Below are 57276 nucleotides of genomic sequence, written 5' to 3'. Positions count from 1 at the left end.
CGGCCAGCGCATCGGGCGGGTGATTGCGAGCATAGCGATTTACGGGATGCTGACCTTGTTTTTTTGCAGGTCTTTCGGAATGCGTTCATAAACAACGTAATCGTAGTTCATGCCGTTTTCCTGAGGCTGGGCATCGCGAGACACTTCGCGCCACAGCTTTTCATCCAGGTCAGGGAAAAAGGCATCACCATCGACAAACTGATGTATTTCAGTTGCCATAACCTGCTGGGATTTTTCAATGGCCTGGGCGTAAATTTGCTCGCCGCCAATCACAAACGCCGTTTCGCTGTGCTCCAGGGCCAGCCCGATGGCCGCGTCCAGCGAATTGACGACATCGGCGCCCTCGGCACTGAAGTCACGATTGCGTGTAATCACGATATTGCGCCTGCCGGGCAGGGGGCGTCCGATAGACTCCCAGGTTTTGCGACCCATGATGATAGGTTTTCCCATGGTCAGGGTTTTGAAGCGTTTCAGATCGCCAGGCAGATGCCAGGGCAGGGTGTTGTTTACACCGATGGCACGGTTTTCGATGGCGTAGGCAACAAGAATAATCAGTGATGGCATGTCGGTTCCTGTATGAAATGCTGTAATGCGCGCGGCGCTCAAGCGAGTAGTTCGCTCTGCGCTAGCGGGCTCAGACCGCTACCGGTGCCTTGATATGCGGGTGGAACTGGTAATCGGCAATTTCAAAGTCTTCATATTCATAATCGAAAATAGAATCGGGTTTACGACGAATAACCAGACGAGGAAACGGATATGGCGTGCGTGATAATTGCAATTGTGCCTGTTCCAGGTGATTGCTGTACAGATGGCAGTCGCCGCCTGTCCAGATAAAGTCACCCGGTTCCAGGTTGCATTGCTGTGCCACCATATGGGTAAGCAGGGCATAGCTGGCGATATTGAACGGCACGCCCAGGAAGATGTCGGCGCTGCGCTGATACAGCTGGCACGACAGTTTGCCGTCGGCCACGTAGAACTGAAAGAAGGCATGACACGGAGGCAGTTTCATTTGCCCGATATCGGCAACGTTCCAGGCCGATACGATCAGCCGGCGCGAGTCTGGGTTGGTCTTAATCTGTTCAAGCACTTGTGTGACCTGGTCGATATGACCGCCATCGGGTTTGGGCCAGGAGCGCCACTGGACCCCATAGACCGGCCCCAAATTACCGTCGGCATCAGCCCATTCATCCCAGATGGTCACGCCGCGTTCCTGCAGCCAGCGCACGTTCGAGTCGCCGCGCAGGAACCAGAGCAGCTCAATGAAAATGCTTTTGGTATGCAGTTTTTTGGTGGTGATCAGAGGAAAGCCCTCGGCCAGGTTAAACCGCATCTGATGGCCGAATACCGAACGGGTGCCGGTTCCGGTGCGGTCTGTCTTGGCCACGCCATGTTCCAACACATGGCGCATGAAGTCTTCATACTGCTGGTTCATCTTTATGCCTCGGCGATCACGTAGGAGTGGGTAATGGTTGCCGCTTTTTCCAGCATGGCAACGGCTGAGCAATATTTGTCGTGAGACAGGCTGACTGCGCGTTCCACTGCTTTTTCCGGCAGATTCTTGCCGGTCACGGTAAAAACGAAGTGAATGTTGGTGAAAATTTTGGGCTCGGTCTCGGCGCGCTCGCCTTGTACCGTTACCTGGCAGCGCGTGACCTGATGCCGGCCGCGTTTCAGGATCAGGACCACGTCGTAGGCCGAGCAGCCGCCTGCGCTGACCAGCATCATTTCCATGGGACGCGGCGCCAGGTTATTGCCGCCGCCCTCGGGCGCACCGTCCATGGCAACAGTGTGTCCGCTGCCGGTTGTGGCAACGAACAGCATACCGTCGGGCCCATTCCACTCGATATTGCATTCCATGATTGTTTCCTGCATTAAATCAAAATCAAATCATAACCCATTGCTACAATAGACTCTTGGGCAGACTCGACCGGAGTAACAAATGCACCCCGGCAGATATCAGCCACCTTTTTCCTGTCCTTTCCAACGCAGGCAGACTTATGACTGAAAAAGCTATTGTTGTACGTGAATTTGACCGTCGTTATTCGCTGGCCGACCGCATGTTTGCCGAGCTCGGCACCGCGCTAGAAGTGCTGTCGGGCACCTCGCGTGCCTCGCGCCCCAATCCGGCCGGATCGCAAATGGTTAGCGGGGCGCCGCAGTTGAGCCAGGCCGAAGCCAGGCATGCTGCCGGCCTGATGCGCGTCAATCACGTCGGAGAGGTGTGCGCCCAGGCGCTCTACCGTGGACAGGCGCTGATGTGTCGCGAAGAAGGGGTGCGCAAGGTGTTCGAGACGGCAGCGCAGGAAGAAGTGGACCATCTTTCCTGGTGCCGAGACCGGATTCTGGAACTTAATAGCCGCACCAGTTTGCTCAATCCGCTTTGGTATGCCGGTTCCTTCGGGCTGGGCGTGCTGGCCAGCGCTGCCGGGCGTGAACGCAATCTGGGCTTCATGGCCGAGACCGAACGCCAGGTGGAAGCGCACCTTGAGCGTCACCTGACAGATCTGCCAGCACAGGATAGTCGTTCGCGCATCATTGTGCAGCAAATGAAAACAGACGAAATCCATCATCGGGAAACCGCCGAGCATCATGGTGGCACGCCGCTGCCCCTGCCGGTGCGTGGCATTATGAAGGCCATGTCCAAAGTCATGACAACGCTGGCCTATCGCGTCTAGTCGTCATGTCCAATACGCCCAACGCGGCCAACGCGCTCTGAAACCCGGTCCGGCATTGCACTGCAACGCAGGGCAGCATGGGGGTCAGAGCGTGGCAAATGCGGCTCGTCGGTGCTGCTGGGGTCTTCGCGTCCCCCTTTTGTGCGGCTCCCCGACACTGATGTAGCCGGGCTCTCTTACCGGATTGTGCACCGGTCATTTTAATAAATGTGGCTCCCAGACAACAATATTTGAGCTAACCCCGTTTTTCAGGGCTGAAAGGCTCGTCAAATCTAGAGACATACCCGGACACCAGAGTAAATACCTATGGACATTAGGGGCTAGTGTGTCGTTTTTGAAACAGATTGAAGTAAATAAGGCCTCATTTCAAACAGATGATTGAATATTTTCTTGCGTTGCACAAAAAAAAGCAGTACTATCTGTCTAACGGATGACGAAATGGTCTTTCGGAAATTCGCAGTAAGCAGTCATAGCGGTTCTGCCGCTCGCCACGAGCAAGAATAAATGGCGTAGCAGATACCACCTTGCACTGTCAGCAGCAGGTGTTTTTCTACACACTAGCCGCAAACTGCTTGAGTTTCTTTCCATTTGTCTTGCCAAGGTTGTCTCCTCCACCCTCCTCCTTTGGTGGATTTAGCCCAAGATCGCAAGGTCTTGGGCTTTTTTTTATCCGCTCGCCAGGTAATTGCTGTTCGAGTCGCCATTCGATGTTCAAGCCGCCATTCCGCTTAACGCTCAAGTCGCCGTCTGGCCGAGGGCCAAGAACATGGGGCGCAAGGGCGATATTGCCGGCCAGGGCAGCCCTAAATTTGTCATAATGTGAGGTGCAACGGTTTTAATGCAGATTAATTATTAAAATTGCAGAACATGAAATTGTTATGCTGTTTGTTTCAAACCGGATAGCGCCCGGTCGCTCCGCGTTACTATAGTCGCTTGTTAAGTAATTTTGTATTCTGGACCGACTTTGACATTTCCTTGGCAATATCTCTATATCAGCATTGTCGCCTTTATGGTCGGCGGGCTTATTGTTTTTTCCGAAAGATGGCACGGCCGCTATACCGGCGACTATGATCTGAACAAACCGCAGGCATCCCATAAAAAATCCACGCCACGCATTGGCGGACTGGCGGTGTTTGCCGGCACGCTGGCCGGGCTGCTGGTATTGGGCCGGCCCGACAACATGACACTGAACTGGCTCTGGCCTGCCTTATTCGTGGCCTCCATGCCGGTGTTCGTGGCCGGTATACTGGAAGATATTACCAAGGATATTGGCGCGGGCAAACGCCTGCTGGCCGCCTTCCTGTCCGCGGCCATCGCCTGGTGGTTTTTTGGCGGGGTCAGTCGCGTCAGTATTGACGTATTCAATTATATCCTGGGCTTTTGGCCGATTTCCCTGATCTTTACCGTCGTTGCCGTGGGCGGCTGCACCCATGCGCTCAATATTGTTGACGGCATGAACGGGCTGGCCGGCATGGTGGCCATGCTGATGGCAACCTCGATTGCCCTGGTGGCCTATCAGGTGGATGATCTGGCCATTTTTGCGATCGCACTGGCCATGGCGTCATCCATCATCGGCTTTTTTGTGTGGAATTTCCCTTACGGACGGGTGTTCCTGGGCGATGGCGGCGCCTATTTTATCGGCTTTATGCTGGCCGAACTGGCGGTGCTGCTGGTGGTGCGCAATCCGTCAGTATCGCCATTCTATGCGCTGGCGGTCCTGTTCTATCCCGTATTCGAGACGCTGTTTTCGATCTGGCGCCGCCGATTCAAGCGCGGCGTGCCGGTGGATCAGCCAGATGCGCTGCACCTGCACCAGCTCATTTTTCGCCGTCTGGTGCGCGTCACCTTCAACCGCAAGGGCCGGGGCATGGTGCCGGTCATGTGCAATGCCCTGACGTCGCCCTATTTATGGGTCCTGACGCTGATCGGGCTGATTCCCGCGACCTATTACTGGAATAATCCGATAGCCTTGTGTATCAGTATGCTGGTATTTGCATCTGTATATATCTGGCTCTATTCCCGGCTGGTGGCCTGGCGCTGCCCGCGCTGGCTACTGCTGCCGTCGGTATCGCGCCGTCGCTGAACGCGCAAAGCCATCTGCTTTGTTTCATTCCGGTAATACCTGCTCGTGGCATCTTTGTCCGTGGTTATCCGGAAGTTGTTAAAATCGACGCTTGAAATACGTTCCATCACATCTATTTGATTAGTCTTCTGGAGAACTACGTGCAACTTGGCGATATAAAATTAGCGATTGTCGGACTTGGATATGTCGGGCTGCCTTTGGCCGTGGAATTTGGCAAAAAGCGCAACGTGCTGGGTTTCGATATCAATCAGAAGCGGATCGAGCAATTGCAAGGCGGTGTAGATCATACTCTGGAAGTGTCTTCCGAAGAGCTGGCCGAAGCAGGCAAACTCAGTTATAGCGCCGATCCGGCCGAACTGGCCAAATGCAACGTGTACATCGTGACGGTGCCAACACCCATTGACGATTACAAGCAGCCAGACCTGACGCCGCTGATCAAGGCATCCGAGACCATTGGCAAGGTGCTGAAAAAAGGCGATATTGTTGTTTATGAATCCACAGTCTATCCGGGCGCAACAGAAGAAGATTGCGTGCCCGTGCTGGAAAAATGTTCCGGACTGAAATTTAACGAAGACTTTTTTGCCGGCTACAGTCCCGAGCGCATCAATCCGGGCGACAAGAACCATCGCGTCTCCACCATCATGAAGGTCACTTCCGGATCGACCCCGGAAATTGCCGATCTGGTCAACGACCTGTACAGCGAAATCATCACGGCCGGCACGCATAAGGCATCCAGCATCCGCGTGGCCGAGGCTGCCAAGGTGATCGAAAACACCCAGCGCGACGTGAATATTGCGCTGATCAATGAACTTGCCCTGATTTTCAACAAAATGGGGATCGACACCGAGGCCGTACTTGAAGCGGCGGGCACCAAATGGAATTTCCTGCCGTTTCGTCCCGGACTGGTGGGCGGGCACTGCATCGGCGTAGACCCTTACTATCTGACGCACAAGGCACAGGCCATCGGCTACCATCCGGAGATTATCCTGGCCGGCCGTCGCCTGAACGATTCCATGGGATCGTATGTGGTATCGCAACTGGTCAAAGCCATGACCAAGCGACAGATCCAGGTACAGGGCGCCAAGGTGCTCGTCATGGGCCTGGCTTTCAAGGAAAATTGTCCCGACTTGCGCAATACCCGTATCGTGGATATTCTCAAGGAGCTGGGCGAATATAGTATGGATGTCGATGTTTATGACCCATGGGTTGACTCTGCAGAAGCCGAACACGAATATGGTATTACGCCAGTGAAAATGCCGGAAAAGGGCGCCTACGACGCCATAATCCTGGCCGTGTCGCATCACCAGTTTGTCAGCATGGGAGCCGACGGCATCCGGGCGCTGGGCAAGGCTCAGCATGTACTTTATGATCTCAAATACGTACTGAACGCCGACCAGGTCGATATTCGCCTGTAATCACGCAGGCAAGCAAGTACGAACAGGCGCTGGCTATCGGTATTGGCTGGCGGCTGCAATTTGGTAGGATCAACCAATAGCAGGTGAACATTATGACTCAGGCATTCGACAATCTTAAAAACGCCATTCAGGCCGAACCACGCACCTGGCTGGTGACCGGCTGCGCCGGTTTTATCGGCTCCAATCTGCTGGAGACGCTGCTTCTGCTGAATCAGAAAGTAGTGGGCCTGGATAATTTTTCCACGGGTTTCCAGCATAATCTGGATGAGGTGCAAAAAGCCGTCAGCGAGCAGCAGTGGGCCAACTTTAACTTCATCGAAGGCGATATCCGCGATCTGGAAACCTGCAAAAAAGCCGTCGCCGGTGCCGATTACGTGTTACACCAGGCGGCACTGGGTTCGGTGCCTCGCAGTCTGGATGACCCGATTACAACAAACGCGGTCAATATCAGCGGCTTTCTGAATATGTTGGTTGCTGCGCGTGAGGCAGGCATCAAATCGTTTGTTTACGCCGCCTCCAGCTCCACTTACGGAGACCATCCGGATCTGCCTAAGGTTGAAGACAAGATCGGTAATCCATTGTCACCCTATGCCGTGACCAAATACGTCAACGAGCTGTACGCCAACGTGTTTGCCCGTGCCTATGGCTTCAGTTCGGTAGGCCTGCGTTATTTCAATGTGTTTGGCAAACGCCAGAATCCCGATGGCGCCTACGCGGCCGTGATCCCCAAATGGACGGCGTCCATGATCAAGGGGGAAGATGTGTTTATCAATGGCGATGGCGAAACCAGCCGCGATTTCTGCTTCGTTGAAAACGCGGTGCAGGCCAATCTGCTGGCCGCGGCCAATATGCCGCAAGAGGGCAGTCAGGTGTTCAACGTTGCGGTCAACGCCCGCACCAGCCTGAATGAACTATTCTCCCATCTGGCCAGCACGCTGGACAAAAATGGTGTGAAATACGATAAAAAACCGGTATATCGCGATTTTCGTAGCGGCGATGTTCGCCATTCGCAGGCCGATATTACCAAGGCGCATGAGCAATTGGGGTACAAGCCTACGCACGATATCCTGGAAGGGATAGAAGTGGCGATGCCATGGTATACCCAGTTCTTGCGTTAATCCTTGAAGCGGGTAATCGGGCGGTTTAAAGGACTGCATCCTGATCATATGCGTATCGCGCGGGGCGCGATGCGCGTCGCGTTTTTTCTGCTGATCGGCAAGATGGCCGGTGCGCTCAAGGAAATGGCGGTCGCGCATCGCTACGGCGTGAGCGAAGTGGTGGACGCTTATCAGTTCACCATGACCATGGCAAACTGGCTCCCGGTAACGATCGTCGGGGCCTTCTCCATCGTACTCATACCGGTGCTGGTCAAGACGCGGTATGCGCCGGGCAGTGAACGGGTTCAGTTTATTCGTGAATTGCAGGGCTGGGTGCTGGCCATCGGGATCGTGACCGGCGTGCTCACCTGGCTGCTATGGCCTTATATACTTCAGTATGCGGGCGGTAACCTGAGCGAGGCGACCCGCCAGCACAGCACCGAGTTGATCTGGGCTTTTGCGCCGGCGGTTGTGCTGACACTGCTGATCGGTGTGGGCACCTCGCGGCTGCGCGCGCACGAACGACATGTCAACACCTTGCTCGAGAGCATACCGGCGCTGATGATTTTGGCGTGGGTTCTGCTTACGCCGGGCGATGTCAGTGTGATGCCTTTGCTGCTGGGGACGCTGGTCGGATATCTGATCCAGGCTGTTTGGCTGACGGTACTGGCGCGCAAGGCCGATGATGGTATCTGGGGTGTGCCCAGTTTTACGTTCAGGTCCCATCAGTGGCCGTTGCTGCTCAATGCGGCCGGCGTGATGCTGATCGGCCAGATTGCCATGAGTTTTGTGGGGCCGCTGGACCAGATCGCTGCCGCCAAGCTTGGCGATAACGCCAATGCCACGCTGGGTTATGCGGCTCGTCTGCTGTCATTGATTATCGGGCTGGGCGCCGCTTCCGTCGGGCGCGCCGCGTTGCCGGTGCTGGCTGATGTGCAAAGCCAGGGCGATGTGGTGCGAGCTCGCGCCATGGCGCTTAAATGGTCTGTGCTGATGCTGGTCGGCGGAATTGTTGCGGTCGCCGTGTGCTGGGCGCTGGCGCCCTGGATTGTAAAAATCCTGTTCGAAAAAGGCGCGTTTACGGCCGACGATACTGTTGCCGTGGCCAGTGTGCTGCGCTGGGGAATATTGCAACTGCCATTCTACTTCGGCGTGCTGATCCTGGTGCAACTGATGGCCAGCCAGAACCGCTACAAGTTGATGGCTGCAATTGCAGTGGCGAACTTTGCGCTCAAGGCGGTGCTCAACCAGATCCTGGCGCCGCTGATGGGCGCCGAAGGGATTATGCTGGCGACCAGTTGCATGTACGTTCTGTCTTATATATGTTATGTCTATGTGACGCTGACGCATGATGTGTCCAAACAAACTTCTTCTCGAAAAACCGATTAATTGATGATATGTCTTTGACTTCCACGACCGCAGCGCCTGCCCCCCTGCGAATCATGATTTTTATCCATTCGCTGCACGCCGGTGGCGCCGAACGGGTAGCGGTCGATCTGGCCAATCAGTGGCATATTCACGGGCATGATGTGATGGTGGTTACCCAGACCGATGCCCGTGGCGATGTTTATGAGCTGAATCGGCATATTGAGCGGGTGGCGCTCAATACTGCGGGCCTGCGCGGCGTGATGGCCAATCTGCGGCGGTTGTATGTGCTGCGAAAAACGATGCAGCGCTATCGTCCGGACATTGTGCTGGGCATGATGACCACCGCGTCGATTCTGTCGATCCTGGCGTCGGCAGGTTTGCGTTGCCGGGTGATTGCGACCGAGCATACCCATCCACCTTCCCAAAATCTGTCGTCATTCTGGCTGAAATTGCGTCGGCGCGCCTATCCGCATGCCGCAAAGGTAGTGGCGCTGACGCGCGATACCGCCAGCTGGATTGTCAATCATGTGCCCGGTTCGGATCTGGCGGTGATTCCCAACGCGGTTCACTGGCCCCTGTCCAATGGACAGCCGCAAGTGACGCCGCCTGCGCGCAGCGGGCGGTCCCGCCTGCTGGCGGTCGGGCGCCTGCATACTGACAAGGGGTTCGATATACTGATCGAATCATTCCGTGATCTGGCGGATGTTTTCCCCGATTGGGACCTGATTATTCTGGGCGAAGGGCCTGAACGCGAGCGGCTGCAGGGGCAGATCAATGTCGCTGGCCTGGCCGGGCGCATCAGTATGCCGGGTCGGGTTGGCAATATGCAACAGTGGTATCAGGCCTGCGATATCTATGTGCTAAGTTCGCGCGTGGAGGGACTGTCCAATAGTCTGCTGGAGGCGATGGCCTGTGGCATGCCCAGCGTGGCCTTCGATTGCGAAACTGGTCCGCGCGAAATTATCCGGCCGGATATCGACGGGCTGCTGGTTACGCCGGTAGAAGATCCGCAGGCGCTGGCCGCGGCCCTGTCCGGCCTGATGCAGGACAAGCAGGCCCGAAAAACGCTGGCCAGCCGGGCGGTAGATGTGCGCGACCGTTTTTCCATGCGGCGCGTGCTGTCTTTGTGGCTAGCGGTTTTCAACGACATACAGCATCGGGATAAAAAGGAATAGGCAACGCTTATGTGCGGGATTGTGGGGCTTGCAGGCCGCTTCGAACACAAGGAAACACAGCTTGCGCAAAGCTGCAGCCGGATCGCTCATCGCGGGCCGGACAGCCATGGTTTCTGGGAAGATGCCGGTAACGGGGTCGCGTTCGGTCACGTGCGGCTAGCCATCCAGGATCTGTCCGAACAGGGTCACCAGCCCATGGCCAGCGCCGACCAGCGCTTCATGCTGGTGTTCAATGGTGAAATCTATAACCACCCGCAATTGCGCGTGGCCCTGGAGCAGGATGGCTATGCTCACGCCTGGCGCGGCCACTCCGACACCGAGACCATGCTGGCCGGACTGATGGTCTGGGGCATAAAGGAAACGCTCAGGCGAATGGTCGGCATGTTCGCGATTGCGGTGTGGGACAGGCAAACGCGCCAATTGATTCTGGCGCGTGATCGCTTCGGTGAAAAACCGCTGTATTATGGCTACGCGCCGGATGGCCTGATGTTTGCTTCGGAACTGAAGGCGCTGATGGCTTTACCGGGGTTTGATGCGCAATTGAACCGCGATGCGATCGCGCTATTGCTGCGCCATAACTATATTCCTGCTCCGTACACGATATTTACCCAAATGCGCAAGTTGCTGCCTGGCTCCTGGATCAGTCTGTCGCCGGAGCAGATTGAGGCGGCCAGCTGGCCCGAGCCGCAGCCGTACTGGTCGGCGCTGGAGGTGGCGCGTACGCAACCACGCCGGCAATTTACGCGCGATGGCGATGCGGTCGATGAGCTGGACCGGGTGCTGCGCGAGGCGATTCGCGGACAGTTGCTTTCGGACGTGCCGCTGGGGGCGTTTTTGTCCGGCGGCGTTGACTCGTCGCTGATCGCCAGCCTGGCCCGCGAGGAAGCAGCAGGCAAGCTCAAGACCTTTTCCATTGGCTTTACCGAACCCGAATACAACGAAGCCGAATATGCGGCTGAAGTGGCGCGTCATTTGGACACCGACCACACCGAACTGTATGTCAGCGCACAAGACAGCCTGGATCTGATCCCGTCACTGCCGCAAATGTATGACGAGCCCTTTGCCGACTCTTCGCAAATTCCGACAGCGCTGGTCATGCGCATGGCCAGGCAGCAGGTGACGGTGGCGCTCTCGGGCGATGCCGGCGATGAACTCTTTGGCGGATATTCGCGTTATAGCCGGGTGCAGCAATGGTGGGCCAAGCGCGAACGTGTGCCTGCGGCCCTGAAAGCGCCGTTGCGCGCCGGCGCCGGCCTGGCTGCGGGCGTACTGTCGGGGCCGCGTGCAGAAAAATTCGCCAAACTGCAGCAGGTGCTGGGCACCGACAATATGGTCGCGTTCTATCGTCAGTTCGTTTCTTACTGGCAGGACCCGGCAAGCGTGGTCACAGGCGCCAGCGAGCCGGCAACGGCGTTTGCGCAGGCGCCGCTGGACAGTATGCTGGACACCATGATGGCCATTGATACCGTTTCGTATTTGCCCGATGATATTCTGGTCAAGGTCGATCGCGCGGCCATGGCGGTTTCTCTGGAAACCCGTGTGCCGCTGCTGGATCACCGGGTGTACGAGTTTGCCTGGAGCCTGCAGGAAAAATACAAGCTGCGGGAGGGCCAAAGCAAATGGATTTTAAGGCAATTGCTGTACCGCCACGTTCCACCAGCCATGCTGGATCGGCCCAAGAAAGGATTTTCGGTGCCCATGGGGCAGTGGCTCAGAGGACCGTTGCGCGAGTGGGCAGAGCAATTGCTGGCCTTGCCACGATTGCAGGCGCAAGGTCTGCTGGATGCGCAGCGGGTGCGTGACATATGGACGCAGCATCAAAGCGGGCAGGCCGACAATAGCGCACGCCTGTGGGGGATCCTGATGCTGCAGGCCTGGCTGGACGAATACGGAATCAAACCATGAACATCATTAACTACTGCGGCAAGGAGTAGCCCATGCGAATCCTGTTACTTGTCAGTTCCATGAATGCCGGGGGCGCCGAGCGCGTAGCCGCCTCACTGGTCAACGCCTGGGTCGCCGACGGGCATGATGTCTGCCTGATGCCAACATATTCGCGCGGCACCGGCCAGTCCTTCTATCCGCTGGATCCGGGGGTTCGCCAGATATGGGTGTCGCGGCATTTAAGTGGGCCGGGCATGTTCCGCACGCTGGCCAAGCCTTTGATCCTTCGGCGTCTGATCCAGGAGGAAGCGCCCGATGTCATCGTCTCGTTCCTGACCAATGTGAATGTGATGGTGCTGGCCGCCACCAAGGGGCTTGAGATTCCCGTTATTGTTTGCGAAAGAACCAATCCGGCGGCAAGCAAGAATATCAGTAATGTGCTGGCGCGCGCACGTCGCCTGCTGTATCCGCAGGCCAATGCCGTCATGTTGCAGACGCAGCAGGCTGCCGAGGTCTTTGCCCGGGTTGTGCCCGGCTTGCAGCATGTGGCGGTGATTCCCAATCCGTTGCCGCCCGCACTGGAGTCGGCCGCCAGGGCAGTGGATGATACCGGCAGGGTTTCGTATGTATCCGAAGCCAACCGCACGACGACAGATACAAAAGCGAACGTGGACGTAGCAACGCAATCTGTTGCGGCAACGGAATCAGGGGCGGTACCGCAGCGCGGCGCGACAACTGAGGGCGCCTCGCAGCCCGCGGTGGCACCTGACGGCACACCGCAAGTCGGGGCTACCCCCGCGCGAACACCGCAGTCGGGCACGACACCGGCCGCTGGTGCGCAGGCACAGACCGAGGCTCGCAAGCAGTTATGTGCCATGGGCAGATTCGTGGCCACCAAGCGTTTTGAAATGCTGATTGATGTGTTCGGCCGGCTGGCGCCGGACGTGCCCGACTGGGATCTGACGATCTGGGGCGAAGGCCCGCTGCACAGCCTGCTACAGGACAAAGTGCGCAAGCTCGGATTGCAGGAGCGCATCCATCTGCCGGGAAAAACCGATCAGCCCTGGGAGGCGATCAGCCGCGCCGATGCGTTTGTGATGACCTCTGAAGTGGAAGGGTTTCCCAATGTGCTGCTTGAGTCGATGGCGCTGGGCCTGCCTTGCGTGACCATGGATTGCCCCAGCGGCCCTGCTGAACTGTCCAGAGACGGGCGTGACGCCATTTTGGTTGGGTTGTCCGATGTTGAGGGCCTGCAGGAAGCGCTGTATCAGATTATGACAGATGAAATATTACGCCGCGAGCTTGGTCACCGCGCGACGATCTCGGTACGTGACCGCTACAGTCTGGCAGCCGTGCTGGAGCAGTGGCAGTTCCTGTTTGATGCCGTTTTGGGCAGATCGCGTATCAAGCCCGAAGCACCAACGAGGCAGCCATGATGTCAGCGGCCAATGCGGGAGCCAGTGCAACGCTTGATGCGCATCCGCGCCAGCTGCATGTGGTGCATGTGATCAGCGGGCTGGGCCAGGGGGGCGCCGAGGCGGTACTCAATCGCTTGCTGATGGCCCCTGCGCATGGCATCCGCCATACCTTGATCAGTTTCACCGATGAGGGGCTGTACGGTGCCAGTCTGCGAGACGCCGGCATTAACGTAATTACACTTGGCATGAAACCCGGCAGAATCACGCCGAGCGATTTTCTGGCGCTGCGTCGTCAATTGATCCAGCTTAAGCCGGACGTCGTGCAAACCTGGATGTATCACGCCGATGCCATTGGCGGGCTGGCGGCAAGAATGGCCGGCATCCGGCATATTGCCTGGGGCATACGCAACTCGGGCGAAAGCCTCAAAAGCAGCAGCAAGACGGCGTGGCTGCTGGCGCGCATCTGCGGCTTGGTATCGGGCTGGCTGCCTCAAACCATCGTGTGCTGCGCCCAAGGCGCGCGGGCGCGTCATGAGCAATGGGGTTACGATGCCAACAAAATGGTTGTGATCCAGAATGGCTATGACCTGACACGCTGGCAACCGGATCCGCAGGCTCGCGAGCGCCTGCGTCGGCAATGGAAACTGGATGCCGATGCGCGTGTGATCGGTTTTGTGGCGCGCTTCAATCCGCTCAAGGACCATCGCAGCCTGATCCAGGCATTGGCCCGGAGCAAGCAGGCCGGGCTTGCGCTGCACTGCGTGCTGGTCGGCAAAGGGCTGGATATCGACAACGCGCAACTGATGCAATGGCTGAGCGAGGCAGGCGTGACGGATCAGGTTATTCTGCTGGGCATGCGCGATGATGTGCCCGATATCATGAACGCCCTGGATGTACACGTCTTGTCCAGCCTTGCAGAAGGCTTTCCGAATGTGGTGGCAGAGGCCATGGCTTGCGGCGTGCCCGGTGTGGTAACCGACGTGGGCGATGCTGCCGTGATCGTTGGCGATACAGGCTGGGTTGCCCCACCGCAGGATGCGGCAGCGCTGGCCGGCGCCATCGGCCACGCATTTGCGGCCATTGAAACGCAGGGCCGCGAGGCGATCTCTACGCAGGTGCGCGAACGGGTGCTGCAGGAGTTCAGCCTGCCCAAAATGGTTGAACGATATGAACAGACCTGGCGGGCGATGCTTGCCGACGCGCACTGATCATCCATAGTGAACGCATTGCTGATTGATGAATGCAATGCGCATTGAACAATAGGGACCCCAGGATCATGACACAACAGAACACTTCCCGTTCTCTGATGTTTGTGGTGAATAATCCGGCTTTTTTTCTGTCGCATCGCCTGCCGATTGCGCTGGCTGCAAAAGAACAGGGCTACGCGGTCAGCGTCGCGACCATGGACGGGCCGGCCGTGCAGGCCATCAAGGCTCATGGACTTGCGCATCATGTCCTGCCGATGTCCCGCAGTGGCATGAATCCGCTGGCCGAACTCAAAACGCTGTACGCGATCTATCGCTTGTTCCGCAAGCTGCGGCCCGATATTGTGCATCTGGTAACCATCAAGCCGGTACTCTACGGCGGCATTGCCGCCAGGCTGGCCCGCGTCAAGGGTGTGGTGTCCGCGATCTCGGGACTGGGCTTTATCTTTACGCGCGAGCACAAGGGCATTGACTGGGTCCGGCTGATTACCCAGCAGCTGTACCGATTTGCCCTGGGCCATCGCAACAGCCGCGTCATTTTTCAGAACCGCAATGATCGCGATATTCTGACTCGCATTGGCGCAGTCAGGGACGAGCAGGTGGTGATGATTCGGGGGTCCGGGGTGGATCTGGATCAGTACGCAGCCGTGCCCGAGCCGCCGTTGCCGATCACAATTATTTTCGTGGCCCGCCTGTTGCGCGACAAGGGTGTGCTGGAATATGTGGAAGCAGCCGGCATGTCGCGGCGCGATGGCAAGCCGTATCGCTGGCTGGTTGTTGGCAATCCTGATCCAGGCAATCCGGCGTCGGTCACGCAGGAAGATGCCCAATCCTGGGGTGATCGCGTGCAATGGCTGGGTGAGCGCAGCGATATTGCGGCGCTGTATGCTGACTCGCATATCGTGGTGCTGCCATCGTACCGCGAAGGGCTTCCCAAGTCCCTGGTCGAAGCGGCCGCTTGCGCTCGTGCTGTGATCACGACCGACGTGCCGGGCTGCCGGGATGCGATTGAAGCGGATCAGACCGGCGTGCTGGTGCCGGTCCGCGATGCGCGCGCGATTTATGAGGCCGTCTGCGAACTGGCCGAGAATACGGAAAAGCGGCATGCAATGGGTCAGGCCGGACGGGCACTGGCGCAGGAAGCCTTCGATATTCGCAAGGTCGTGCAGGCGCACCTGGATATTTACCAGGTGCTAGAGCGCTAGGATAGTCGGGGCAGCCAGGACGGCATCGTCGTCATAAAACGATCAGAATGGCAGTGCCGCGCCAGGCGCAAATTGTTCAAACACTGCCTTGAATTGAGTGCGGATGCGATCAATCGCCTGCTGCGAGTCTCCTTCAAAACGCAACACAATCACAGGTGTGGTATTGGAAGCGCGCGCCAGGCCAAAGCCGTCTTCATATTCGGCGCGCACCCCGTCAATAGTGTTGACGCTGGTGGCCCCCGGAAAATGGGCTTTTTCCTGCAGGGTCTTGATCAGTGAATACTGCTGGCCTTCTTCCATTTCCAGCTTGAGCTCAGGCGTGGAGATGCCTTCGGGCAGGGCGTCAAGCACGGCGGTGGGATTGGCGTCGCGCGAGAGAATTTCCAGCAGGCGGGCGCCGGTGTACAGGCCGTCGTCAAAGCCGAACCAGCGTTCCTTGAAAAAGACATGGCCGCTCATTTCGCCCGCAATAGGCGCGCCGGTTTCGGCGAGCTTTGCCTTGATCAGCGAATGACCGGTGCGCCACATCAACGGCACGCCGCCAGCTGCCTTTACGGACGCCGTCACATGGCGACTGCATTTGACGTCAAAAATAATGGTGGCGCCGGGCTGGCGCGCCAGAATATCGCGGGCGAACAGAATCAGCTGGCGATCAGGCCAAATGATGCTGCCGCTGCGTGTGACAACGCCCAGGCGGTCGCCGTCGCCGTCGAAGGCCAGACCGATTTCGCAATCAGTGTCCCTGAGTGTGCGCTGCAGGTCTTGCAGGTTGTGCGGATCAGCCGGATCGGGATGGTGATTGGGAAAGGTGCCGTCGACATCGCAAAACAGCTCGGTTACATCGCATCCGAGAGCGCGAAACAATTTGGCGGCGACAACGCCGCCTACGCCGTTGCCGCAATCGATGGCAATTTTCATGGGGCGCGATAGTTTGACGTCGGACACGATACGTTCGATATAAGTCTGGACAATATCCTTGCGATGCGCAACGCCTTTTTCGGCGGCTACCGGTTCCGATTGCAGTGCCTGCATCTGCTCGCGCAGGGCCAGTACATCATCGCCATAAAGCGCCTTGCCGCCGATCATCATTTTGAAGCCATTGTATTTGGGCGGGTTATGGCTGCCGGTAATAGCCACGGCGGCGCCGACATTTTCCGAATAGGATTCGAAGTACACCAGCGGTGTGGGTACCATGCCGATATCGACAGTGTCGACCCCTTCGTCGCGAATGCCGTTTTGCAGTGCTTCGGACAGATCGGGACTGGACAGCCGGCCATCGTATCCGACCACAATCCGCTTGGTGTTGCAGTCCCGGGCTCGACGCGCCAGCGCGCGCCCCAGCAGGTAGGCAAATGAGGTATTGAGCTGTTCGGGCACAATACCACGAATGTCATAAGCCTTGAATACGGGCCGGGGAAGAACGGATGTCATGGGCTGTCCTGATGAAGGAGGTTACGGTAGCGGAGCCGCTCAGACAAGGGGCAAGCCCCGTGAATTTCGGTAGAATGTGGATTGTATTATACGTCTGTTGGGAAAGCCGGCCGGAAGATGTCCACCGGGCCTTTGCCGCAGCGCTCACATTGAACCGGGCAGGAAGAAAATGAATCTATTGGCAGTATTGCGGGATATCGTCGGCGCAGACCACGTCCTGATCGAGGCAGAAGCGCAACCCTATCTGACCGACTGGCGCGGTCGCTACACGGGAAAGGCGCTGGCGGTTGTACGTCCGGGCAGCGCTGAACAGGTCGCAAAAGTGGTGCGCGCCTGTGTCGAGCAGCAGGTGCCCATGGTGCCGCAAGGCGGTAACACCGGCCTTTGCGGGGGCGCCACGCCTGACGGACAGGGCAATAGTGTGGTGATTTCTCTTATGCGTCTAAACCGGGTGCTGCAGGTGGATACGGCCGATGACACGATAACTGTGCAGGCCGGTTGTACGCTGCGTGAGGTCCAGCAGGCCGCGATTGAGGCAGACCGGCTGTTCCCGCTGAGTCTGGCTGCCGAAGGCAGTTGCACGATTGGCGGCAATCTGGCCACCAATGCGGGCGGCACGCAGGTGCTGCGCTACGGCAATACCCGCGACCTGACATTAGGGCTGGAAGTGGTCACGGCAGACGGCGAGATCTGGCATGGCCTGCGCGGCTTGCGCAAGGACAACACCGGTTATGATTTGCGCGACTTGTATATTGGCAGCGAGGGCACGCTGGGGATTATTACCGCCGCTACACTCAAGCTGTATCCGCAGCCGGTGGCCCGCTGCACGGCGATGCTCGCGTTCAACGATATGCCCGCAGCCGTTCGCATGCTGGCGCAGGCGCGCAAGGGATTCGGCGCGGCCCTGACGGGTTTTGAGCTTATCTCGCATTATTGCCTGGATTCGGTCACGCTGCAGTTTGAGCAACAAAAGTGGCCGTTTGATGCTTCGGGCAGGCAATGTCCGTGGTACGCGCTGCTGGAAATTTCAGACAGCGAAAGCGCCGAGCATGCACGCGAGCGTTTTGAATCTGTCGTGGGTGCGGCTATTGAAAACGGGGACGTTGTTGACGCCGTCATTGCGGCATCCATCGCCCACAGCAATGAACTATGGCATCTGCGCGAAAGCATTCCGCTGGCCGAAAAGCAGATGGGCAAGAATATCAAGCATGATGTTTCTATTCCGGTTTCACGCATGGCCGATTTTGTCGAGCAGACCAACGCCCAGTTGCAGGCTGCATTCGCGGGTGTGCGCCACATTGTTTTCGGCCATTTGGGCGATGGCAATCTGCATTACAACGTGGCTGCTCCGGAAGGTGCTGACGAGACCGCATTTTTGCAGCTGCAGCCGCAGGTCTATGAAATGGTGCATGATAGCGTGCACGCGTTTGGCGGCTCCATTAGCGCCGAACATGGCGTTGGGCAGTTGAAAAAAGACCTGTTGCCGCTATACAAGTCGGATGTGGAGCTGGCGCTGATGCGCAAGATCAAGCGTGCGCTGGATCCGCATATTCTGATGAACCCGGGCAAGGTCATCAATAGCGCTGACATTTAGGGCAGAAAAACGTGGCACGCTGGCCTTGCACAATCTTGCGTATCGGCGTGCCACAAGTGCGGCAAGGCTGGTTTTGGCGATCATACACGACAGCATGAATTTCAAAATACGCGCCGGGCTCGCCTTGGGCGCCCGTATAGTTGCGCAGGGTGCTGCCGCCTGAGTCCAGCGCTTTTTCCAGCGTGGCCAGAATGGCTGCATGCAGGCGCGCGGCTCGGGTCCGTGAAATGCGGTTGGCCGGGGTGCGTGGGTGAATGCGGGCAGCAAAAAGGCTTTCCGAGGCATAAATATTGCCTACGCCCACAACAATCTGGCCGGCCAGCAGCGCCTGCTTGATCGCGACGCTGCGGTTTTGCAGTCCGGCATAAAGCCGCTCGGGCGTGAAGGCCGGGTCAAACGGCTCGATGCCCAGCCCCGCCAGCAGCGGATGGGCCGCCACCGGACCGGCATCATGAGCATGCCACAACACCGCGCCAAAACGCCGCGGGTCGTTCAGGCGTACCGTTGCGCCATCGAAACACCATTCCACATGATCGTGCTTGCGCAGAAACTCTCCCGCCTGAACGTGACGCAATGAGCCGGACATGCCCAGATGCACCAGCAGGGTGCCGTGTTCAAAACGCAACAGCAGGTACTTGCCGCGACGCTCGCAGGCCAGCAGTTGTTTTCCTTCCAGAATCAGATTCAGATCGGCTGTCACCGGCCAGCGCATTCGCGCTTCATGGACATGAACGGCCAGCAGCCGCTTGCCGGTAATGATCATGTCAAGGCCGCGCCGGGTGGTTTCGACTTCGGGTAGTTCAGGCATAGGAAAGGGGCGGTGACGGGCGCACGCAACGCACGCTGGCACACATAAAATGCTTATGTTTTAAGGATTTATTAATAATAACTGAGCGGGAATGATAACATCTGATTTTTGTTATCTGCCACTTTACCGTGTGCCTGTGATTCCGATGAAAAGCGTTATTCGCGCCGCATCCCTTGTTGCTCCGCTCCTGTGGACGGCGCTTGCGCATGCCCAGTTTGACCAGCCGGTAGACCGGCGCGCCGTGCTGGATTTCCTGTCCAACGAGCAGGCCAAGCCCGTGGTGCTGGTCAACCATACCGAAGCTGATGACATTTACCGCCTGCTGATCATGGAGATCGCTGCCCAGGAAGGAAAGACCGATATGGCAGCGGAAACCGCGATGGCGCTGGCGCGCGACAGAAACATGCCTCGCATGGCCAAGCGAGCCATGCATCTGTATCTGGCCACGTCCCAATCGCAAGCCGCAGCCGAGGCGGCGCGTCTCTGGAGCAAACTGGCCCCTGGCGATGAAGAGGCTATCGCCGCCACGCTGGCGTTGTCTGCCAGCAACGGCGACACGGCAGGTATTGTGAAGGCGCTGCGCAAGCGGATTGCAGAGGCCGGCAACAAGGACCGGGCGCTGTACCAGGCCGCTGCCGTGGTGGCACGCATGAAAGACAAACAGGAAGCGCTGGACGTTTTTACCGAGGTCATTGACAATAACGGCGACACGCTGTCGGTGGCGCATCTGTTGCTGGCCGATCTGGCAGCCCAGGCGGGCAACCCGGTTGTTGCCTGGGAGGCAGCGCGCAAATCGCTGGCGCTGGGGCCCGATTCCGATGCGGCGGCAGAGCGCGTGCTGCAATATGGCGTCACGATCAATCACGACCTGGCCATGTCGCTGGGGCGCAAGTTCATTGAAGCCCACCCCAATATCCGTCGCGTGCGTCTGCTTTACATCAGCCAGCTGGTTGATGACAGGCAGTTCGAATCGGCCCTGGCCGATCTGAAGCGCATGCGCAAGACCTTTCCCGAGGATTTCGACCTGTTGTACCTGGAAGCCCAGGTCAATTATCAGGCCAAGCGCTACAAAACGGCGCGTGCGCGATTGAATGAGTTTCTGGAGGTGCAGGGACAGCGTCGTCAGGCGCTGCCGGACGCCGAAACCAATGCCCAGGGGCAATCGACCGATGCCCGTCTGCTGTTTGCCCAGATCGACGAAGATGAAGGCAAATATCGGGATGCGATTGCGCAACTGGATAAGATCGACGAAGTAGCCGCGCTACCGCAAATCCGCATGAAACAGGCCGCCCTGTACGGCAAGCTGGGCCAGTTGAATAAAGCGCTGGCGCTGCTTGCCGAAATCCGCACCGAGACCCGCGACGACAAGGTGATTGTCGAGCTGGCGACCGCGCAGGTGCTGGCAGCTGCGGGCCGCACCGACAGGGCGATTACGCATCTGGTGCAGGCCGATAAGGCCCTGCCCGACAGCCCGGCCATTAAATACGATCTGGCCATGCTGTACGAGCGCCAGGGCAAAATCGTAGAAATGGAAACCCTGCTGCGCCGGGTCATTGCCATCAAGCCCGATTCTCCCGATGCCTACAATGCGCTGGGCTATGTGTTTGCCGACCTGAACATCAATCTGGACCAGGCGCAGATGTTGCTGGACAAGGCCGTGCAGCTGGCGCCGGACAATCCATTCATTCTTGACAGCATGGGCTGGCTGCAGTTCCGGCTGGGCAACGACGCGCTGGCTGGCCAGTATCTGGAAAATGCCTTTGAACTGTCGCCACAAGCCGATATTGCGGCTCATCTGGCCGAGGTCTACTGGTCCACCGGCGACAAAAAAAGAGCCCGCGCGATGCTCAAGCAAGGCTGGCAGCTGGACAAGGAAAATCAAACGCTTAAAGAAACACTTAAACGACTGGGAGTCCGTCTCAAATGAATGTACGCGCTTTACACCGCTATGCCCGACTGATAGCAATCGGCCTGGTTGCCGCAACGCTGGCGGCGTGTTCCACGGTACCTACCAAGCCGGCGCAGCCATCGGGCGCAAGCGTCGATGGCACGTTTGAGCGTTCCGGGCGCTTTGCCCTGACTGTTTATGATCGCAGTGCCGAGCGCAATCGCGATTCGGTGCAGGGCGGCTTTACCTGGTTGGATACGGGGGCGGTGCTCACGCTGGACCTGACCAATCCGCTGGGGTCCACGCTTGCGCGCGTGGTCGTGGCCGATGATCAGGCCGTGCTGACACGCTCCAATGGCCAGCGTACAGTCGCAAGCGATCCCGATGCCCTGGTGGCCGAGGTGCTTGGCAGTCCGATTCCGGTCAGTGGCATGCGCAACTGGCTCAAGGGAATGCGCGATGGACAGGGCGCCGAGGCAGTGCGCAGCAAGCAGACATTCAGCGAAGCAGGCTGGCAGGTGAATATGTCCGATTTTGACGCCAAAGGGCCTACCCGCCTCAATTTTGAGCGCACCATGGCGGGCGATCGCATTACCGTTCGCGTGGTGACCGAGAGCGAATGAGGTCGCTGTACGATGTTCCGGCGCCGGCCAAGCTGAACCTGTTTCTGCACGTCACCGGCAGGCGTGCCGATGGTTATCATCTGCTGCAAACGGTTTTTACCTTTATCGACCTGGCCGACAGGCTGCATTTCACTTTGCGCGACGATGGGAGTATTGTTCGCGCCACCGACGTTGCCGGGGTGGCGCATGACGATGACCTGATTGTGCGCGCGGCGCGTCTGCTGCAGCAGCATGCGGGTCCCGGATCGGGCGCTCGGGCCGGTGTCACTATTGAGGTTGACAAGCATATTCCGGCAGGCGGCGGCCTGGGCGGCGCCTCCAGTGATGCGGCCAGCACCCTGATAGCGCTGAACCGGCTGTGGCAGTGCGGGCTATCGCGCGAGGCCTTGCAGGTGCTGGGGCTGTCATTGGGCGCAGATGTGCCGGTATTTATCTTTGGCCAGAGTGCTTTCGCCCAGGGAATCGGCGAGGCGCTGCAGCCCTGTCCGGTGCCTGCCGCAAGTTACGTTGTACTCATCCCGGCAATCAGTGTCTCAACTGCAACAGTTTTTGGCTATGAAGATTTGACAAGGGACACAAAATCCATCATAATGCACGACTTTGCTGGACATGATATTCATCTGTTTGGCAGAAATGATCTACAGGCAGCAGCATGTGCCCTTTTCAAACCACTTTCGCTTATTGTGAGCTGGCTGGAAGCGCAGGGCATACAGGCCAGAATGACGGGATCGGGCGCATGTTTTTTTATGGCGTTTGATACGCCAGAGTTGGCCCAGGCATGCCGGCAGCGTGTAGAATCTGCGCTTGCCTCTTATCCAGAGGTGCGCCAGTGGGTAAAACAGGTCGTTGTCTGTCAGGGCATCAACCGGCATCCGCTGTATAATTGGATATAGAATTTGGGGCGTCGCCAAGCTGGTTAAGGCACTGGATTTTGATTCCAGCATGCGAAGGTTCGAATCCTTCCGCCCCAGCCAAATTCGTACAGCAATGTGCGGAAACCGTGAATAAGCCGCTATAAACCGGTATGTGCTTATCACGGTTTTTTTATTCACTTCACCGATTCCAGTCATCATGACCAACACCAATTTTATGATTTTTACCGGCACAGCCAATCCCAGGCTTGCCGTAGACGTCGTCAATCATTTGGACATGTCGCTGGGCAAAATGACCGTTGGTCGTTTCTCTGACGGTGAAGTCATGGTGGAAATCCTGGAAAACGTGCGGGGCCGCGATGTATTCGTGCTGCAGCCCACCTGCGCGCCGACCAACGACAATCTCATGGAAATCATGACTATGGTCGATGCGTTGCGCCGCGCCTCTGCCGGCCGTATTACTGCAGCCATCCCGTACTTTGGCTATGCCCGCCAGGACCGCCGGCCGCGTTCGGCTCGTGTGGCCATCACCGCTAAAGTGGTTGCCAACATGCTGCAGAGCGTGGGTGTTGACCGCCTGCTTACCATGGATCTGCACGCAGATCAGATCCAGGGCTTTTTCGATATTCCGGTAGACAACATCTACGCCGGTCCCGTGCTGCTGGCCGATATCGATCAGCGCAATTTTAAGGATCTGGTGGTGGTGTCTCCCGACATTGGCGGCGTGGTTCGCGCCCGAGCCCTGGCCAAGCAACTGGAAGCAGACCTGGCGATCATCGACAAGCGCCGCCCGCGCGCCAATGTATCTGAAGTCATGAACATCATTGGTGAAGTCGATGGCCGCACCTGTATTATTATGGACGACATGGTCGATACCGCCGGCACATTGTGCAAGGCGGCTTCTGCGCTTAAAGAGCGTGGTGCCGGTGCTGTCTACGCCTATTGTACGCACGCCGTGCTCTCTGGTGCTGCGGTTGGCCGTATCGCCGAATCCGAGCTGGACGAGCTGGTGGTGACCGACACCATTCCGCTGTCCCAGGAGGCGGCCGATTGCGCGCGCATCCGCCAGCTTTCCACGGCATCCCTGCTGGGCGAGACCATTTTGCGCATTTCCCATGCAGAATCGGTCAGTTCGCTGTTTGTTGAATAAGAATTTGGTCCGTTGCTGGTCGCGGCAACGGGTCGGGTGGCTGAGCCAACCGGTTCAGCCTTTTTGTAAATACCGAAATGCGGTATTGTTTATTTGGAGTTTTCCATGAAATTTGAAGCCACCACGCGTAGCGTTCAGGGATCGAGTGCGAGCCGCCGCCTGCGTCGCGCCGGCCGTGTACCGGCCATTGTTTATGGTGGAAAAGGCGAAGCGCAAAGCATCGAACTTGACCACAACCAGATTTTCCACGCACTGCGTAAAGCGCCATTCCATACGTCTGTTCTGGACATGATGCTTGACGGCAAAAAACAGAGTGTTCTGCTGCGTGCCGTACAATGGCACTCTTACAAGCCGCAAGTGCTGCATGTGGATTTTCAGCGTGTCAGCGCCAATGAGGCGATTACAACGCGCATTCCTTTCCACTTTATCAACGGTGATGAGTCTCCTGCGGTCAAACTGCAAAGTGCAACAATTACGACTGTACTGAACGACATCGACGTTACCTGCTTGCCTAAAGATCTGCCTCAGTTCATTGAAGTTGACCTTGGCAAGATGCAAGTCAATGAAGTTGTGCACCTGTCAGACGTCACAGCACCTGCCGGTGTTGAGTTCGTCATTGTTGGCGAAGAAAGCCCCGTACTGGCAACCGCACTTGTGGTTGCAGACAGTGCCGATGACGACACAGTTGAAGGCGAAGACCAAGTGGCTGATGCAGAGAAATCTGACAAGCCAGCTGAAGACGACGCCAAGTAAGTCTTGAATGTGTTACCTTGCCTGAAGGCGGGGTAACGCGGCCGGTCTTGCCGGCCAGGCCATTATTCTGGTACGCCCCCGCAGTGCATCCGCATTTCGGGGGTTTGTTTCGTAAACTGCAGGGAATTGTGTACATGGCATCGTTGCCTATCCGTCTGATTGTCGGGCTGGGAAATCCTGGCCAGCAGTACGAATCCACGCGCCACAATGCCGGATTCTGGCTCGCCGACCACTATGCCGACGACTTGAAAACCCAGTTCACACTGGAAACCGGTTTCTTTGGGCAACTGGCGCGAGCGCGTCACGACGGCCAGGCCGTTTACCTGCTCAAGCCGGCCACCTATATGAACCGTTCGGGCCAGTCCGTGGGTACGGTTGCGCGGTTTTTCAAAATTGAATCCGAGCAGGTGCTGGTGTTGCACGACGAACTGGACCTGCCCCCCGGGGATGTGAAGCTGAAAAAAGGCGGTGGCCATGCCGGCCATAACGGCCTGCGGGACATTCAGACAACGCTTGGCACAGCCGACTACTGGCGCTTGCGCCTGGGTATAGGCCATCCGCGTGATCGCGGCCTGGCGCAGGGCGTGGCCGATTACGTACTGTCCATGCCTGGCAAAGAAGAGATGCCGCTGATTGATTATGAGATAAACAGCGCCAGGCAAATTCTGATATCGCTGCTCGATGGCGACTTTGCCGCCGCTTCGCGTCGACTCGCTGCCTTGCGACAGGCAAGTCCATGAGCAGCGTGACGTTCCGTGCCGATGTCGGTGTTTTTCTGCGATTTTTGCGCCGGCCGCACTTTACGCCACGTGTGGCCCAGCGGGGCGGCGGCTCTGGCTGGTGGCGCGACTGGTGTCCGAATGTCCCTTTTGGCCGCATGCTGGGCTGGGTGGCGCTACTGTGGTTTGTCAATCTGTTTGTGCTTGCCCCGCTGGCCTTGAGCGCTGCCGAAAGCGGCGGCGCTCGGCACCGGCTGGATCCGGATAATATTCCGTGGCTGATGGCCGTGCTGTGGGCGCCGCTGGTCGAGGAAATGCTGTTTCGCTACAGTCTGCGCTATCCGCGCGCCATTCTCTGGGTGCTGCCAGTCATGATGATGGTGGTTTTTTCGGGGCCGTCATGGCTGAGCATCGGTGCCTTTATCCTGGTGCTGGCGCTGCTTGCCGCGCTCAAGTTCCGAGGTTTTGTCGGCAACAACGAAGCACTGCCATGGCACATCCGCAAGTGGTATGTGCAGTGGTTTCCCTGGGTCTTTCACCTATCGGTGCTGGGTTTCGCCTTTGTGCATCTGAATAACTTCAAACTGAACGAGACCCCCTGGTGGATTTATCCGATCATGGTCATGCCGCAATGGATGACCGGCCTGGTTCTGGCCTGGATGCGCGTACGATCCGGGATCGGGACCGCGATAGTCATGCATATGATGTTCAACGGCGGGCCGTTGCTGCTGATCTGGCTTGTACTGCAGGGTCGCTAGGGCAACCGCAATAAGTGACTGCGCGCAAGAGTCAGGGGTGTAGTGGCAGCCATGCGTTCTGCCAGATCGACAAATCCTGGGCTTTTATGGAACGGAGCAAAAGATTCTGGAAGCGTTCCTGCTATTGCCCGCTTGGGCCTACAACGCGGGCGGAAAAGCACGCCGGATCAGTCCCATTCTTGTGTTGGAAGACGCTAATCCATCAAGAAGAACGTCAGAGAAGGTTACAATCACTTTTTTTGTTCAAAACGTAAACAAAATCTTGAAATATGTGCTGGTTTTCAGGTCTCGTCTGGAAACGGCCCACCCGCTGCAAACCGGCGTCGATTCGTTCGATGGGCACCTCGATAATGCTCATGCAGGGTGTAAATATGCTGATATCTAAGGAAATTCAATGGCTCTTCAATGTGGGATTGTCGGACTGCCCAACGTGGGCAAATCCACGCTCTTTAACGCCCTGACCAAAGCGGGCATCGCGGCAGAAAACTATCCGTTCTGCACCATCGAACCGAACGTCGGTATTGTTGAGGTGCCCGATGAGCGCCTGACTAAACTGGCCGAGGTGGTCAAGCCCGAGCGCATTCTGCCTGCCACGGTAGAGTTTGTGGATATTGCCGGTCTGGTGGCTGGCGCTTCCAAGGGCGAGGGCCTGGGCAACCAGTTTCTGGCCAATATCCGCGAAACCCACGCGATTGTGCATGTCGTGCGTTGCTTTGAAGACGAGAATGTGATTCACGTTGCCGGCCAGGTCAATCCGATCTCCGATATTGAAGTGATCAATACCGAGCTGGCGCTGGCCGATATGGCCTCTGCCGAAAAAGCGCTGTCGCGCGCTCAGAAAACCGGCAGGGCCGGTGACAAGGAAGCGCAGAAACTGGCAGCGCTCCTGGAAAAAATCATTGCGGTGCTCAACGAAGCCAGGACCATTCGTTCCATGAATCTGGATAAGGACGACCAGGATCTGATCAGGCCTTTCTGTTTCATCACGGCCAAACCTGCGATGTACGTTGCCAATGTTAAGGAAAACGGGTTTACCGACAATGCCCATCTGACTGCGGTACAGGAGTTTGCCGCCAAGGAAAATGCGCCAGTCGTGGCCGTCTGCGCTGCCATCGAAGCCGAGATTGCCGATCTTGATGACGAGGATAAAGGCGTATTTCTGGATGACATGGGCATGGATGAGCCAGGCCTGAATCGCGTAATTCGAGCGGCGTTTCGCCTGCTTGGTCTGCACACCTACTTTACTGCCGGCGTCAAGGAAGTGCGTGCCTGGACGATCCACGTGGGCGATACGGCTCCTCGCGCTGCGGGTGCGATTCATACCGATTTTGAGCGCGGCTTTATTCGTGCGCAAACCATTGCCTATGACGACTTTATCGCACACAAGGGCGAGCAGGGCGCCAAGGAAGCCGGCAAAATGCGAGCCGAGGGTAAAGAGTATGTGGTCAAGGACGGCGACGTGCTCAATTTCCTGTTTAACGTGTAAAAATTAAGCCGGGATTTACCAAGCCTGTGTCTGGCAGGTGCTATCGTGACCTCCCCACATTCTGCAAGCCGCGCCTGTTCGCGGCTTTGCTGTTTTTGCACCGGGCCGTTTAGAATTTCGGCATTGGCAAGTGGCGGACGTCTTCAAAGCCGGCCTCAGATGGGACAGGTATGGCGTACCGGCAGCCTTGCAACAGCAAGAAACAGCACTGTATCAATTGTTTATCCGGGAAATCACATTCGTGATCTCTGTGTATTCTGGTGTTATAGTCAAAATTCTTCTTCTTATTTAATCAAGGAAAGATCATGGGAATTCTGGATGCAGTCAATGCTGTTCTGGGCGGTGGCAAAAAGCCCGAAGACCAGACACAAGGTGAACAAAGACAGGATGGCCAGGTGGCGTCCGAACAGGCGCCGCTCGATCCGCAGGACGGGCAGGGCGGGCTTGGCAGCCTGGGCGGTTTGGCTGGCGGCATTAACCTGGGCGCGCTGGGGGCGCTGCTGCCCGTGATCATGTCTGTGCTGAATAACCAGCAGGGCGGCCTGGGTGGCCTGGCCGAAAAATTCCAGCGCGGCGGCCTGGGAGATATTTTCAATTCCTGGGTCAACTCAGGTGAGAATCAGGATATTTCGCCGCAACAGGTTGACACGGCGCTGGGTGCAGATACGGTGGATAGCATCGCCCAGCAGTCCGGTTACTCGCGTGATGACATCCTGGGAACCCTGTCGGGTATTTTGCCGCAAGTGGTCGACAAATCCACCCCGGACGGGCAAATCCCCGCCGACGGACAGGTGCGTGGCGAGAACGAATTGCTCAATTCGCTTTCCTCACTGTTCAAATAGTCCTGTTGTGCCTGCATTCAAATGCCATATCTGTTAGCATAACCACACTTACAGCCCGATAAACTGCAGACAGACGCTTTCGGCAGGCACAACATGGCTTTGGCTCGACCGGCATCCGGCACCCTGGTTGTCTATCCAGGAAAAGGGTCTTGCCTTGTCGCCGGCGCAACGAAGGTGCGGGCGCCACAATGGCGCATGTCTGCGGGGTCGTGCGCCGTGATTGCCCAAGCATGGCTGGCCGTTTTGTGGTATCTGTTGGCGCATTTTTGCGTGGCGGTATTGCTTTTCCCGGCAAATGTAGCCTGGCGATTGCGGGCGCTGGCGCCATTTGGCAATGACAAGCATTCCTGTCGGCCGAGCGTTATTGGGATAACACGCGGTCATTGAGCGGGCTGTTCCCACTTATTATGAATGAGAGATCAAGCCGCCCATGAAAGTCTGGCTTAAAAGAATTCTGATTGGCCTTGTGGTGCTGATGCTGGTTGCCTTTGTCGGCGCAGCTGTCTTCTTACTGACGTTCGATCCGAACGCCTATAAACACAAGATCGAAAGCGTTGTGCAGGAACGGTACAACCGTACCATGGTGATCGAAGGCGACCTGGAACTGTCCCTGTTCCCGCGTATTGGTCTGTCAGTCCGAAAAATTTCACTGTCCGAGCCCAACTCCACCACCACTTTTGCTTCTATCGACAGTGCCCGTTTTGCCGTGGCCATCTGGCCGCTCATGTCAAACCGTCTGGTGGTCGACCATGTCGCTGTCTCTGGCCTGAAGGGCTGGATCGTGCGTGATGAAAAAGGCAACTTCAATTTTGAAGATTTGCTGACCCAGGACCCGCCTGCCCTTGAGGCGGTCGACCCGCGCTTCAAAAGCGACGAGATTCGTCCAGAGCCCGCCGTAGCGTCAGAGAGCAACAGCGTGTTGCCGCAGCCCAAAAAGACCGACTTCAAAATCGACATTGCCGGTCTTGAAGTGCAGAACGGCGCCATTTTTTATAAGGACAGGCTGAGCGGCCTGGACATGCGCCTGAACAACATGACCGTCAATACGGGTAGAGTCACGTTCGATCAGCCTTTTGACGTCTCTGTCACCGGTAAACTGGAGGGTGCCCGCCCGGTTGCCAACGCCAACGTGAATATTCAGGGCCTGGTTAAACTGGATCCGGTCACCAAGCTGTATTCGGCGCGCAATCTGGAGGCCAATATCAAGGGTGTGGTCGGCGATGTGGATGTGCAAACCGGTACCCTGACCGGCGACTTCGAGATCGACAGTTTTGCCCATGCGCTGACCGGCTCGGGTATTGACATGACAATCTCCGGCAAAGGGGCCAAGGGCACGGGCTTGCGCAATCTGGACATGACCCTGGCGGCGCCCAAGCTGAATTTTGACTCGACTGCGCCGTTGCTGCAGATGACCAATTTTGCCGTCAAGGGCACGGCTTCAGATGAAGACAAAGAAAGCTATGAATGGGTGCTCAATTCGCCTGCCCTGGATATTTCGCCGACTGGCGCCGGTGGCAAGCCGCTGACCGGCTCGGTGCAAATTAAGGGCAAGGAACAGTTCGGCGTCAATTTCCGGATGCAGGGCATCAGCGGCACGTCCGACGCCCTGAATGTGGCCGAAATCAAGCTTGATGGAGCGTATGCGCGCGGCAGTAAGCGCGCGGTCAATTTCAATATTTCGTCTCCTGCAAAAATGGATCTGGCGCGACGCCTTGTTGCGCTTTCAGCCATGAGCGGCAATATTCTGCTCAAGGATGTGGAAACCCGTGAGCAGAATATTCCGCTAATCGGGACCTTCAGCGCCGATTTCCTCAAAGACGAGGCCAGCTTCAAGGCCGATGCCGTTATCAATTCCGGCAAATTCAGCTTTGACGGCAGCATTTCGCAGTTCAATGAGCCTTATGTGCGTTTTGTCGTGGGCGCCGACTCGGTGAATCTGGATGAGCTGATCGACGACGTGTCGGGTGCGGCAGCTGTGCCTCCTGCTTCTGGCGCTGCCAAGGCGACGCCTGCGGCCAAGCCCGAGGAGCCGGCCGATGCCAAGCCCACTAGCACCGCCGTACGCAACCTCGTGAGCGATCTGATGGGTTCGCTGGTTGGGTCCGGGACTGCCAGTCTGAAGCAGATCACCTATCATGGCGTGGTATACAACGATGTCACGGCTGCCCTGAATCTGACCAAGAATCAACTGGGGATCAGCAATATCAAATCAAGCATCTTTGACGGCCAGGTGCAGGGCGATGCGCTGATCAACATGAAGGACAATGAGGTCACCACCAAGCTTAACTTTCAGAACGTGTCCATTGAACCGCTGCTCAAAGGCCTGGGCATGAACCCGATCATGACCGGTACAGGCACGTTCGCGCTGGTCTTTGCTTCGCGAAGCGCAGAGGGCGACGCCAACTGGCTGGCCAATGCGACCGGATCGCTGGAAGGGCAGGCTAGCAACGGCACGATCAGTGGCTTTGACCTGACTCCCGTTCTGAGCGATCCGGCGGCGTACGCCAACAGCACTGAACAGGCCGGCGGCTGGAAATTTGACCCTGCCGCCAAAACGCCGTACGAGACGCTGAAAACCAAATTGGTGCTGGACGAGGGCGAGCTGCATTTTGCCAATTTCAGTCTGCTGACCGACCCCTTGCTGATTGAGGCCGATGATAATCTGGCGGTATACAACTTGGTCAATAACAAGTTTTCATTTCCTGGCAAGTTTGTCACGCGTCAGCCGGTCACGCTGAACCAGGATGGACTGCACCTGAGCATCAAGCAGGTGACATTGCCATTTGAATTGAGCGGAACGCCCGGTAATGCTCAGTTGAAGGTCAAATGGCAACAATTGAATAATACGCCTATCAGCCAGTTCGTCCGACAGCGCAAGGAAAAACAAGCCCAGGCGCAAAAGGCCGCCCAGGAGGCCGCCGCAGCGCAGGCGCAGCCAAAAGCGGATGCTGCAAACAGTCAGGATGGTCAGGCAGTTACGCCGCCTGAGCCAAACACGGATCCTGCGAACGCGCCCAACGGCCAGGAAGCCGCGCCGTCGGCGTCTGCACCGGCAGCGCCGGCAACAGATAGCAATCAGCCCCCGGCGCAATCTGCGCCTGCCAGCAATGCTCCCGCCGATGCTGCGGCGGCGGATGAAGCATCTCCAGCGGATACACCGGCTGCAGATACACCGGCAGCAAAGCTGCCGGCCCCAGCCGATTCACCTGCCAAAACCGACTCCGCCAAGTAATTGGCGGGCAATTTCTCCATTTCCGATTTTGCATTATGACAACATCTGAGTTCCAGCCTATTTATCAATGTCCGCCCATTGCCGGGCCGGTCAATCCGGCAGCGCACCTGCGCTGGCTGCTTATCGATGGGCAGTCACAGGCGCTGGACAAAGACGATCAACAATTGAAGCAGATTGAGCTTATCATCCGTTTTGATTATCTGGTGATCCGTGCCCCCGGCATGCTGCGCCTGGATATTCCGGTAGATGTGCTGGAAGACGATGAAGATGCGTTCGAAGAGGCCCAGCTAGACGGGCGCTCCTTGTGCGTAGTCAGTGAAGGACAATTGGCCGACGCCTGGTTCAGTAAACTGCTGGAGCGGCCGGTTCGACTGGTCAAGCTGCACCCGGACGAAACATTGACGGTGTAGTGCTCACATCAGCCGGGCAACCGCTGGCAGCCACGTTGCCGGGCCGGGGTCGCGCTCATCCAGGACTGCAAAGGGGGTGGGGTGGCGATCAGGTGGGACGGTGATCAGGTGAAGCGGCGGGCAAGAGATAACGGCGATTAGCGCTGTCTGATGACAACGTTCTCGCGCGGCCGACAAGGCATGCCAGCGCCGCTTTTTTCAGGCGGCTGCGGTCAGCTTATAGAATTTGGCCATGAGCATGCCCTCGGATTCCTTCCACTCGGGATTGATCTCGATACACTCGACGGGGCAGACCACCTGGCATTGCGGCTCGCCATGATGCCCCACGCATTCGGTGCATTTGGCGGGGTCGATTTCATAAAAATCCACACCCATATAGATGGCTTCATTCGGACACTGCGGTTCGCAGACGTCACAGTTGATGCATTCATCGGTAATTAGCAGGGCCATAATCTTTCCGGCGCTTTTCGTTTATACACAAACACAGTGTACGACAACGGTGAGATAAATGCCTGAAAACAGGCAAGGGTATCAGGGTTAATGGTGTTTCACGAGCAGCTGGTGCACGCTTGAACGACGGCACCTCGCAGCAGGCATTGTGGAATAAGGCCTGAAGCCGCTCCCCCAGGGGGAATCGCCTACTGGCGCCCCCTGATGCGCCCCCGGTAAATCCGCCGGTATGAAACCCGCGCCTATTAACCTGGCGCCAATAAGCCCCGCAGCTATGAACCCAGCGTTTGTGACCCCAGCGTTTATTAACCTCGCGTGTTGATTTTACTGGCTATCGGAGGACTGAGCGGCTCTGGCAGCCAGGCGGGCCTTGGATTTTTCCTGAAGCCAGCGTTCGACCGAGGGGAATACGAATTTACCCACATCGCCGCCAAGCAGCGCGATTTCGCGGACAAATGTGCCGGAAATAAACTGGTATTGATCTGACGGCGTCATAAACAGCGTTTCTACATCGGGCAGCAGATGGCGGTTCATGCCTGCCATCTGGAATTCGTATTCGAAGTCGGAGACGGCGCGCAGGCCGCGCACAATGATGCGGGCATCTTCCTGGCGTACAAAATCCTTGAGCAAACCGCCAAAGCTCTTGACCGAAACATTCGGATAATGTCCCAGCACCTCTTCGGCAATCTGCAAGCGCTCTTCGATCGTAAACAATGGGTTCTTGCCGGCGCTGACCGCTACGCCAACCACCACGTGATCAAACAGACTGGCTGCGCGACGGACCAAATCCTCGTGTCCGCGGGTGAGAGGATCAAATGTTCCTGGATATACAGCAGTGATCATCATGAGCTCCGTGTGTTCCCGATCGATGCCGGGAAAGAGGGCCGAAATACGGCCTGAGCGTTTAAAGAAACGTCGATTATAAGGTATTTACTCGCTTTTGTGCGGTGCAATAAGGTGTTCATGTAACTGATAATATACCTGCCCCGCCTTGCCCTGCCGAATGATGGGCAGGTCTGGTCCGGGGTCTTCGGGCTGATCCGACTCAATATAAACCAGCCCGCCCGGTTTGACGATGGCCGGTAAAAAGGGAAAGAGTCGATCAAACAACTTGCCCGCGAACGGTGGGTCCAGCAACACCAGGTCAAACCGGGAGGCGTCCATGCGTTTGAGCATCAGAAAGGCATCTGCACTGTTGATGCGTACCTGATTGGCCTGCAGCTTGTCACGCGTGGCGCGCAGGCAGGCCAGCGCAGCCGTGTTGGTTTCGGCCATTTGTACATGGGCGGCGCCGCGTGAGGCGGCCTCAAAACCCAGCGCGCCAGTGCCCGCAAACAGGTCGAGCACCGATTTATCATCGAACCGGCCATCCCACAGGTGATTCAGCCAGTTAAACAGCGTTTCGCGAATGCGGTCAGCGGTCGGGCGCAGCCCGTTGGCATCCGCCACCGGGATCAGCGAGCGTCGATATTGGCCGCCAATAATTCGGATGGTCTGGCGTTTGCCTGAGGTGCCTGCCTTGCGGTTTGCTGGTTTCATCATTGTTGTGAGGTAGACTGTTAAAATAGAAGATCCTATCGTCATTGTAGTATTCACTTTCCTGCGACAACCTATGTTCAGTTTTTTCAAACGTAAAAAGAAATCCAGCGAGCCAGCGGAAAAGCCCGTTGAACCGGTGCTCGAGACCCGTCAGCCCGAGACGCTTGAAGAAGGTGCTGCGCTCAAGCCTGTGCCCGAACATACGATTGCGTCAGAACGCGAAGAAACTGTCACTGACGATGAGGGCCAGGCTGCTGCGCAGGAACCGCCCGTCAAGGAACCGCCTTTACCTGAACCGCCCGCCAAAGAACCCCCTGCGCCCAACGAACCTCCGCCGCAGGAGCCTCCGTCCCGGGAGCCGCCGGTAAAGGAACCACCGAGCCAGGAGCCGCCAGTGCGCGAGGCAACCGCGCCTGCGTTCGCAGATTCATCTTCAGCGTCGGCTGAGGCTAACGAAGCCGCAGGGGCTGAGCCAGCCTCAGCGCCACCGTCGTCTTCTCCATTATCGGCTCCGGCTCCAGCATCAAATGCAGCACCAGCACCAGCATCGACCCCGATTCGGACACCGGAACCGACCCCGACCTCATCCGACGCAACACGCAAAGTGCATGCCGGGCCTGCGGCGGCGCCGGTTCATATTGATCTGACCGAAAAAGCGGCAACAGCGAAAAAGCCCGTCGATGCGGTGTGGGCCAATTCCCCGGATCAGGCCCCGGCTGCTTCGGCTGAACCGGCTGGACGCGTTGCGGCCGGCAATATCTCCGACGCAGCCAGTGTGCCGCCGGATGTTGCTACAACTACGCAGCAAGCGCAGGCGCCGGCGGCTGCCAAGGTTTCCGAGTCAGCTCAGCTATCCGATGCCGCCCAGACTCCCGACGCGGTTGCTGCCACGCGACAGACTGCAGTAGCACCGGAAGCGCCCACAACACCGGCAGCGGCCGAACGCCCGAAGTCAGACAGAAAATCGTGGCTTGCGCGCCTGAAGGATGGGTTATCCCGGACCGGCTCCAATATCAGTTCGCTGTTTGTCGGCGTCAAGGTTGACGAAAATCTGTTTGAGGAGCTGGAAACGGCGCTCATCATGGCGGACGCCGGGATGGAAGCGACCGAGTCGCTGCTGGGCAAACTGCGCAACAAGGTAAAAAAAGAACGCATTGAAGATGCGCAGACGGTTAAGCGCGCCTTGCGCGATCTATTGGCAGAGCATCTGCAGCCGCTGCAAAAGCCCTTTGACGCTGGTGCGGACCAGACCCGGGTTGTCATGATTGCGGGCGTCAATGGCGCCGGCAAAACCACCTCTATCGGCAAGCTTGCGCATCACTTCCAGGCGCAGGGACATAGCGTGCTGCTGGCTGCGGGCGATACCTTCCGGGCGGCGGCACGCGAACAACTGATTGAATGGGGGGCGCGCAACAATGTGGCGGTGATCGCACAGGATGGCGGAGATCCGGCTGCCGTGGCCTTTGATGCTGTCAACGCCGGCCGGGCGCGCAAGGCGTCCATTGTCATGGTCGATACCGCCGGTCGACTGCCCACGCAGCTGCATCTGATGGAAGAGCTCAAAAAAATCAAGCGCGTGATCGGCAAGGCCGATGGCGATGCGCCTCACGAGATCCTGTTGGTGGTCGACGGCAATACCGGACAGAACGCGATCTCTCAGATCAAGGCCTTTGATGCGGCACTCACACTGACCGGACTGGTTGTCACCAAACTGGATGGGACCGCAAAAGGGGGGACGCTGGCGGCGGTGGCCGCAGGCAGCCAGGGCGTGCGCCCCGTGCCGGTTTACTGGATTGGCGTGGGCGAGTCATTGCAGGATCTGCAACCCTTTGTCGCCGCCGAATTTGCCGCCGCGTTGCTGGGTGATTGATCGGCCACGCAGATCTGCGCCGGCAACTGGACAGACAGCTGGTTACCATAATATCGATCGCACGCAACCATAATCCCTGCTGAATAAATTGAACACGGAAGAACGGGCATCGTTTTAGGATGCCCGTTCTTTGTATTGTCTGCGCGCGGGGAGACAACGCTGAAGGCGAGGCTCAGTCGTAGTGGATTTTGCCGGGAATACGTGCCAGCGCTTCGTCAGCCTGGTGTTTCAGCGTTTCAAGCGTGGCTGTAAGCCAGCCCACGGCAAACCACGCGCCGGGGTGCGATTGTGTGTGGGCGCTGAAAAAAGCCAGGGCAGTGGACATATCGTTCAGATTGCCGAAAACTTCCTGTGCAGCGGCCAGCTTTTTGACGTAGGCGCCCAGATTGCAATTGGGGCGCAGGCCTTCGTAGACATTCAGGGCGTAACGCATGCGCTTGATGCGCTTGCGCAGGTCGTGATAGGCCTCAATATCTGATTTATCTTCTGTTTTCCAATGGCGCACTATCTGCCGGTTCCATTTGTTCAGGCGCTGCTCCAGCAATCTGCGCAACACTGGCCGATTGTGCGGCAGTGGCGTCAGCGGAATAATCAATGGCCCACCACCAGCCACAGATGCGCTGCTGGCCTCGGACGTCGCGTGAGAAGCGCTGTCCTGGTTGGCACAAGCCTGTTCGGTCAGCATCAAGTCTGCCAGGGCTTCGTCGTCGACTGCATCCATCTGGGCTTGCTTGGTGTCGTCCGATACGACAGTCGTGGGGTCGGTCGTTGGTGTCAGCACCGTCCACTCCAGCAGACGTACCAGCCATTGCTGAAATGCCGGGCTTTTGGCGATGTCGTAAGGTGTGGCGCCGTCTTCGTGGGTACTAAATTGCATGGCCGGCATACCGGCTTTGGTCAGGATGGGTACAACACCGGCCAGCATGACATCCAGGTCCCGGGTTGCACCGAATTTGCCCAGATGCACGCGCAAATCATCGCGCACTTGCTGATCAGGCAGCCAGGAGAGACCCGCAAACAGTTTCCAGTTGCTGGTCAGGCGCCGCATGCCGATGCGCAATTGATGTACGTGTTCGGGGCGGCCCACAGACACAACGCCCAGCGTATCAATTTCGGCCAATGCGCCCGCGTTGGCACAGATCTGTTCCAGGCATTCCGTTGTGACCGAAACCAGCGCCTGCGTGGCGCTGTCCTGCTTATCTATCTCATAGGCGCGAGCGCGACGGGGCGCCCAGAATCGGCGCACCTCACTGTCACGGATTTGCTCTGTTGCTGTTGCGGCATTGGCCTGGCGAATATTGGCCGCCGATTGCGCCAGGGCATCGCCGCGCTGGGATTTGCTGCGCAGGTCCAGAATCAGCTTGTACTGCGACAGCCATTTTTTGCCGACTTCGAAAATCGCTTCGGGAGAGCCCGAAACCAGCTCGAACTCCACTTCTGATACCGGCAGCTCCAGCTCGCCTGCGCGAATCACACCGGTATCGAATGCGATTTCCAAAGTGCCCTTGCGTGTGCGCTGGCGACGATACAGCCGGGTGATGTCCGTTTCATAGCGCAGCTCCAGCGGCTTATTCAGCTTCAGTAGCGCGGCTTGCGCCGGCGTGCCGGCATACAGGCTCAGGTCCAGCACCGGGCTGGGCCGGTTGTGATTCAATTCCAGTTTGGTCACGGCATTACTGCCGGGCATTTTCAGCGTTTGCACCCAGTTGTCGCCTTCCAGGCGCAGGCGGATGGCGATTTTGGCTTTGGCCAGTTCGCGTTCTGCTGTATCAAAATACATGGCGCGCAGCGAAATGGTTTCGCATTTCGCCTTTTTCAGCGCCTTTTCTACTTGCGCAGCCGCAGACGCAGGCACATGTAGCTTGAGTTCCTGTTCAGACATAGTCGTTATTGCTTGGTTACACCGTAAGGGGGGAGGGGATGATTAAATCGCATAGTAACACTACCCCCTTGCTCATTTGATGACAGGTCATAAATCAGACATACTTTGCAAATCACGCCCAATGTCCCGCCAGACCGCTTGTTCCAGCTTGTGGACGGGAGACGCGGCGGCAAGACTGCTGTATCGCGTGAGGGCGCAATCGTGGATTTATTAATCGTGGCCGATTCAACCGTGGCCGGGTCAATCAGGTCTACGCGGACATCAGAGGCTGGATTGCACCGCTTCTGCAGAATCGAAATACGTTTGGCGAGCAATGGCTGCGGCCAGCGTTCTGCCTGTGAGCCAGTGCTCCAGCGTCCGTTGCTGGCCTACGCTGAACTGCAGGCCCAGGCGGGTACGGCGCCATAGGATGTCCTGTGTGGTCTGAGCCCACTCGCGGTTGATCAGCCAGCGCGCTTCGGCCTCATACAGGCCATGCCCGAAATGCATGCCCAGACCGGCGACCGAGTCGGCGTCGCCGATAATTTCCGTTGTCATCGCGCCGTAGGCTGCGACCAGGCGGGCGAGCAGGCCAGGGTCCATCCAGCGATAGCGTGCCTGCAATTTCAGCAAGTAGTCCGATGGATCCAGGTCGTGCAATTGGCCGCCAGGCAGGCAAGCCGTTGCTGTCCATGCCGGGCCCAGTTTCAGAAAGGGTTGCAGCTTCTCCAGGGCATGTTCGGCAAGCCGGCGATATGTGGTGATTTTTCCGCCGAAAATCGACAGCATGGCGGGTTCACCGTCTTTGCCCCCGGTCACGTCGAATACGTAATCACGTGTGACGGCAGATGCCCGGCCTTTTGCGTCGTCATACAGTGGCCGCACGCCGGCCCAACTGCCGACAATATCATCGCGCTGCACGGGTTGACGCAAGTAGCGATTAACCACAGAAAGCAGATAATCGGTTTCTTCTTCGGAAATGCTCGCGGTTCGCGCATCGCCCTGGAAATCCACATCGGTGGTGCCGATCATGGAATAGGCGTCCCGGTGCGGGGTGATAAAGACAATCCGCTTATCGTCGTTCTGCAGAATATAGGCGTGGTCCCCTTCGTATAACTTGTGTGTGACCAGATGGCTGCCCTTGATCAGGCGCAAGTGGCTGTGTGCATTGGCATTGGGATCATGCACGGTTTTTTGCACGTTTTCGACCCAGGGGCCGGCGGCATTGACCAGCACGCCGGCGCTAACCTGCAAGCGGCGACCTTTTTCGTCCTGCAGGGTGACCAGCCACCGTCCCTTGTGAATGCGTGCGCCAAGGCAGGCGGTGCGCGTCAGAATCTGCGCGCCGCGCGATTGCGCATCCATGGCAGTGAGTACCACAAGCCGGGAGTCATCAACCTGGCAATCGGAGTAAATGAAACCCTGTTTGATGTGTTCATTCATGGGCTGGGCAAATGCCGAGCCGTCGTCCAGACGGATGTGACGCGAGCCGGGCAGGCGTGGCGAGCGTTTGGCCAGACGATCATAAAGAAAGAGTCCGGCGCGGATCATCCATACCGGGCGCAGAGTGTGGTCGTGTGGCAGTACAAAACGCAGCGGGCGCACAATATGAGGGGCGATATTGAGCAATACTTCGCGTTCGGCCAGCGCTTCGCGCACCAGGCGAAATTCGTATTGTTCCAGGTAGCGCAGACCGCCGTGAATGAGCTTGCTACTGGCTGACGAGGTTGCGCTTGCCAGGTCGTCTTTCTCACAAAGCAGGACAGACACACCGCGCCCGACGGCGTCACGCGCAATGCCGGCTCCGTTGATCCCGCCGCCGATGACCAACAAATCGACCTGGCGTGCTGGGGAATCGTTATGCTCGATGGTTGCCGCATTCATCTGGACTGCTCCGTAGAAAGACACCGCCGGCGGCCACCATAGCGACGCTGGCGTCTGAAACAATCATTTTACCCGATTGCGGCGACCCGTCACGACCGCAAAAAGGCCATACCACGCAGCGGGTTTCGCGTTCGGCTCTGCCTTCGCCGGCGGCAAATCATCGAAGCGAATCGTTCAGCAGCACAATTGCAGCCGCAATGACCGTTGTTACGCTTGGGATGTGAGCGCCGCCTGTTTCAACTCTGCCAGCAGATTGTACAGTTTCTTCTGATTGCCGCCGGGCAGACCGCTGAACATTTGCTGCAGCCAGGCCTCGTGGGCCGCGGCCATTTTCTCGAACTGCCGGCGTCCCTTTGCGCTTAATCGCAAAAAGGTGCTGCGACGGTCTTCACTGCTGACTTTACGCAGGATCAGCCCCTCTTTTTCCAGTTGATTGGCAATGGTCGTGACGTTGCCGTTGCTGACCATCAGCCGCGCAGATAGCTCGCCCATCCGCATGCCATCGGGCTCCTTGGCCAGTTGCGCCATCAGGTCGAAACGCGGCAGCGTGCAGTCAAATTCCACACGCAAATAATTGCGGATTCGATTTTCGATAAGGCTTGTGCAGGTAAGCAGGCGCAGCCAGAGACGCAATTCGGAATGGTCTATTGTTGCGGCGCGGGTTTCCAGATCGTGTTGCATTACGGCTCCTGCAAAATTAAGAAAAGAAACGGACAAGTTGGAATGCGCAGATTGTAACGGCAGCAGGGTGTTTTATTGATAAATGGCATGGTTGCCCAACCGTCAGGATAGCAGGGTCCGGCGGCCGAGTGCTGCGAGTGGCAGTCGCTCGCGTAGGCCAATGGCGCGCCAGCGCAGCTATTTGAAAAAAAGTTTGTAGTGCATTATAAATTAGTTTAAACTTAAAATAAATCACAATTGTAAAAGAGACAAACCGTCAGTCCTGCAGGCGCCGTTTCTGCAGCGAGCCGGTAGCATGGCTGGCTGCCGTCGCCAACGGTCGCAGACCTGGCCAAAAGGATCTGTCATGAATATTATTTGTATCGGCGGGGGCCCCGCAGGTTTGTATGCCGGGCTGCTGTTAAAGAAGCGTAATCCGCAGGACAGGATTGTGGTCGTAGAACGCAATCGGCCATTTGATACTTTCGGGTGGGGCGTGGTATTTTCCGACGCCACGCTGGAGAATCTGAAAAACGCCGATTTGCCGACGGCCGAACAGATTATCCGCCAGTTCAATCACTGGGACGATATTGACATTCATATCGGCGCCACCACCATACGCAGCGGCGGACACGGTTTTATCGGCATCGGCCGAAAGAAAATGCTCAATATTCTGCAACAGCGCTGTCTGGATCTGGGCGTAGAACTGGTTTTTGAAACCGTCGTTGAAGACGACCAGGCGATCGCCGTCGCCTACGAGGCGGACCTGGTGATCGCTTCCGACGGGATCAACAGCCGGATCCGCACACGCTACGCCGATTCGTTCAGGCCTGATATCGACACGCGGCGCTGCCGCTTTGTCTGGCTTGGGACGGAAAAAACATTTGATGCCTTCACCTTTGCCTTTGTCAATACAGAGTACGGCTGGTTCCAGGCCCATGCCTATCAGTACGAAGAAGGCATGTCCACTTTCATTGTCGAAACCCGGGATGAGACCTGGCGTGCGGCCGGTATCGACAATATGTCGCAGGAAGACGGAATCGCCTATTGCGAGCAATTGTTCGCGCCGTGGCTGGACGGCAATAAGCTGTTGTCCAATGCCAAGCATTTGCGCGGCTCCGCTATCTGGATCCAGTTTCCGCGTGTCATTTGCGAGCAATGGGTGCACAACCAGACCCTGCCCAACGGCAAAACGATTCCCATTGTGCTCATGGGCGACGCCGCGCATACGGCGCATTTTTCCATTGGCTCCGGCACCAAGCTTGCACTGGAGGATGCCATTGAGCTGGCCGGCAGTTTTCGCGCCCACAGCGATATCGGGTCAGCGTTGGCCCATTATGAAGCACAGCGCAGCATCGAAGTGCTGAAAATCCAGAACGCCGCACGCAACTCCACCGAATGGTTTGAAAATGTCAAACGCTATACCCGGCTCGCGCCGCAGCAGTTTGCCTATTCGCTGTTGACGCGCTCACAGCGTATTTCACATGAAAATTTGCGGCTGCGCGATCCCAAGTGGATGAATCACTTCGAAACCTGGTTCAACCGCCAGGCGCGCTCGCCGGCAAGTGAAGCGAGGGCGGGCATCGCGGACAGTCGCGCCGCCGCGGGCGTCGACGGTCATGCCCCTGCCGGCGTGGACAATGAGGCTCTTGCCGGGACAGACAATAATGTTATTGCGGTCCCGCCCATGTGGACGCCTTTTAGTCTGCGCGCTGTCGTGCTGAAAAACCGGATCGTGGTCTCGCCCATGGCCATGTATTCGTGCACCGATGGCGTGCCTGGCGACTTTCATTTCCAGCATTTGCTGGCGCGCGCTCTGGGTGGCGCCGGCCTGGTCATGGTCGAAATGACCTGCGTGTCCCCGCGTGCGCGTATTACGCCGCATTGCCCCGGCTTGTGGAACGACACGCAAATGCAGGCATGGAAAAATATTGTGCAGGCGGTGCATGCCCAATCGGATGCGAAAATCGGCATTCAGCTGGGCCACGCGGGTCGCAAGGGCTCGACCCGGGCCGCCTGGGATGGCATTGATATGCCGCTGGACTCGGGCAACTGGCCGCTGGTTTCGGCCTCGCCCCTGCCTTATCTGCCGGATATCTCGCAAATTCCCACGGCACTGGATGCTGCGGGCATGCAGAAAATTACCGATGAATTTGTACAGGCAACACGGCGTGCCGCGCGGGCCGGATTCGATGTGCTGGAGCTCCATTGCGCGCATGGGTATTTGCTGTCGTGCTTTATTTCGCCGCTGGCCAATCAGCGCACAGATAACTACGGCGGCTCGCTGGAGAACCGGCTGCGTTTTCCCCTTGAGGTATTTGCCGCCATGCGTGCCGTCTGGCCTGAAGACAAGCCGCTGAACATACGTATCTCGGCCAGTGACTGGGTCGACGGCGGCATAACGGCAGACGATGCGGTGCTCATCGCCCGGGCTTTCAAGGCAGCGGGTGCCGATCTGATCGACTGCTCGTCGGGCCAGGTCAGCCCTGACCAGAAGCCCGTCTATGGGCGTATGTACCAGACGCCGTTTGCCGACGAGATCCGTAACCAGGAAGGCATTGCGACCATGGCGGTGGGGGCCATTACCGAGGCTGATCAGGTCAACAGCATCATCGCATCGGGTCGTGCCGACCTGTGTGCAATTGGTCGACCCCATCTGGCCAATCCGGCCTGGACGCTGAGCGAAACCGCCAAAATCGGCTACACCCAGGTTCACTGGCCCCGGCAGTACAGTGCAGGAAAACGCCAAATCGAAACCCTGTTTGAGCGGGCCCAATTGATGCAGAACGGATAACTCACCATGAACCATAACGCTATAGCTACATTGGAAAATCGTCATGTTTTGATTACCGGCGCCAGCCAGGGAATCGGGCTTGAAGTGGCGCGGCTTGCGCTGGCGGCCGGCGCCCGCGTGACGCTGCTGGCCCGCGATGGCCAGCGCCTGCAGCAGGCTGCGCAGACTTTCTCGGCAGATGCGCAACGGGTCTATACGGTACAGGCTGACGTTACCGATGAAAACGCCATTGCCCGCGGCTTTGCGGCAGCCCGCGAGCACGCTGGCTCGATCAATGTCCTGGTGAACAATGCCGGCCAGGCCCGCAGTGAGCGCTTTGACCGCATGGATGCACAGTTCTGGAACCAGATGATGCAGGTCAACCTGACTGGAACGTATCTGTGCATCAATGCGGCGCTGCCCGATATGCTGGAGCAGGGCTGGGGACGCATCGTGAATGTAGCCAGCGTAGCCGGGCTCAAAGGCTACGGTTATGTGACGGCCTATTGTGCGGCCAAGCATGGCGTGGTGGGATTGACGAGGGCTCTGGCCCTGGAGCTGGCGGGGAAAAACATCACCGTTAACGCGGTGTGTCCGGGTTATACCGAAACGCCTTTGCTGGTCGGCGCTGTGGCCAATATGGTCGAAAAAACCGGCATGACGCCAGACAAGGCCAAGGCGGCGCTGGCCAGTAATAATCCGCAGGGCAGGCTGGTGCAGCCGCAAGAGGTCGCGCACGCGGTGCTCTGGTTGTGCCTGCCGCAATCGTCCAGTATCAACGGCCAGGCCGTGCCGGTCGATGGTGGCGAGAAAATGGCCGGGTAGCAGCCTGGCGCCGCCGAACACAGCATCGAATATGACAAGCGTAAATGCGCCGGCAACGCCGTATTCACCGAAGGCAAACAGGAGAGAACAGAATGACACACACGGATGAGATCTATCCCATGCAGGATCAGCGCAAGCCGCTGGCAGGTTACCGGGCCACGCATTTTGACTGGCAGGTCAGCGATGACCACAAGGTGGCGACCATTACGCTGAACCGGCCAGACAGAAAAAACCCGTTGACCTTCGAATCCTACGCCGAATTGCGCGACCTGTTTCGCGCCCTGGCCAGCGCCAGCGATATCAAGACAGTTGTCATTACCGGGGCCGGTGGCAACTTCTGCTCTGGCGGAGACGTGCACGAAATTATCGGTCCGCTTACAAAAATGTCCATGCCACAACTGCTGGCGTTTACCCAGATGACAGGGAACCTTGTCAAGGCAATGCGCAACTGTCCACAGCCGGTGGTTGCAGCCGTGGCCGGTGTATGCGCCGGCGCCGGGGCGATCCTGGCGATGGCCTGCGACATCCGATTGGGCACTGCCGACAGCAAAACAGCATTTCTGTTTACGCGCGTCGGTCTGGCGGGTGCAGACATGGGCGCCTGCGCCATTTTGCCGCGCATTATCGGCCAGGGCCGGGCCAGCGAATTGCTGTATACCGGCAGATCCATGTCGGGCGCGGAGGGTCACAGCTGGGGCTTTTATAACCAGTTGCACGAACCGGATCAGGTGCTGGCTGCCGCGCAAAAGCTGGCGGCCCGCATTGCTGCAGGCCCAACGTTTGCCAATGGCATCACCAAGCATTGCCTGCATCACGAATGGAATATGGGTGTGGACGAAGCCATTGACGCGGAAGCGCATGCCCAGGCCATTTGCATGCAGACCGGGGACTTTCATCGGGCCTATCATGCCTTCGTGGCAAAAAACAAACCCGTGTTCGAGGGAGATTGAGCATGCCCGATCACGAGTTCCTGGACTGGCCTTTTTTTGAGCCGCAGCATCGGCGCCTGGCTGCCGAACTGGATCGCTGGGCGCAGCACAATCTGCGCGATGTGCCGCATGGCAATACCGACGATACCTGCCGCGAACTCGTGCGGCGCATGGGAGACGGCGGCTGGCTGCGCTATGCGGTGCCTGCAGGTTCCAATGGCAGTTGGGGCGGTGTTCAGGAGAACATTGACTCACGCACAATCTGCCTGATCCGCGAGACGTTCGCGCGCTATCACGCCCTGGCCGATTTTGCCTTCGCCATGCAGGGCCTGGGCAGTGGCGCCATTGTGCTCGGAGGCTCAGATGAGCAGAAAAAATCCTACCTGCCACGCGTGGCGCGGGGCGAGCTGATTGCCGCCTTTGCCCTGTCCGAACCGCAGGCCGGATCCGATGTTGCGGCCATGGACTGCAAGGCCACGCAGCAGGGAGCAGGATACGTTCTGGATGGCGTCAAGACCTGGATCTCCAACGGAGGTATTGCCGATTTTTATTGTGTTTTCGCGCGCACGGACTTTCTGCCGGGCGCCCGGGGCATCAGCGCCTTTATCGTCGATAGCGATACGGCCGGGCTCGATACGTCCGAGCGCATCGAAGTGATGGCGCCGCATCCAATGGCCGTGCTCAAGCTCAAACAATGCCGTGTGCCGGCTGAGGCGCTCCTGGGGACCAAAGGCGAAGGATTCAAGCTGGCCATGCAGGTGCTGGACATCTTCCGGGCGTCGGTGGCTGCGGCAGCCAATGGCTTTGCCGCAAGGGCGCTGGACGAAGCGCTGGGGCGCAGCAAGACCCGGCAGATGTTCGGCGGAGTGCTTGCCGATCTGCAACTGACGCAGGCCGCGCTTGGCGATATGGCGACTGCGCTCGACGCCAGCCGCCTGCTGACCTATCGTGCCGCCTGGCGCCGTGACCATTATCAGGCCAGGACCACCAAAGAAGCGGCCATGGCCAAAATGTTTGCAACGGAAGCGGCGCAGCAGGTGATTGACAAAGCCTTGCAGTTGTTCGGCGGACAGGGCGTGGTGGTGGGGGAGTGTGTGGAAGGGCTATACCGGGATATTCGCGCCTTGCGTATCTATGAGGGCGCCACGGAAGTGCAGAAACTGATTATTGCACGCGAAATATTGCGGGACTGAATCGAAACGGGAGCAAAGACTTCCTGACTCATTCGCGCCGCCGGGTGAGCCGACAACACTGGAGACAAGACATGACAGCAGAGACTGGATTGAAAGACCGCTTTGTCGTTGAACACCTGCCCGATGCCGGGCAACAGCCGCAGTATCTGTTCGATTTGCCGCAGTTGCAATATCCCGCAAGAATGAACAGTGCCGTAGAACTGATAGACCGCCATGTGCATGAGGGCCGGGGCGACCATATTGCGCTGCGGTGGCTGCAGGATGGCAGGCAGGAACAAATGAGCTATGGAGCCCTGGCGCGATGGACCAATCGACTGGCGCGGGTGCTGACCGAAGACCTGGGCCTGGTGTCCGGCAACCGGCTGTTGCTGCGCGGACCGAATAACCTGTGCATGGCCGGCGCGCTGCTGGCCTGCCTGAAGGCCGGCATTATTGCAGTGCCTACGATGCCGCTGCTGCGCGCGCGGGAACTGGGAACCATTCTGAAAATATCCAGATCGCAGGCAGCGCTATGTGATGAACGATTGCTGGATGAGCTGCAGCATTGCCGCGACCCGGACAACGCGAACTATTACGAGGGGTTAAAGCAGATCATAGCATTCGGCAGCCAGGCGCCCGACGATATGTTGGCGCGCGCCGATACCAAAAGCGATGCGCCCTACGATGCGCAGACACGGCGTGATGACCCCTGCCTGATTGCCTTTACCAGCGGCACCACCGGCAAACCCAAGGGGTGCATTCATTTTCATCGCGACGTGCTGGCCATGTGCGATACATTTTCCGGCCAGATTCTGCAAACCGGGCCGGCCGACATTGCTTGCGGCACGCCGCCACTGGCGTTTACTTTCGGGCTCGGCGGACTGCTGTGTTTTCCGTTGCGCGCCGGCGGCTCGGCCCTGCTGGTGGAGAAACTGACCCCCGAATCGTTTTTAGATATTATCCAGGCGCACAAGGTCACCATGACCTTTACGGCGCCGACCTTTTACCGAAAAATGGCGGAACTGGCCCATGGCTATCGCCTTGATTCGCTTCGTACCTGTGTATCGGCCGGCGAGGCCCTGCCCGATGCGACGCGCCAGCTCTGGAAAAAGGCCAGCGGGATCAATATGACAGATGGCATCGGAGGAACGGAAATGATGCATGTGTATATTTCCAGTTCCGGCAATGACATCCGTGATGGCGCCATCGGGCGCGTGGTGCCAGGCTATCAGGCCAGGGTGGTGGACGCGGCCATGAACGAGGTGCCGCCCGGGACACTTGGCCGACTGGCCGTACGGGGCCCGACCGGTTGCCGTTATCTTGATGACGAACGCCAGTCGCGTTATGTGCAGCAGCAGTGGAATCTGCCAGGCGATGCGTTTGTGATGGACGCCGACGGCTATTTTTATTATCGCGCCCGCGATGACGACATGATCGTCTCAGCCGGCTACAACATTGCCGGTCCGGAAGTCGAAAGCGTACTCATGACCCACCAGGCGGTGAACGACTGCGGGGTGGTGGGCCGCAGCGATGGCGAGCGAGGCGCTATCGTTAAGGCCTATGTTGTTCTGAATGTCGGCTTTACTCCTTCACCGGAGCTTGTTACAGCATTGCAAAATCATGTAAAGCAGGAAGCCGCACCGTATAAATATCCGCGCGAAATTGAGTTTGTCGAGCAGTTGCCGCGTACCGAAACCGGCAAGCTGCAGCGTTTTGTCTTGAGAAAAATGACCGAATCCGGGTCATGAAATGGGAAACTGAAACATGGAAATATTACAACCGTCAGACTGGACCAAACCCCGCGGCTATGCCAACGGCACCATGATCTCTGTGGAGGCAGGCAGCCGCCTGCTGTTTGTAGGCGGCCAAATCGGCTGGAACGGCCAGCAGCAGTTTGAGTCCGATGATCTGGGCGATCAGGTCCGGCAAACGTTGCAGAACATTGTGGCTATCCTGAAGGAGGGCGGGGCTGCGCCGTCGGATATTGTCCGCATGAACTGGTATGTCATCGACAAGCGCGACTATGTGGCCGCCTATCCGGCCATTGGCGACCACTATCGGAATATTATCGGGCGGCATTATCCGGCCATGACGGCGGTCGAAGTGGCCGGGCTTGTCGAAGATCGTGCCAAAGTAGAAATCGAAGTCACTGCGGTGGTGCGCGGCGCCTCACAATCCTCGGACTGAATCGGGGTTTTGCCGCCTGTTACAGGGGCGAAAGGGGTAAAATAGCGCTTTTGCCCATTGCTGGTACGCACGCGCCAGCCAGCCTTCCGGATTCAAGCACGATATGACTTCTGCCGCCCCTGTTTCTCTGGTGCCCAACTGCACCATTTCTCCCGTCTCTGAAATTGTCCAGGAGCTGAAGGCGGGACGTATCGTTATCCTGGTTGACGAAGAAGATCGCGAAAACGAAGGCGATCTGGTTATGGCGGCAGACTTTGTCACGCCCGAAGCCATCAACTTCATGGTGACCCACGCCCGTGGCCTGGTATGCCTGACGCTCACTGAAGAACGTTGCCGCCAGCTGCAGCTGCCACTCATGGCCTCGCGCAACGGCACGTCCTTTGGCACCAACTTTACCGTGTCCATCGAAGCGGCAGAGGGCGTAACCACCGGTATTTCGGCCGCCGACCGGGCCCGTACCATCCAGGCTGCCGTTGCCAAAAACGCCGAGCCGCAAGATCTGGTCAATCCGGGCCACATTTTTCCGGTGCAGGCCGTCTCGGGTGGCGTGCTGATTCGCGCCGGGCATACGGAAGCCGGTTGTGATCTGACCGCCATGGCGGGCCTGACGCCAGCCGCGGTCATCTGTGAAATCCTCAAACCCGATGGCAGCATGGCGCGCTTGCCCGATCTGGTGACCTTCGCCCGCGAACACAATCTGAAAATCGGCACCATTGCGGACCTGATCCAGTATCGCAGCGAAAATGAGTCCATGATTCGCCGCCTGGGCAGCAAGACCCTGAAAACGCCTTTCGGCCAGTTCGAAGCTGTGTCGTATCAGGACAGCATGTCGGGCGCAGCGCATATCGCGCTGGTCCATGGCGTTATCAATCCGGAACAGGAAGCGCTTGTGCGCGTACACGAACCGGTATCGGTACTGGATCTGCTGGATCTGGAACGCAATGCACATAGCTGGGGCATTGCCCAGGCACTAGAGGCAATTTCGGCCAGCCCGGCCGGTGTTCTGGTGCTGCTCAATTGCCAGGGATCGCAGCAGGGCTTGCTTGAAGCGCTGGAAAAATGGGGAGAAACCGAGAGCGCCGCGCGCCGCGATGATCGCTATGATTTGCGCACCTACGGTATCGGCGCGCAAATATTACGTGAACTGAACGTCGGAAAGATGCGCCTGCTTGCACTTCCACGTAAAATGCCAAGCATGACTGGTTATGCACTGACCGTAACAGGTTACGAAACCTCTTCTGACCCCCGCTGAATTAAAAGGAATGGCTATGAAACCTTATACACTCGCCCCTGATCTGAATGGCGAAGGCCTGCATATCGGTATCGTGTGCGCACGCTTTAACGAGGAAATCGGTTTTGCCGAACTTGAAGCCTGCCTGGCCGAACTTGGCGAGCTGGGTGTCGACGAACGCGACATCATGGTGGTTACCGTTCCTGGTGCCCTGGAAGTCGGACTGACGCTGGCCCAGATGGCCGAAACGTATGAGTTTGACGCGCTGATTGCCCTGGGGGCGGTCATCCGCGGTGAAACTTATCACTTTGAAGTCGTCAGCAACGAAAGCGCGGCGGCCATTACCCGCGTGTCCATGGACACCAATGTGCCGGTGGCCAACGGCATTCTCACCACAGAAGACGAGGAACAGGCCAAGGCCCGCGCCGAGCAAAAAGGCAAGGATTGCGCCCAGGTCGCCGTGGAAATGGCCAACCTGTCGGCAGCGCTGGTGCCTGAGTCTGAAGACGAAGACGATGACTTCGACGATCTGGACGATGACGACCAGGACGACGAAGATGATGAAACCGAAGCAGTAGCAGATACCCCAAGGCGATAGGACAACGAGTGGCTCAGGATAATAAAACAATGCATCGCAGCGCGCGCCGTCGGGCGCGCGAATTTGCCCTTCAGGGAATCTATGCCTGGCTGGTCAGTGGCGACACCGACCTGCGCGAGGCGGGCGCCATCGACGCCCACATCCAGGACAGCCCGGAATTCGAGAACGCCGATCCGGCCTGGTTCAAGACATTGCTGCATGGCGTTTTTGCCGATGCACCCGCGCTACGTGAAGCCTTCGTGCCCTATATCGACCGCCCGCTTGACGAGCTCTCGCCCATCGAGCACGGCATTTTGTTAATCGGCAGTTATGAACTGATTCACCATCTTGATGTTCCGTACAAGGTTGCCATCAACGAGGCGGTGGAGCTGGCCAAGGAATTTGGCGGCACCGACGGCTTCAAGTTTGTCAATGGTGTACTGGACAAACTGGCGGCACGCGTGCGTTCGCTGGAAGTCAATGCCGGGCGCTAAGCGCGGTTTGGCAAGCGGACGTGCTCTGGCTGGCGCCTGGCGCTAGCCTGGTGCTTTTGCGAAGCAATACTCGCGCAATTGAAAAGCGGTTCCTATGTCCGGCGAATTCGATCTGATCCGTCAGTTTTTTACCCGCCCCGCAGCGTCTGTTGACATCGCGGTCGGGGACGACTGTGCCATCCTGACACCTAACGCCGGCACATCCCTGGCCATCAGCAAAGATCTGCTGCTTGAAGAGCGCCATTTTTTTTCCGATGTTGACCCCGAGTCGCTGGGCCACAAATCGCTGGCGGTGAACCTGTCCGACCTGGCCGCTATGGGAGCGACGCCGCGTGGCTGCCTGCTGGGCATCGCGCTGCCGCGTTACGATGCCGACTGGCTTGCGGCCTTTGCCCGGGGTTTCAACCGCCTGGCCGACAAATACCAATGCCCGCTGATCGGCGGCGATACCACCCGCAGCGAGCATGATATTGTCATCAGCGTGACCGTGTTGGGGGAAGTCACGCAACCGTTTCTGCTCCGCAGCCGCGCCCTGCCGGGTGACGATATCTGGGTTTCCGGCACGCTGGGCGCCGCCGACTGGGCCCTGAACCTACTGCTGCGCCAAAAGGCGGGCGAAGTGCTGAGCGAACGCGAAATACAAGCGCTGCACGCCACCCGCCATGCCCTGGAATGGCCCGAGCCGCGCGTGTCGCTCGGGCTCGCGCTGCGGCCCCTGGCTCATGCCGTCATTGACCTTTCCGATGGCCTGGTGCAGGACTTGAAACATATTTTGCATGCCAGCGGCGTCGCTGCCGTATTGTACGAATCTTTAATGCCTGTTAATCTTAGCCTGCCAGACGATGACCCGCAGCAGCTGCGCCAGTCGGTGTTGGGTGGGGGCGACGTTTACGAGTTGTGTTTTACGGCGCCGCGCACCGCCAGGGCGGCACTGCAAGCCATTGCGGCCAGTCTGCCTGTGACGCTGACGCGCATTGGACAGGTGAACGCCGGGCAGGGTTTGCGGGTACTTGATGCTGCGCAACAGGATATCTCCGCACTTCCAGCGGGGTTCGACCATTTCAGGCCAGCTCGTCGGCGCAAGCCGCAAACACAGAAGTAATTGCATGATAGAAGACATTCAAACGCAACCCATACATAATGCCGCTGGCACCAAAACAACCGTGAACGAACAATGGCCTACTTTTAGCTGGATCCGGGCTAATGTCCACCGCTTCCTCGCCTTCGGACTTGGCGCAGGGCTGATCAGGCCCGCCCCGGGAACCTGGGGCACGGCGCTGGCCTGGATACTCTGGTGGCCGCTCAGTTTTGTGCTCGGTACCGATTTTTACATGGCGCTGTTTATTCTGGCCGCGTTCGCTTACGGCGTCTATTGCTGCCATCGCGTGGCTCAGGAAATGGCTGTGGACGATCACGGCGGCATCGTCTGGGACGAAATGGTTGCCTTCTGGGCAGTTCTTTTGCTGGTTGCGCCCATGAACCTGGGCTGGCAACTGGTGGCCTTTATCCTGTTTCGTTTTTTCGATATTGTCAAACCGCCACCCATCGGCTACTTTGATCGTACGCTCAAAAATGGGTTCGGCGTCATGTGGGACGACGTGGTGGCCGCGGCCTACACGTTGTTCATTATGGCGATTGCCACAAGAATGTTGGGGTGAGTATGTCGGAGTTGTTGAGTGAGCAATGGCAGGTCGCTGCCCAGTTGGGACAAGCGCTCAAGGGAAAAAGCGGATTGCTGGCCACGGCCGAATCCTGCACGGGCGGGCTGCTTGCGGGAGCAATTACCGCCATCGCAGGCTCCAGCCAGTGGTTTGACCGGGGGTTTGTGACCTATACCAACGAAGCCAAGATGGATATGCTGGGTGTGAATCAGACTGCGCTGGATAAATTTGGCGCGGTCAGCCAGGAAGTGGCTATTGAGATGGCCGAAGGGGCGCTGAACCATGCGCCGCTTTCCACCTGCGCGGTCAGCACGACCGGCATTGCGGGCCCTGACGGCGGCACTACCCATAAACCGGTAGGCTTGGTGTGTTTTGCGGTTGCCTATCGCAAAGCGGATGGCATTGTCACCTTGCCGTTTACGCAAAACTTCGTTGGTGATCGCCATCAGGTGCGGGTTCAGGCGGTCATCTACGCCATGGAAATTACCCGACGCATCGTTCAGGAAAATTGAACTGATTCTGGCAAGACAGCGGCGGATGCCCGGGTCTCGTATACATCGACTAGCGGTCTGCTCAACGCACGATGCCTGCCTGTATAACCAGGCAGGCATCGTTTTGATGGCGATCTTAGCGTGCGCGCGCCCGATTGATCTGGTCGCGAGTCTCCCGTGCGACACGGGCTGCTTCTTCTTTCCAATCATCGTCTGAGCTGGCATACAGAATGGCGCGTGACGAATTGATCATCATGCCGGTACTTTCATCATTGCGGCCGGCCATCACAGTTTGCTCGATATCGCCGCCTTGCGCGCCGATACCGGGCACCAGCAACGGCATGGTCTGGCCTACTCGCGCACGAACCTTACTCAGCTCGTCGGGAAAGGTGGCGCCGACGACCAGCCCGCATTGGCCGTGCGTATTCCATTTTTCCGCAACCATACTGGCCACATGCAGATATAGCGGCTCGCCGTTGGCAGACTCAACAAACTGCAAGTCAGAGCCGCCCGGATTGGAGGTGCGGCACAGAATAATGATGCCCCGATCTTTCCAGGCCAGGTACGGCTCTATGGAATCAAATCCCATATAAGGGCTAACCGTGACGGCGTCTGCCCGGTACCGTTCGTATGCTTCGCGGGCGTAATGTTCAGCCGTCGTGCCAATATCGCCACGCTTGGCGTCAAGCACAATGGGCAAATGCGGATAGGTTTCGTGGATATACGCACACAGTTGTGATAATTGTTCTTCTGCACCCTGAGATGCAAAATAGGCAATTTGCGGTTTGAAGCCGCAGGCATAGGGTGCCGACGCATCAACAATGCCTTTACAGAATTCGAATGTGGATTCGCGATTCTGTTTCATGCTAACCGGTAGTCTTTCGGGATCAGGGTCCAGGCCAACCATGAGAAGGGAGTTCTGGCTTTGCCAGGCGGATTCCAGTTTTTCGATAAATGTCATGAATAATTAGTGTGAAAACAGACGGACAAGGAGCAAACCAAACCAGACCAGGCCGGCAAAAGTGATCACCATCATGACCGCTGCGCTGGCAATATCCTTGGTCTGCCCGATCAGGGGGTGCGTTTCAGCACTCACCGTATCGGCCAGCACTTCGATGGCCGAGTTGATCAGCTCCACCGTCAGGACGCTGACCAGCACACCCAGCAATACAATGACTTCGGCAAAATTGCGCCCTAGCAGAAAGGCAAAGGGCGTGAGCGCGATGCAGACGATCAATTCCTGGCGAAACGATTCTTCGCTGGAAAAGGCTGCACGAAAGCCCTGTGCCGAGTACACAGTCGACTGGATAAAACGCAGTACGCCGCGGTTCTTGCGGCCGTGCGGATGGCTTGGTCGATTCATGAACGACATTGTAGTTCACAAAAGGCTACGGCTTGATTAAACGGCACTGCGCCGACTCATTCAAGCGTGTTGATTCGGATCCTTTTTGTCATAAGAGGCGAGCCGACTTTGTATTTGCTAATCTGCACATCAGCAAAGCAGGGCGCAAGAAATCAGGCGAGGCGTTCGGCCATTCGTCTACTGCTGTGGAGAAGCCGGCAGACCGTTACGGCAGACGCCCCGGATTGGCAGCAAGGAAAGAAAGTCAAATAGAGGGGGTAAGCAGAGAGGTTAAGTAGAGAGGTTAAGTAGAGGGGTTAAGTAGATCAGTCAAGTAGAGACCAACGAGCATGTTCAACGGCACTGTCAACGAAAACCCAGCCAAAGAAAAACCCCGAACAGCGAGCCGTTCGGGGTTTGTTTGCTGCGGACCCGCGCAAGGCAGGTCCGGGGTGTATCTGGCAGAATTAGAATCCGCCCATGCCACCCATACCGCCCATACCACCCATGTCAGGCATGGCAGGAGCTGGTTTGTCTTCTACGATTTCGCAAACGGCAGCTTCAGTTGTCAGCAGCAGGCTGGCAACAGAGGCAGCGTTTTGCAGCGCAGTGCGAGTCACTTTGGTTGGATCCAGGACACCTTGTGAAACCAGATCGCCGTACTCGCCCGTTGCAGCGTTGTAACCGTAGTTGCCTTCACCGGAAGCCACTTTGGCGACAACAACGCTTGGCTCATCGCCAGCGTTAGATACGATAGTGCGCAAAGGAGCTTCTACAGCACGCAGAATCAGTTTGATACCTGCATCCTGATCGGCGTTTTCGCCCTTGATTTGTTCAATGGCTTTCTTGGCACGGATCAGCGCTACGCCACCGCCAGGAACAATACCTTCTTCAACAGCAGCGCGTGTGGCATGCAGTGCATCTTCAACGCGGGCTTTTTTCTCTTTCATTTCAACTTCGGTTGCAGCACCAACACGGATCACGGCAACACCGCCTGCCAGTTTGGCAACGCGCTCTTGCAGTTTTTCGCGATCGTAGTCTGAAGTGGCTTCTTCGATCTGTGTACGGATTTGTTTGACACGAGATTCGATGCTTGCGCTAACGCCTGCACCATCAATGATAATGGTGTTCTCTTTGCCCACTTCGATACGCTTGGCCTGGCCCAGATCGTCGATCGTAGCTTTTTCCAGAGACATACCGGTTTCTTCAGAGATCACGGTGCCGCCAGTCAGGATGGCGATGTCTTCCAGCATGGCTTTGCGACGGTCGCCAAAGCCTGGTGCTTTAACAGCAGTCGTTTTCAGAATGCCGCGGATGTTGTTCACAACCAGCGTTGCCAGGGCTTCGCCTTCGACGTCTTCAGCGATGATCAGCAGAGGACGGCTTGATTTGGCAACTTGTTCCAGAATAGGCAGCAGATCACGGATGTTGCTGATTTTCTTGTCGAAAATCAGAACGTATGGATCTTCCAGCGCAGAAACCTGTTTGTCCTGGTTGTTGATGAAGTAAGGAGACAGGTAGCCACGGTCAAATTGCATACCTTCAACGACGTCCAGTTCGTTGTCCAGTGATTTGCCGTCTTCAACAGTGATCACGCCTTCTTTGCCGACTTTGTCCATGGCATTGGCGATGATGTCACCAATAGAGCTGTCGCTGTTGGCAGAGATGGAACCAACCTGGGCAATTTCCTTGCTGGTTGTGCATGGGCGTGACAGTGATTGCAGTTCTGCAACGGCAGCGGCTACAGCCTTGTCAATACCACGTTTCAGATCCATTGGGTTGATACCGGCAGCCACGTATTTGAGGCCTTCTTCAACAACGGACTGAGCCAGAACAGTTGCTGTTGTGGTACCGTCACCCGCGTGGTCAGAAGTTTTTGAAGCCACTTCTTTAACCAGCTGGGCGCCGATGTTTTCGAATTTGTCTTTCAGTTCGATTTCTTTGGCAACAGATACACCGTCTTTTGTGACGGTAGGGGCGCCGAATGAGCGCTCCAGAACAACGTTACGGCCTTTAGGGCCCAGTGTTGTCTTAACAGCGTTTGCCAGAATGTTTACACCACGGACGATACGCACACGAGCGTCGTCACCGAATAGTACTTGCTTAGCAGCCATGTTTAATTCCTTGATTGATTGTCTCGGTAGCCCTTATGCCATGCGGAGCAAGGCGGGCAGATTCGTTATTTACGGGCGGATCAACCGATTACTGCGAGGATTTCTTCTTCGCGGATAACCAGCAGCTCTTCGCCGTCTACTTTGACGGACTGACCGGCATACTTACCAAAAAGGACTTTATCGCCCACTTTCAGGTCAACGGCGATAACTTTGCCATCTTCTGTTTTTTTGCCGGGACCAACAGCAACGACTTCACCCTGATCTGGCTTTTCTGCTGCACTGTCAGGGATAACGATGCCGGACGCAGTTTTACGTTCGTTATCGAGGCGCTTAATGATCACGCGGTCTTGCAAAGGACGCAATGCCATGGAGAAACTCCTGAATATATAAAAATAGGTTAGTAAATTGGGTTAGTCAGGCCGGCTGTTAGCACTCGACCCTACTGAGTGCTAATTATAGGGACGAATGTCGTAGTTTCAAGAGGGAAAGTTGGCTTGTTACATTTTTGACACGTCTCGCGAGCACTGTCGCCGCTTTGATGTAAGGGTTTTTCCCCATTTTATAAGTAGCGCGTGACGCATTAATATTTGCATCACTCAATAGAGCGTCACGCGCTACATTATTCAAGGGATAAATGGAAACATTCACCGGATACTGTACTTTGTGCAGGTCACGCTGCGGATCGGTTAATCATGTGGAAAACGGCCAGCTGGTTGCCGTGACACCTCTTGCCAATCATCCCACCGGTGGTGCCTTATGCGCCAAGGGAAGGGCTGCGCCGGAAATGCTCGCGAAAAGCCACCGGCTGCTGCGACCACTGAAGCGGACGAATCCACGGGATGCAGCAGATCCCGGCTGGCGGGAGATCGACTGGGAGGAAGCATTGGACGAAGTGGCCACCCGGTTGGCTAACGCGCGGCAGTGCGACGGGGCCGAAAGCGTTGCTTTCGCCGTTACCACGCCCAGCGGCACGCCCATGGTGGACAGCTTCGAGTGGGTCGAGCGCTTTATCCGGCTGTTTGGCAGCCCCAACCTAATCTATGCAGTGGAAGTATGCGGCTGGCACAAGGACTATGCCCATGCATTGACATTTGGGCGTGGCATCGGCATTCCGGACCTGGAGCA

At 57.5% G+C, this 57276-nt stretch carries 52 protein-coding genes and 1 tRNA gene (1 of these 53 running past the window's edge); 38 read left to right on the top strand and 15 right to left on the bottom strand.

Features of this window, described 5'->3' with window-relative positions; genetic code table 11:
* Positions 1–39: 39 nt before the first annotated feature.
* The 3 genes from CAP48_RS17550 to CAP48_RS17540 form a co-directional block, all read right to left on the bottom strand.
* Positions 40–564: a dihydrofolate reductase gene (locus CAP48_RS17550; RefSeq protein ID WP_100699111.1), complete on the bottom strand. Its 525-nt coding sequence runs from the start codon at positions 562–564 to the stop codon at positions 40–42.
* Between the two features lie 70 nt (positions 565–634).
* Positions 635–1432: a thymidylate synthase gene (locus CAP48_RS17545; RefSeq protein ID WP_100699109.1), complete on the bottom strand. Its 798-nt coding sequence runs from the start codon at positions 1430–1432 to the stop codon at positions 635–637.
* A gap of 2 nt (positions 1433–1434) precedes the next feature.
* Entirely contained in the window at positions 1435–1857 is a 423-nt protein-coding gene (locus CAP48_RS17540; RefSeq protein WP_100699107.1) for an OsmC family protein, read from the bottom strand.
* Positions 1858–1997: 140 nt separating this feature from the next.
* Here CAP48_RS17540 and coq7 point away from each other — a divergent pair, with 140 nt between their 5' ends.
* From coq7 to CAP48_RS17490, 10 genes are all read left to right on the top strand, one after another.
* On the top strand, positions 1998–2675 hold the full coding sequence (gene coq7 / locus CAP48_RS17535) for a 2-polyprenyl-3-methyl-6-methoxy-1,4-benzoquinone monooxygenase (protein WP_100699105.1): 678 nt from the start codon (positions 1998–2000) through the stop codon (positions 2673–2675).
* A gap of 1009 nt (positions 2676–3684) precedes the next feature.
* The gene (locus tag CAP48_RS17530; protein ID WP_100699217.1) at positions 3685–4758 is read left to right on the top strand and encodes a glycosyltransferase; all 1074 of its coding nucleotides are present in this window, start codon (positions 3685–3687) and stop codon (positions 4756–4758) included.
* 140 nt (positions 4759–4898) lie between these two features.
* Positions 4899–6173, top strand: coding sequence for a Vi polysaccharide biosynthesis UDP-N-acetylglucosamine C-6 dehydrogenase TviB (tviB, locus tag CAP48_RS17525; protein WP_100699103.1), 1275 nt, complete (start codon positions 4899–4901; stop codon positions 6171–6173).
* A gap of 92 nt (positions 6174–6265) precedes the next feature.
* Complete coding sequence (locus CAP48_RS17520; RefSeq protein WP_100699101.1) at positions 6266–7291, top strand: SDR family oxidoreductase; 1026 nt, start codon at positions 6266–6268, stop codon at positions 7289–7291.
* Between the two features lie 48 nt (positions 7292–7339).
* Positions 7340–8659: a murein biosynthesis integral membrane protein MurJ gene (murJ, locus tag CAP48_RS17515; RefSeq protein ID WP_100699099.1), complete on the top strand. Its 1320-nt coding sequence runs from the start codon at positions 7340–7342 to the stop codon at positions 8657–8659.
* Positions 8660–8712: 53 nt separating this feature from the next.
* Positions 8713–9813 carry a glycosyltransferase family 4 protein gene (locus CAP48_RS17510; protein WP_100699216.1) on the top strand — a complete coding sequence of 367 codons (1101 nt, stop codon included), beginning with the start codon at positions 8713–8715 and terminating at the stop codon, positions 9811–9813.
* A gap of 9 nt (positions 9814–9822) precedes the next feature.
* Positions 9823–11718 (top strand): asparagine synthase (glutamine-hydrolyzing), encoded by a 1896-nt coding sequence (asnB, locus tag CAP48_RS17505; protein ID WP_100699097.1) that lies wholly within the window; start codon positions 9823–9825, stop codon positions 11716–11718.
* Between the two features lie 32 nt (positions 11719–11750).
* Complete coding sequence (locus CAP48_RS17500; RefSeq protein WP_100699095.1) at positions 11751–13133, top strand: glycosyltransferase; 1383 nt, start codon at positions 11751–11753, stop codon at positions 13131–13133.
* Positions 13130–14323, top strand: a complete 1194-nt coding sequence (locus CAP48_RS17495; protein WP_242444546.1) for a glycosyltransferase — start codon at positions 13130–13132, stop codon at positions 14321–14323. The genes CAP48_RS17500 and CAP48_RS17495 overlap by 4 nt, the downstream gene beginning before the upstream one ends.
* 68 nt (positions 14324–14391) lie before the next feature.
* Complete coding sequence (locus CAP48_RS17490; protein ID WP_100699093.1) at positions 14392–15525, top strand: glycosyltransferase family 4 protein; 1134 nt, start codon at positions 14392–14394, stop codon at positions 15523–15525.
* 42 nt (positions 15526–15567) lie between these two features.
* Here the strand turns inward: CAP48_RS17490 and CAP48_RS17485 are convergent, their stop codons facing one another.
* Entirely contained in the window at positions 15568–16956 is a 1389-nt protein-coding gene (locus CAP48_RS17485) for a phosphomannomutase/phosphoglucomutase (RefSeq protein WP_100699091.1), read from the bottom strand.
* Positions 16957–17125: 169 nt separating this feature from the next.
* Between CAP48_RS17485 and CAP48_RS17480 the strand changes: the two genes are divergently transcribed.
* Positions 17126–18550, top strand: coding sequence for an FAD-binding oxidoreductase (locus CAP48_RS17480; RefSeq protein ID WP_100699089.1), 1425 nt, complete (start codon positions 17126–17128; stop codon positions 18548–18550).
* Here CAP48_RS17480 and mutM read toward each other — a convergent pair.
* Positions 18531–19358 carry a bifunctional DNA-formamidopyrimidine glycosylase/DNA-(apurinic or apyrimidinic site) lyase gene (mutM, locus tag CAP48_RS17475; RefSeq protein WP_100699087.1) on the bottom strand — a complete coding sequence of 276 codons (828 nt, stop codon included), beginning with the start codon at positions 19356–19358 and terminating at the stop codon, positions 18531–18533. The genes CAP48_RS17480 and mutM overlap by 20 nt on opposite strands.
* Before the next feature lie 145 nt (positions 19359–19503).
* On the opposite strand from mutM, the gene CAP48_RS17470 reads away from it, so the two are divergent.
* The 13 genes from CAP48_RS17470 to CAP48_RS17410 all read left to right on the top strand — a co-directional run bounded on the left by CAP48_RS17470 (position 19504) and on the right by CAP48_RS17410 (position 32091).
* The gene (locus CAP48_RS17470; protein WP_161495297.1) at positions 19504–21285 is read left to right on the top strand and encodes a tetratricopeptide repeat protein; all 1782 of its coding nucleotides are present in this window, start codon (positions 19504–19506) and stop codon (positions 21283–21285) included.
* Positions 21282–21869, top strand: a complete 588-nt coding sequence (locus CAP48_RS17465) for an outer membrane lipoprotein LolB (protein ID WP_100699083.1) — start codon at positions 21282–21284, stop codon at positions 21867–21869. The genes CAP48_RS17470 and CAP48_RS17465 overlap by 4 nt, the downstream gene beginning before the upstream one ends.
* Complete coding sequence (gene ispE, locus CAP48_RS17460) at positions 21866–22762, top strand: 4-(cytidine 5'-diphospho)-2-C-methyl-D-erythritol kinase (protein WP_100699081.1); 897 nt, start codon at positions 21866–21868, stop codon at positions 22760–22762. The genes CAP48_RS17465 and ispE overlap by 4 nt, the downstream gene beginning before the upstream one ends.
* Before the next feature lie 4 nt (positions 22763–22766).
* A tRNA-Gln gene (locus CAP48_RS17455) sits at positions 22767–22843 on the top strand.
* Between the two features lie 97 nt (positions 22844–22940).
* The gene (locus tag CAP48_RS17450) at positions 22941–23891 is read left to right on the top strand and encodes a ribose-phosphate pyrophosphokinase (RefSeq protein ID WP_192871356.1); all 951 of its coding nucleotides are present in this window, start codon (positions 22941–22943) and stop codon (positions 23889–23891) included.
* Positions 23892–23996: 105 nt separating this feature from the next.
* Positions 23997–24644 (top strand): 50S ribosomal protein L25/general stress protein Ctc, encoded by a 648-nt coding sequence (locus tag CAP48_RS17445; RefSeq protein ID WP_100699079.1) that lies wholly within the window; start codon positions 23997–23999, stop codon positions 24642–24644.
* Between the two features lie 134 nt (positions 24645–24778).
* The gene (gene pth, locus CAP48_RS17440) at positions 24779–25384 is read left to right on the top strand and encodes an aminoacyl-tRNA hydrolase (protein ID WP_100699077.1); all 606 of its coding nucleotides are present in this window, start codon (positions 24779–24781) and stop codon (positions 25382–25384) included.
* Positions 25381–26121: a type II CAAX prenyl endopeptidase Rce1 family protein gene (locus CAP48_RS17435; protein ID WP_100699075.1), complete on the top strand. Its 741-nt coding sequence runs from the start codon at positions 25381–25383 to the stop codon at positions 26119–26121. Before pth ends, CAP48_RS17435 begins: the two co-directional genes overlap by 4 nt.
* Before the next feature lie 394 nt (positions 26122–26515).
* Entirely contained in the window at positions 26516–27607 is a 1092-nt protein-coding gene (gene ychF / locus CAP48_RS17430) for a redox-regulated ATPase YchF (protein ID WP_100699073.1), read from the top strand.
* A 305-nt stretch (positions 27608–27912) separates the two neighbouring features.
* A complete protein-coding gene (locus tag CAP48_RS17425; RefSeq protein WP_100699071.1) occupies positions 27913–28449 on the top strand; it encodes a YidB family protein in 537 nt (178 codons plus the stop codon).
* A 93-nt stretch (positions 28450–28542) separates the two neighbouring features.
* Positions 28543–28836: a hypothetical protein gene (locus tag CAP48_RS17420; RefSeq protein ID WP_100699069.1), complete on the top strand. Its 294-nt coding sequence runs from the start codon at positions 28543–28545 to the stop codon at positions 28834–28836.
* Between the two features lie 43 nt (positions 28837–28879).
* Positions 28880–31681: an AsmA family protein gene (locus CAP48_RS17415; RefSeq protein WP_100699067.1), complete on the top strand. Its 2802-nt coding sequence runs from the start codon at positions 28880–28882 to the stop codon at positions 31679–31681.
* Positions 31682–31716: 35 nt separating this feature from the next.
* Positions 31717–32091 (top strand): hypothetical protein, encoded by a 375-nt coding sequence (locus tag CAP48_RS17410; protein ID WP_100699065.1) that lies wholly within the window; start codon positions 31717–31719, stop codon positions 32089–32091.
* A gap of 198 nt (positions 32092–32289) precedes the next feature.
* On the opposite strand, the gene CAP48_RS17405 is transcribed toward CAP48_RS17410, so the two are convergent.
* The 3 genes from CAP48_RS17405 to rsmD all read right to left on the bottom strand — a co-directional run bounded on the left by CAP48_RS17405 (position 32290) and on the right by rsmD (position 34080).
* Positions 32290–32541, bottom strand: a complete 252-nt coding sequence (locus CAP48_RS17405; RefSeq protein ID WP_100699063.1) for a YfhL family 4Fe-4S dicluster ferredoxin — start codon at positions 32539–32541, stop codon at positions 32290–32292.
* A gap of 324 nt (positions 32542–32865) precedes the next feature.
* The gene (coaD, locus tag CAP48_RS17400) at positions 32866–33384 is read right to left on the bottom strand and encodes a pantetheine-phosphate adenylyltransferase (RefSeq protein ID WP_100699061.1); all 519 of its coding nucleotides are present in this window, start codon (positions 33382–33384) and stop codon (positions 32866–32868) included.
* 87 nt (positions 33385–33471) lie between these two features.
* The gene (gene rsmD, locus CAP48_RS17395) at positions 33472–34080 is read right to left on the bottom strand and encodes a 16S rRNA (guanine(966)-N(2))-methyltransferase RsmD (protein WP_100699213.1); all 609 of its coding nucleotides are present in this window, start codon (positions 34078–34080) and stop codon (positions 33472–33474) included.
* Positions 34081–34636: 556 nt separating this feature from the next.
* Between rsmD and ftsY the strand changes: the two genes are divergently transcribed.
* On the top strand, positions 34637–35950 hold the full coding sequence (gene ftsY / locus CAP48_RS17390; protein ID WP_369806373.1) for a signal recognition particle-docking protein FtsY: 1314 nt from the start codon (positions 34637–34639) through the stop codon (positions 35948–35950).
* 172 nt (positions 35951–36122) lie between these two features.
* Here the strand turns inward: ftsY and CAP48_RS17385 are convergent, their stop codons facing one another.
* The 3 genes from CAP48_RS17385 to CAP48_RS17375 form a co-directional block, all read right to left on the bottom strand.
* Positions 36123–37832, bottom strand: a complete 1710-nt coding sequence (locus CAP48_RS17385) for a CYTH and CHAD domain-containing protein (protein WP_100699059.1) — start codon at positions 37830–37832, stop codon at positions 36123–36125.
* A gap of 261 nt (positions 37833–38093) precedes the next feature.
* On the bottom strand, positions 38094–39695 hold the full coding sequence (glpD, locus tag CAP48_RS17380; RefSeq protein WP_100699056.1) for a glycerol-3-phosphate dehydrogenase: 1602 nt from the start codon (positions 39693–39695) through the stop codon (positions 38094–38096).
* Between the two features lie 207 nt (positions 39696–39902).
* On the bottom strand, positions 39903–40376 hold the full coding sequence (locus CAP48_RS17375; RefSeq protein ID WP_100699054.1) for a MarR family winged helix-turn-helix transcriptional regulator: 474 nt from the start codon (positions 40374–40376) through the stop codon (positions 39903–39905).
* Between the two features lie 346 nt (positions 40377–40722).
* On the opposite strand from CAP48_RS17375, the gene CAP48_RS17370 reads away from it, so the two are divergent.
* From CAP48_RS17370 to CAP48_RS17315, 12 genes are all read left to right on the top strand, one after another.
* Positions 40723–43149, top strand: a complete 2427-nt coding sequence (locus CAP48_RS17370) for a bifunctional salicylyl-CoA 5-hydroxylase/oxidoreductase (RefSeq protein WP_100699052.1) — start codon at positions 40723–40725, stop codon at positions 43147–43149.
* A 6-nt stretch (positions 43150–43155) separates the two neighbouring features.
* The gene (locus CAP48_RS17365; protein WP_100699050.1) at positions 43156–43953 is read left to right on the top strand and encodes an SDR family NAD(P)-dependent oxidoreductase; all 798 of its coding nucleotides are present in this window, start codon (positions 43156–43158) and stop codon (positions 43951–43953) included.
* 92 nt (positions 43954–44045) lie between these two features.
* Positions 44046–44903: an enoyl-CoA hydratase family protein gene (locus CAP48_RS17360; RefSeq protein ID WP_100699046.1), complete on the top strand. Its 858-nt coding sequence runs from the start codon at positions 44046–44048 to the stop codon at positions 44901–44903.
* Positions 44904–44905: 2 nt separating this feature from the next.
* Positions 44906–46075: an acyl-CoA dehydrogenase family protein gene (locus CAP48_RS17355; RefSeq protein WP_100699043.1), complete on the top strand. Its 1170-nt coding sequence runs from the start codon at positions 44906–44908 to the stop codon at positions 46073–46075.
* A gap of 71 nt (positions 46076–46146) precedes the next feature.
* Positions 46147–47802, top strand: coding sequence for an AMP-binding protein (locus CAP48_RS17350; RefSeq protein ID WP_100699042.1), 1656 nt, complete (start codon positions 46147–46149; stop codon positions 47800–47802).
* A gap of 16 nt (positions 47803–47818) precedes the next feature.
* Entirely contained in the window at positions 47819–48241 is a 423-nt protein-coding gene (locus CAP48_RS17345; RefSeq protein ID WP_100699039.1) for a RidA family protein, read from the top strand.
* A 103-nt stretch (positions 48242–48344) separates the two neighbouring features.
* On the top strand, positions 48345–49493 hold the full coding sequence (ribBA, locus tag CAP48_RS17340; RefSeq protein ID WP_100699037.1) for a bifunctional 3,4-dihydroxy-2-butanone-4-phosphate synthase/GTP cyclohydrolase II: 1149 nt from the start codon (positions 48345–48347) through the stop codon (positions 49491–49493).
* Positions 49494–49509: 16 nt separating this feature from the next.
* Complete coding sequence (gene ribH / locus CAP48_RS17335; protein WP_100699035.1) at positions 49510–50070, top strand: 6,7-dimethyl-8-ribityllumazine synthase; 561 nt, start codon at positions 49510–49512, stop codon at positions 50068–50070.
* A 29-nt stretch (positions 50071–50099) separates the two neighbouring features.
* Positions 50100–50543, top strand: a complete 444-nt coding sequence (nusB, locus tag CAP48_RS17330) for a transcription antitermination factor NusB (protein ID WP_100699032.1) — start codon at positions 50100–50102, stop codon at positions 50541–50543.
* A gap of 94 nt (positions 50544–50637) precedes the next feature.
* Positions 50638–51645 (top strand): thiamine-phosphate kinase, encoded by a 1008-nt coding sequence (gene thiL / locus CAP48_RS17325; RefSeq protein WP_100699029.1) that lies wholly within the window; start codon positions 50638–50640, stop codon positions 51643–51645.
* Positions 51646–51649: 4 nt separating this feature from the next.
* On the top strand, positions 51650–52201 hold the full coding sequence (locus CAP48_RS17320) for a phosphatidylglycerophosphatase A (RefSeq protein ID WP_100699027.1): 552 nt from the start codon (positions 51650–51652) through the stop codon (positions 52199–52201).
* A gap of 2 nt (positions 52202–52203) precedes the next feature.
* Positions 52204–52716 carry a CinA family protein gene (locus CAP48_RS17315; RefSeq protein WP_100699023.1) on the top strand — a complete coding sequence of 171 codons (513 nt, stop codon included), beginning with the start codon at positions 52204–52206 and terminating at the stop codon, positions 52714–52716.
* Positions 52717–52831: 115 nt separating this feature from the next.
* Here CAP48_RS17315 and pyrF read toward each other — a convergent pair whose 3' ends face one another.
* The 4 genes from pyrF to groES all read right to left on the bottom strand — a co-directional run bounded on the left by pyrF (position 52832) and on the right by groES (position 56519).
* The gene (pyrF, locus tag CAP48_RS17310; protein ID WP_100699022.1) at positions 52832–53656 is read right to left on the bottom strand and encodes an orotidine-5'-phosphate decarboxylase; all 825 of its coding nucleotides are present in this window, start codon (positions 53654–53656) and stop codon (positions 52832–52834) included.
* A gap of 6 nt (positions 53657–53662) precedes the next feature.
* Positions 53663–54058: a diacylglycerol kinase gene (locus CAP48_RS17305; protein WP_242444545.1), complete on the bottom strand. Its 396-nt coding sequence runs from the start codon at positions 54056–54058 to the stop codon at positions 53663–53665.
* 446 nt (positions 54059–54504) lie between these two features.
* Positions 54505–56151, bottom strand: coding sequence for a chaperonin GroEL (gene groL, locus CAP48_RS17300; protein WP_100699017.1), 1647 nt, complete (start codon positions 56149–56151; stop codon positions 54505–54507).
* Between the two features lie 80 nt (positions 56152–56231).
* Positions 56232–56519 (bottom strand): co-chaperone GroES, encoded by a 288-nt coding sequence (groES, locus tag CAP48_RS17295; protein WP_100699015.1) that lies wholly within the window; start codon positions 56517–56519, stop codon positions 56232–56234.
* A 266-nt stretch (positions 56520–56785) separates the two neighbouring features.
* Between groES and CAP48_RS17290 the strand changes: the two genes are divergently transcribed.
* A protein-coding gene (locus CAP48_RS17290) for a molybdopterin-dependent oxidoreductase (RefSeq protein WP_100699013.1) crosses the window boundary here: on the top strand, positions 56786–57276 show its beginning. Its footprint extends 2881 nt past the window's final position; the window shows 491 of its 3372 coding nt (coding positions 1–491); the start codon lies at positions 56786–56788; the stop codon falls past the right edge of the window.

It is taken from the genome of Advenella sp. S44, assembly GCF_002810445.1.
In the GTDB taxonomy this organism is placed as follows: Bacteria; Pseudomonadota; Gammaproteobacteria; order Burkholderiales; family Burkholderiaceae_B; genus Advenella.
Note: the sequence above shows the minus strand (reverse complement) of the source record. Positions and strands in the feature narration are given on the sequence as shown.

What these genes read in the sequence shown, in the direction of transcription:
- coaD (WP_100699061.1), bottom strand. Translation starts at nt 33,384, where the DNA reads ATGATCACTGCTGTATATCCAGGAACATTTGATCCTCTCACCCGCGGA.
- pth (WP_100699077.1), top strand. Translation starts at nt 24,779, where the DNA reads ATGGCATCGTTGCCTATCCGTCTGATTGTCGGGCTGGGAAATCCTGGC.
- CAP48_RS17465 (WP_100699083.1), top strand. Translation starts at nt 21,282, where the DNA reads ATGAATGTACGCGCTTTACACCGCTATGCCCGACTGATAGCAATCGGC.
- coq7 (WP_100699105.1), top strand. Translation starts at nt 1,998, where the DNA reads ATGACTGAAAAAGCTATTGTTGTACGTGAATTTGACCGTCGTTATTCG.
- murJ (WP_100699099.1), top strand. Translation starts at nt 7,340, where the DNA reads ATGCGTATCGCGCGGGGCGCGATGCGCGTCGCGTTTTTTCTGCTGATC.
- CAP48_RS17410 (WP_100699065.1), top strand. Translation starts at nt 31,717, where the DNA reads ATGACAACATCTGAGTTCCAGCCTATTTATCAATGTCCGCCCATTGCC.
- CAP48_RS17370 (WP_100699052.1), top strand. Translation starts at nt 40,723, where the DNA reads ATGAATATTATTTGTATCGGCGGGGGCCCCGCAGGTTTGTATGCCGGG.
- nusB (WP_100699032.1), top strand. Translation starts at nt 50,100, where the DNA reads ATGCATCGCAGCGCGCGCCGTCGGGCGCGCGAATTTGCCCTTCAGGGA.
- CAP48_RS17365 (WP_100699050.1), top strand. Translation starts at nt 43,156, where the DNA reads ATGAACCATAACGCTATAGCTACATTGGAAAATCGTCATGTTTTGATT.
- CAP48_RS17315 (WP_100699023.1), top strand. Translation starts at nt 52,204, where the DNA reads ATGTCGGAGTTGTTGAGTGAGCAATGGCAGGTCGCTGCCCAGTTGGGA.
- CAP48_RS17405 (WP_100699063.1), bottom strand. Translation starts at nt 32,541, where the DNA reads ATGGCCCTGCTAATTACCGATGAATGCATCAACTGTGACGTCTGCGAA.
- ribH (WP_100699035.1), top strand. Translation starts at nt 49,510, where the DNA reads ATGAAACCTTATACACTCGCCCCTGATCTGAATGGCGAAGGCCTGCAT.
- CAP48_RS17530 (WP_100699217.1), top strand. Translation starts at nt 3,685, where the DNA reads ATGGTCGGCGGGCTTATTGTTTTTTCCGAAAGATGGCACGGCCGCTAT.
- glpD (WP_100699056.1), bottom strand. Translation starts at nt 39,695, where the DNA reads ATGAATGCGGCAACCATCGAGCATAACGATTCCCCAGCACGCCAGGTC.
- CAP48_RS17450 (WP_192871356.1), top strand. Translation starts at nt 22,941, where the DNA reads ATGACCAACACCAATTTTATGATTTTTACCGGCACAGCCAATCCCAGG.
- CAP48_RS17415 (WP_100699067.1), top strand. Translation starts at nt 28,880, where the DNA reads ATGAAAGTCTGGCTTAAAAGAATTCTGATTGGCCTTGTGGTGCTGATG.
- CAP48_RS17510 (WP_100699216.1), top strand. Translation starts at nt 8,713, where the DNA reads ATGATTTTTATCCATTCGCTGCACGCCGGTGGCGCCGAACGGGTAGCG.
- ispE (WP_100699081.1), top strand. Translation starts at nt 21,866, where the DNA reads ATGAGGTCGCTGTACGATGTTCCGGCGCCGGCCAAGCTGAACCTGTTT.
- mutM (WP_100699087.1), bottom strand. Translation starts at nt 19,358, where the DNA reads ATGCCTGAACTACCCGAAGTCGAAACCACCCGGCGCGGCCTTGACATG.
- CAP48_RS17490 (WP_100699093.1), top strand. Translation starts at nt 14,392, where the DNA reads ATGACACAACAGAACACTTCCCGTTCTCTGATGTTTGTGGTGAATAAT.
- CAP48_RS17360 (WP_100699046.1), top strand. Translation starts at nt 44,046, where the DNA reads ATGACACACACGGATGAGATCTATCCCATGCAGGATCAGCGCAAGCCG.
- CAP48_RS17425 (WP_100699071.1), top strand. Translation starts at nt 27,913, where the DNA reads ATGGGAATTCTGGATGCAGTCAATGCTGTTCTGGGCGGTGGCAAAAAG.
- CAP48_RS17485 (WP_100699091.1), bottom strand. Translation starts at nt 16,956, where the DNA reads ATGACATCCGTTCTTCCCCGGCCCGTATTCAAGGCTTATGACATTCGT.
- CAP48_RS17495 (WP_242444546.1), top strand. Translation starts at nt 13,130, where the DNA reads ATGATGTCAGCGGCCAATGCGGGAGCCAGTGCAACGCTTGATGCGCAT.
- CAP48_RS17550 (WP_100699111.1), bottom strand. Translation starts at nt 564, where the DNA reads ATGCCATCACTGATTATTCTTGTTGCCTACGCCATCGAAAACCGTGCC.
- CAP48_RS17385 (WP_100699059.1), bottom strand. Translation starts at nt 37,832, where the DNA reads ATGTCTGAACAGGAACTCAAGCTACATGTGCCTGCGTCTGCGGCTGCG.
- groL (WP_100699017.1), bottom strand. Translation starts at nt 56,151, where the DNA reads ATGGCTGCTAAGCAAGTACTATTCGGTGACGACGCTCGTGTGCGTATC.
- CAP48_RS17520 (WP_100699101.1), top strand. Translation starts at nt 6,266, where the DNA reads ATGACTCAGGCATTCGACAATCTTAAAAACGCCATTCAGGCCGAACCA.
- CAP48_RS17545 (WP_100699109.1), bottom strand. Translation starts at nt 1,432, where the DNA reads ATGAACCAGCAGTATGAAGACTTCATGCGCCATGTGTTGGAACATGGC.
- groES (WP_100699015.1), bottom strand. Translation starts at nt 56,519, where the DNA reads ATGGCATTGCGTCCTTTGCAAGACCGCGTGATCATTAAGCGCCTCGAT.
- CAP48_RS17435 (WP_100699075.1), top strand. Translation starts at nt 25,381, where the DNA reads ATGAGCAGCGTGACGTTCCGTGCCGATGTCGGTGTTTTTCTGCGATTT.
- CAP48_RS17420 (WP_100699069.1), top strand. Translation starts at nt 28,543, where the DNA reads ATGGCTTTGGCTCGACCGGCATCCGGCACCCTGGTTGTCTATCCAGGA.
- CAP48_RS17480 (WP_100699089.1), top strand. Translation starts at nt 17,126, where the DNA reads ATGAATCTATTGGCAGTATTGCGGGATATCGTCGGCGCAGACCACGTC.
- CAP48_RS17445 (WP_100699079.1), top strand. Translation starts at nt 23,997, where the DNA reads ATGAAATTTGAAGCCACCACGCGTAGCGTTCAGGGATCGAGTGCGAGC.
- CAP48_RS17345 (WP_100699039.1), top strand. Translation starts at nt 47,819, where the DNA reads ATGGAAATATTACAACCGTCAGACTGGACCAAACCCCGCGGCTATGCC.
- rsmD (WP_100699213.1), bottom strand. Translation starts at nt 34,080, where the DNA reads ATGAAACCAGCAAACCGCAAGGCAGGCACCTCAGGCAAACGCCAGACC.
- CAP48_RS17320 (WP_100699027.1), top strand. Translation starts at nt 51,650, where the DNA reads ATGATAGAAGACATTCAAACGCAACCCATACATAATGCCGCTGGCACC.
- ychF (WP_100699073.1), top strand. Translation starts at nt 26,516, where the DNA reads ATGGCTCTTCAATGTGGGATTGTCGGACTGCCCAACGTGGGCAAATCC.
- CAP48_RS17540 (WP_100699107.1), bottom strand. Translation starts at nt 1,857, where the DNA reads ATGGAATGCAATATCGAGTGGAATGGGCCCGACGGTATGCTGTTCGTT.
- CAP48_RS17375 (WP_100699054.1), bottom strand. Translation starts at nt 40,376, where the DNA reads ATGCAACACGATCTGGAAACCCGCGCCGCAACAATAGACCATTCCGAA.
- CAP48_RS17500 (WP_100699095.1), top strand. Translation starts at nt 11,751, where the DNA reads ATGCGAATCCTGTTACTTGTCAGTTCCATGAATGCCGGGGGCGCCGAG.
- pyrF (WP_100699022.1), bottom strand. Translation starts at nt 53,656, where the DNA reads ATGACATTTATCGAAAAACTGGAATCCGCCTGGCAAAGCCAGAACTCC.
- CAP48_RS17305 (WP_242444545.1), bottom strand. Translation starts at nt 54,058, where the DNA reads ATGAATCGACCAAGCCATCCGCACGGCCGCAAGAACCGCGGCGTACTG.
- CAP48_RS17355 (WP_100699043.1), top strand. Translation starts at nt 44,906, where the DNA reads ATGCCCGATCACGAGTTCCTGGACTGGCCTTTTTTTGAGCCGCAGCAT.
- CAP48_RS17470 (WP_161495297.1), top strand. Translation starts at nt 19,504, where the DNA reads ATGAAAAGCGTTATTCGCGCCGCATCCCTTGTTGCTCCGCTCCTGTGG.
- thiL (WP_100699029.1), top strand. Translation starts at nt 50,638, where the DNA reads ATGTCCGGCGAATTCGATCTGATCCGTCAGTTTTTTACCCGCCCCGCA.
- asnB (WP_100699097.1), top strand. Translation starts at nt 9,823, where the DNA reads ATGTGCGGGATTGTGGGGCTTGCAGGCCGCTTCGAACACAAGGAAACA.
- CAP48_RS17350 (WP_100699042.1), top strand. Translation starts at nt 46,147, where the DNA reads ATGACAGCAGAGACTGGATTGAAAGACCGCTTTGTCGTTGAACACCTG.
- ribBA (WP_100699037.1), top strand. Translation starts at nt 48,345, where the DNA reads ATGACTTCTGCCGCCCCTGTTTCTCTGGTGCCCAACTGCACCATTTCT.